Origin of the sequence: Aquiflexum sp. TKW24L (assembly GCF_023502205.1) — a bacterium.
Lineage (GTDB): Bacteria > Bacteroidota > Bacteroidia > Cytophagales > Cyclobacteriaceae > Cognataquiflexum.
On the sequence record NZ_JAMFLG010000005.1, the window covers coordinates 115,344 to 173,014 of the forward strand.

A 57,671-nucleotide genomic window follows, 5' to 3' on the forward strand; every position below is an offset into this window, starting at 1 on the left:
TCATCATTCGAGTATTTTTCATGCAATGCATCTATTGCCTCCAATATATGGTCAACAGGAACCTCAGATTCAAACATCTCCGTAAGGCATTTTTGAATTTCTTCAATACCCAAGGGAGATGGTGAACAGAAAATCAGGGCTTCAATATGCTTTGGTAAAAAGTCCAATTATTTTTTGGCAAGCTTTGCCTCGATGGAATGCATGGTATGGGGAACTGCCCTAAGGCGCTCTTTGGAAATCAATTTTCCAGTATCCACACATACCCCATAGGTACCGTTTTTGATACGTACCAGGGCATTTTCCAAGTTGATGATGAATTTTTGCTGTCTTGCCGCCAATTGACTTAGGCTTTCCCTTTCCAATGTATCTGCGCCATCTTCAAGAAGTTTTGAAGTAGAAGCTGTAAAATCAGTCCCACTGTCATTCTTTTTACTCAGAGTTTCCTTCAAAGACATCAACTCTTCTTTGGCGACCGCCACTTTGCTTCTTAAAATATCCTCAAATTCCTTTAATTCGTCAGGAGAATACGCTGTCTTACCGTCTTGATTCATAGCTTTTTCTTTTGATTGTTTTTTCCAATCAGCTTGGGGTGATTGAAAAGTTCCCTAAAATACACTTACCTATTTAAAATCAAAAATTATAAAAAGTTTATCACCTGTTTTTTATTGAGAGAGAAGATTTTGTAACCGCTTTTCCAACAGCTTTTCATCCAAATATAGTCTGTATTTGATACTAAGATAACGTTGGATTGTCTTCAGGCTTTTACCTTTTTGGATAAAATAAGTTTTCAAGGTTTGGGATACGATATCAGGTTTCATCGGGAGTATTAAGTTGACTTCTTCTAAATTACTGATTTTGTGGAATATTCAATCAGAATTTTTAAAATTTTGTCCCGACAACGACTGTTTTCCTGATTTGATCTACTTTTCCCTGCAAGTCAAAAATCTCAACCCAAATGACATAGTAGCCCGGACGGACTTTGGCACCTCGGCTATTTGTCCCATCCCAAAGGTAAAATCCTTGATTTCCCCAAACAGCATTTTGACATAATTCGCGGATCAAAGTCCCATCAATGCCATAAATTCTGATTGTCGCCAATTTTCCCGGTAGGTCAGATTGGTAACTGATTGTTGTATAAGGTTGTGTTCCTGGTGCATCAGGCACAAAAACTTTTGGGTCTACTTCAATTCCTATTAGACCACTGCCCTCAAAAACATTTGAATTACGGTATCCTGGAGTTGCAAACCCCTCAGAAAAGGATGCCGAATGCCAATTATCCCGGGTATCTATCGGCTGGAAAGGAGAAAGCCTCTCTAGCGAAACTCCCTTGGGTTCTTTCAAAAGCCTGTGGTGCATTTTCTCTGTATAGCTGAAAACTTCCGAAAAGGATTCTTCGGGATTTAGGAAAACCACGTTGCCAGAAGAAATGGGATAGCTTGGAAGAGAGGAGAATTCAATAAACCTTTCTTCCCTGCTTTTAGGATATTCCTGTTTGAGTTTCTCTGAGTCAGTGGTGAAAACCAAAAAAGAACCTGGTGGGAGGATATACTCCTCACTGAATAGGACGCGTCTATTGGCAATACCATTATCACTATTCAAATTGGCTAGTTTCCAATCCTTCAGGTTAATGTACTTTTGAGAAGCATTGTAAATTTCAACAAATTTCGGTGCTCCTGTTCTGGGGTTAAAAAGCACTTCATTTAGCACCAAATCTCCTGGTTGAGCAGATGAAGGAATGACAAAAAATACTTTTTGGTCTGATTCAAAAGGATTTCCTGTACAGTCTCTTAAATTGGAAACTCCGGATTCATAGTAAATTCCTTCCTGTATAGTTTGGTCAAACTCCAGAACCAATTCATTAGGGTTACTTCCGATTTTGATGCTTCGGATGGAAATGGAGGGTCGGAATTCGAAGGATGTCTGACTTGTATTTTGATTCAGAATTTTGGAAAATGTCAATGCAACTGTCTTCTCCCCTATTACTGTTGATTTCAAAAACCGGAGTGGAATCAAATCGGGAATTTGCTCAAACACTGAATTTTGTTTTCCTGGAGTACCCCTTTTAGGATCTGTTGAAGGCTTCAGGTTGGTCGCTATATTGCAATCCAAAAATGGATTAACGATTTCAAGGCTATATCCGCCCTGGGCAAAAGTGCTTCCCCCGAAAGTGGCTGTGGTATAGGAAAGGCTGTCGACGACCTGGTTTTCAGGATCAAGGATTTTCACCTGATCTCCAGAATTGAGCAAAGTCGGCCAATTTGTTAATCCGAGTACCGAACCAAAATTCGCAAACAGAGAAGCCGAGGTCCTCGGAGTCAGGATTACATATTTTCCCGGTTCCAAAAGGAAAGAGGGAAGCGTGGTTTTCCGCTTGGAATTGGCCAACTGGAATCCCCCTAAGAAGATGGCACGGTCACCGGGATTGAAAATCTCGACATATTCCACGTTTGGGAGAGAATTTCCTGAGCGCGGAGCTGGCATGATTTCATTGACCACAAAGTTTTTGAAGTTGAGTTTGGGAGGAGAGACAAAAAGAAAAGGGAATGATTGATTGCTTAAAAAATTACCGTTTAGATCTGCCAAACCATTTACTTCGAATATATATTCTTTGCCAGGTTCAAAATCAAAATTCCATTTCAATAAAGCTTGGGTTCCATTTTGTTGGAGAACGACTGCACTAGGATTTTGATTCAAGAGATAATAATTAGAAAGAATAGAAGCAAAGACCATGTCCAAGGGTTCGGAAAAAATTGCCAAAATCTCATTTGAGGACAGGGGGATGACATTCGCCAAAACGGGCGGCGTGATGTCCCAAACAAAATCCCTTGATGAACCGAAAATGGGATATCCTCTTTCCGTTGTCCTTGGGGGAATTTTCAGAATGTAGGTCAAACTCTCCTCAAAGGGCTGATTGCTTTTCAATTCGATGACCTCTGGTTTGGAAAAATTGAGTTCAAAAGTAAAATCAGACTTTTCTTCAATTTCAAATTTCAAATTTTCATGTTTTAGAGGAATGTGATGTTCTATATGTATGGTTTGGTTGTCGATCAAAACAAGTTCCTTCACAAAATCCATGTAAAGGAGGTTGGTTTGTTCAGGTTCAGGATTGGATTTTCCTGATTGGTTCTGAATATTTGAAACCCGGATTTGAAAACTCTTGTCCAAAGGCAATTCTTCCGCTAGTTTCAGCAGGACTTCAAATTCGCTCGGCAATAACTCCACATTGAGGGGATTTTTTCCATTGATCAGAAAATTGGAAGTTTGGCTGACGGAAGCAGGCAGGTAAAATTGGCTAAAACAGACTTTAACCTGGTCTGAATTTTCTACCTGAATATTTCCGATTTTGATATTGGAATTATCAAATTCAAATTCAATTATCTCGGTAATCCGTCCGCTTTTTTCTTGAAGATTTTCCAAAATGACAGCGATTTTTTCCCTTTCAATCACCTGATTGGAATAAACCACAAAAGAGGAATCAGTATAAAACAAAACTTCCTCGACCGAAAAGGGGTCGATCGAAATCTGTTCCTTGGATATAGATGCAATTTCCCTGTCCAAGACAACCTCCACTGAATAGGGAGTTGACAATTTCGCTCTTTTGATCTGTACGGGACCAATCATATCCTCACCCTCAAAAATCCCAAAGTCATCCATAAAAAATCTGGCCCCAGAACCTGTTCCCAATCCATATTTGACCTCAATCTTGACCACGAGCCCCACTAAATCATGAAAAACATCTGGGATAGGAATTTCAAAAAGTTGATACTCGGTATTCTGATTGGGAAAAGTTTGGGTGTTACCTACAATTATCGTGTTTTTGAATGTTTCTGTAACTGATAGCGCAAATGAAATCTCGACATTTGCAGGCCTTGTTCCTGTTCCGTTTTGTTTTGATTTTGCAAAAAAAGCAATTTTCGGTTCATTCAATCCCTGCGTTTCTGTTTTGAAATAAATCACCCCATTGTAGGTACTGATAGGTTGCACAGCCAAAGCCTTCGAGCCAAGCAAACCTTCGCCTGTTGCCTGAAATACCCTTGCAGCAGTACTTCTCACCTCATTGGCTGACCAATTTTCCAAAAACTCTTCCGGATGGTTGAGGATAGCAAAGCTTTTTTCAAAGTCCTGAATTTGGGAAAATGCTTTTTCACAACCGAACATTCCTTTTAAGAAGAAGGTTATAAATACGAAAGTGACAAAAAATCGGGATCCCATATCTCTAAAAATAAACAGCAGGTTTTAGTCAATCCCGATTTTAAACGTTTAAGTCGGATAAATTTCCAACCTTTCAAAAAATGATTGGGATTATTGAATAGAAAGCAATTATCTATTGACTTGCTATCAATATTGAGAATTCTTGCCTTACATTTGCGGTTCAATTTTAAAAAACAATCCAAAACAAAATGAAACTAGCCGTTGTAGGAGCTACCGGATTGGTAGGCTCAGAAATCCTCGAGGTGCTGGACGAGCACCAATTTCCATTTGATGAATTACTCCTTGTTGCCAGCGAAAGATCTGCAGGTAAAAAGATGACTTTCAAGGGTAAGGAATACACGGTAATTGGATTGAAACAGGCTGTTTCTGAGAAGCCTGACTTTGCAATCTTTTCGGCCGGTGGAAGTACTTCCTTAGAGTGGGCCCCTCAGTTTGCGGAAGTAGGCACGATCGTGATTGATAACTCATCTGCCTGGAGAATGGATCCTAGCAAAAAACTGGTGGTTCCTGAAATCAACGCCAAAGATTTGAGAATTGACGACCGCATCATTGCCAATCCAAATTGTTCTACCATCCAGATGGTTTTGGCTTTGAATCCCTTGAGACTGAAATATGGTATCAAAAGAATTGTAGTGTCAACTTACCAGTCAGTAACCGGAACAGGCAAGGCAGCTGTCGACCAAATGATGGCTGAGCGGGCCGGTGTTCCTGCAGAAATGGTGTATCCACATAAGATTGACCTGAATGTATTGCCACATATCGACGTCTTCCAGCCAAATGGCTATACTAAAGAAGAGATGAAGATGATCAATGAGACCAAGAAAATCTTCAACGACAATAGTATTCAAGTGACTGCCACCACGGTCAGGGTTCCTACCATGGGCGGACATTCCGAAGCTGTGAATGTGGAATTCCATAAGGATTTTGACTTGAATGAGGTTAGAGAAATCCTTTCCAACACTCCGGGAGTCATCGTCCAGGATGATCCTGCCAACAACATTTACCCTATGCCATTGACGGCACACAAGAGAGATGAGGTTTTTGTAGGCAGACTGAGAAGGGACGAATCCCAACCTAATACCCTGAACATGTGGATCGTGGCTGACAACCTGAGAAAAGGTGCCGCTACAAATGCGGTCCAGATTGCTGAATACCTCATGGAACACAGCATGGCGTGATTAGGGAAAATGGGACAGATGATTGATGACGGGTGTGGATTGATCTCAAATCCAACATTCGATCTTAGATCGTGAATTTGTCCGATTTTTCAGTTCAGCAAATAGGTATAATTATCCTCTGCTTTTGAAGCCCCGGTTATATTCCACATTTTTGTCAGGCCATGGCAATTTCAAAATATACACCCTCACTGAAACAATTTGTGCAGGACCACCAATCGGAGGATCCTGCACAATTGCTTTTTGCCTATTCGGGCAAAACTGATTTTGACCTCAAGGCGGCTGTTCAGCAGATTCAGTCCCGCCAAAAAGCCAAACACAAACTGCCATCATGGGCTGCCAATCAAGAGCTCCTCTTCCCCATTAGCCTATCTTTGGAGCAGGCTTCTTCGGAGGAAACCGCTAGATATAAAGCCACACTTGTAAGCGGGAAATTGCTGATTGACCTTACCGGAGGATTTGGCGTAGATACTTTTTTCCTTGCGGAAAATTTCCAAAATGCGGTTTATTGTGAGAGAAACGCAGAATTGGCAGCCATTGTCCATCATAATTTTGATGTGCTCAAACCCGGAAAATTTGAGATCATCGAAGGTGATTCTTTGGAATATTTTTCCAAATCAAATCAAGTTTTTGATCTGATCTATGTCGATCCTGCGAGAAGGGGCGAACACAATCAGAAGCTGTACAAATTGGCAGATTGCGAACCGGATATCGTCAGCAATTGGGGTTTGCTCCAATCGAAGTCCAATGCCAATTTGATCAAAGCATCCCCGATGTTGGATATCAAACAGGCTATTTCAGAAATCTCTGATATCCAGAAAGTTTGGGTCATTTCGGTCAAAAATGAAGTGAAGGAAGTTTTGCTCCTTTGGGAAAAAGGGAGGGAAACTGCCGAAAGAATAATCCAAGCGGTCGATTTGCAGTCCAATGGTCCAAAGGGATTTTCCTTTACTTACGAAGAAGAAGAATCCAGCGAAAGCATATTCGGCGAGGTGGGTAAATACCTGATAGAGCCCTATGCTTCGGTTTTGAAAGCCGGGGCATTCAGGAGCTTTGGAAAAAGGTTTGGACTGAAAAAGCTCCATCCCAATTCCCATCTGTATACCTGTGCGGATTTGAGTCATGGAATCCCCGGAAGGATATTCGAAGTAATCCAAGAAATCAGCAATCCCAAAAAAGAGTTGAAGCAACTGTTCCCTGCGGGAAAAGTCAATGTCATTACCAGAAATTACGCATTATCTGCTGATGAACTCAAGAAGAAATACAAGCTGCAAGACGGCGGAAAGGACTTTCTGATCGGGACAAAAGTGGGGGAGAAGTTTAGCTTGTTTTTTTGTAGGTTGTTATAGTCTTAATACTGCATCAATTTTTCAACTACTCTGACCACTTTAAACTGGAATTTAAATGTTGGTTCCGCAGATCACGCAGACTGACGCAGATGATTCCGATGGACAAATAACCAACTGAACTTTCAAAACCTTCCGCGCAGGTCCGCGAAATCAGCGGGAGAAAAAATTAGACAAAATTATTCCCGCAGATGATTTAGATGAAATGTCCCGTAAATCAAATGATCTATCAATTCCTTCTGCGAAGATCCGCGAAATCAGGGGGAAACATTTATTTGTACCTAAACCGGAATTCTGAAAAGTCTGGTGATCTTTCCTTTTTCCTTTTTAATTCCAATTGGTACAAATATTCCCCAAGCTCCGCAAAGAACGGAAAACCAATGGAATCATATTCATAGATATCGTCATTGAGGGTTTCGTCGGCATTGGTATAAATCACCGCAGATACAAAAAACTCTGTTCCCGTCTCAAAATCCACAAAATAGGATCCGTCCAAAAGATGCCCATAAGCATTTCCGGTTTTGTTGAAAATCCTGAAGCGCTCAGGAATGAGGTTTTTGTCCGTTCCGAATTTGAAAAACTTGGAGTAGCTATCGTAAAATTCAGGCAATTCATATTTCGGATAGCCACTTTCCAAAGGCAACATTGACATGTATTTCAAAATAAATTCCCTGTCAGATTCACTGATCTGAAACCTTTCCTCTGGAGAAAAATTTTCCGGAAAAATGATCCTTTGGACGATGCCGTGGAGGTTTGACAGTGCAAATTTATTCTTGAAAGTAAAATCCATTGGCTCATTTACCAATTCCCCATTACTAAAGTATGCTTTACCGATGGCAGGCTTTTCTGTGTTGGCATAGATTTCTGAGGTTTCCCTTGCCGTGATTTCCATCAAAACATTTCCCACACTATCCACAAACCGAATTGGGTTGAAATGCCTGTTTTCTACCTCTGTCATCGGCATGCTGAGCCGGTGGTTGATGATGGTCTGGTTCAGTCCCTTTTCTTTGAGCTTGGTATTGATATAGTCCTGACCCAAAAGCTCATATAGCCTGTTATAAGCATCATTGTCGCTGGCGAGGAGGATTTTTTTGATGTAATGGGCGATGCTCGGCAGGTTGTTTTGAGCCGAACTGTCCACCAAAGCGGGAATTTGTGAAGGTCTGATCGAATCACTGAGCATGATGCTTTGAGCAGTTAGACTTTCTATATTTTGAGCAGCCAACCACTCCAAAGCCAAAATAGCAACAGGAAGCTTTACAGTGCTGGCCGGATAAAAATAAACCTGGTCATCAAGTCCTATATTGAAATCCTTGAAAACAGGATTACCCATAGAATCCCGGTCGATCTGTGTATACAAAATCTGTGCTTTATACGTCTCAGGATGTTCCAATACCTGCCGAAGCACCGGATAGTTTTCCGGAATATCTTCGAACGGAACTGGGCCTTTTTGGGAACAGGAAAAAAAAATAAATCCCATCAGAAAGAGGCAAATTGGTTTTTGTAACATACATGTCATAGGTATACCATTTAGCACCAAGTAAACCATATTCAGGTTTTTACCCAAATATCTGTTGCAAAAATCTTCGTTATAGTGATGAAATCACTTTATGGAGAAGAAGAATATCTGACTCTTCATGGTATCCCGAAATCACAATCCTATTGGAACAGGGATCTGTGGGCATCGGATAAGGAAAAGAAGAAACGATGATGCCTGCCTTTTCAAGTAGATTCACCCAATTTTGATCAGGAAACGAGAAGACAGGGAAATTCTCTGAGTACTTAAATTTTGGATCTTGCCTTAAGAGGCTTTTAAAGAGGTTTACATTGGATAAGTACTTTTCTCTTTGTGCTTGGAAAAGATGCTGTCCATGTAGAAATGCATATAGAAGTCCAGGAGAAGGAGGAGAGGATGCCCGAAAGATCGGCAATTGGGAGATTCCTGAAATGGTTTTTTCATCACCCAAAATAATTCCGGAAGGAATGGAAAGTCCTTTTCCCAAAGAACCTGAGATGACCAAATTCACCGGAAGGTATTTCCATTGGCTATACGTCCCAAAGATATCCTCACCCAAAATTCCGAAGGCATGGCTGTCGTCAATGAGTAAAGTATAATGGTGTCGCGATGGTAGGTCTTTGATCCAATCAAAATCGTGGACAGCAGGTTTCAGCGGATCAACCGCATTGGCTACAATCAAGATATTGGAGGTATGAAGCTGTGCGCAGGTTTCTTTGCAGTAGCCGATCCAATGGTCGAAGTTTGGGTCAGGATAGCAATGCAGTCCATCTGCCAAGACCGCAGGATGCGTATGAGGTGCGATAAATATTTGATGGGCGCTCTTTTTCAAATAATTGATGGCGGCAGTTCCGGCCAAAAAGCCACTGCTCCATAGCAAGGACTTTTCAGCCTTTGCTTTTTCTGCAAAAAAAACTTCAAACTGCTCATAGACAGACAACCGGACATTATTGACCCTACTGAGGCCGTGGCAGATACCATATTTGGAGATTCCTTCCATGACCTGTTTTTCAAAATCCCCGACACTTCCCATCCCCAAATACGCCGTCCCACTAAAGTACAGGAATTCCCTTCCCTCGTGGAAAACAGTCCTGCCGATTTTGGATTGAAGCTCAAAGGGTTTTCTGTTGTTCATGGGGGTTTGGATATTTTGTTTTGGGTTATGGGGGGAATATGAGGAACGGGACCTTTTGCCTTTTGGCCAAACCCGTTTGATGTAGGTCATTGATTCCTTCCCGCTTGAAAATATTACATTAATTTAGGTAGGAAATTTCGGAAATAGGCATGTTTGTAAGACAATAAGGATGTGGAAAAAAATAAAATGACCAATGATCATACGCAACTCATTATTGAGATGCTGTCTGTTTTTGTAAATCAAATGTTTAACACTAAGACGACAGATTATCTACGGGAAAATAAACCGTAAAAATTGCTCCCTCACCCTTAACTCCCTGTGCTTCAATGTAACCTCCATGAAGTTCAGCTATTTTTTTACAAATGGATAAGCCAATACCGGTACCCATAAATTCTGCTTGACTATGTAAGCGTTGAAATATTTTAAATACCTTTTCTTTATAGACTTCATCAAAGCCTATTCCATTATCTTTTACAATAATTTTATAAAATTTTTGTGATTCAAATTCGATTTTGTTGCTGGTCACAATTTCACCTGAAATACTAATTTCGGGCGTTACTTCAGGCCGAGTAAATTTTATTGAATTGCTGATAAGGTTTAAAAACAGTTGCCTTATTTGAAAATGAATCCCGTACACAATAGGTAAATGATGTAATTGTATGGAAATATTTTTTTCTTCAATATTCTCCTTAAAATCTAACAAAATTTCTTGGAGCATTGTATTTAAATCGACAGGATCAAGTTTTTTTTCGTCATTCACCACTTTGGAGTAAGTGAGCAGGTCATTTATTAACACTTGCATTTTACTTGCCGAATTCTGCATTCGGAAAATATTTTCTTTCACAGAATCAGGTATTATGGCGCCATCTTTTTCGAGAATGATAGAACCATACATCTGAATTTTCCTTAATGGCTCCTTCAAATCGTGGGTACTAATCCAATTCATATTGGCAAGTTCATCATTTGATTTTTGCAATTTCTCATTTAGGGTGGCATACCTTTTTTCTTCTGCCATTAAATCTGCCAAATGCAATTGACGTTGAATAGATACGGAAATTGCAGCGGCCTCCTTAAGCTCCGGGGTTTTCCATTCAGAACTGCTAAGTTTTACGGCCTGTTTCCAAACTTCGAATGATTTACGGGGTGAAAGCAATGAATTTTCATCATTTTTCTCTATTGCCTTGGAGGGGTCTCCTGCCCAATAAATATTTTTCTCCACTTCACGTCTCGTCCATACAATGCAATTTTTATCACTTAAAGGTAAATACACCACGCCTGCAATGGAATTTGCAATTTGTGTTGCTCCTGCATAATGTTGGTGCAATTGATGGGTGGAAAAATTTTGGGAACCCTTTTCTAATTTTAGCCAACCTATTAAGTCATCTATTTCAGGTTCGTCAGGCAACAACCCCTCGATATAATTTGCTTCATTAAAATGAAGTATGACTCCATTAGAATTTATTAAATCCTTTAGTTTTATGAGGGTGTTTTTATCCGTAATATTATTTTGATTTTTGACCAACAGATTTTGTAAATCAACTATTTTCCTTTCCGTTTCTTTTGTAAGCTCAAACTCATCCGCTGTCTGTCTGACATCTATCTGCGATGAAAGAAATATACCCTGTAAATGTGCTGAAAGTCTGATGTAGTAAGGTATCTGCTTGGCGCTGCTATGGTGACAAGAAATTAAACCCCATAATTTGCCGTGATGAATAAGTGAAATTACAAAAGTGGCACCCACTTTCATATTCTTTAAATACTGAAGGTGGATTGGCGAAACACTTCGTAGATTTGACAGGCTCAAATCGAGATTGTTATTTTTTGCACCTTCACCAATGGTAAAAATAGGTACAGGTGTATAGGAAACATCTACCAACATTCTTACCAAATTGCGCAGATAAAGTGCTCTAGCCTGAACAGGAATATCTGTATGAGGATAATGTAAATTTAGAAACGGATCAAGATTTTCGTTTTTACTTTCTGCATATACTTCTCCATTGTACTCTTTGTCAAAGCGGTAAATCATTACCCTATCATAACCGGTAATACTTCGAGTTTCATCAGCAATATCCTGGCAAAGACTTTGAAGATTATCTGCACGCTCGGTATAATATGCAAATCGTTTCATTTGGATAAAAATGTCCGGCAGTTCCATTTTTTCTTCTGAAAACATTTCAAATTCCAATACGATTACTTCATTGGAAGCGTGTGCGGTTACATGAAAACTTTTATCTCCAAAATTCAGCACAAAAGGTCTTGCAAGTTCTTGCGATGCATTGTTAAACTGTTGTTCTATATTGATAACATCTTTTTTGTCAAAAATGTCATCAAGTTTTATCCCCAATAACTCTTCGTGTGTTTTATTTAAAAATTCCAAACAGTTTTCGCTGCAATAAGCAATTGTAAAATCAACAACAGTAACTGCAAGTAAAAAACCGTGAGGCTGAATACTGCCCGGTATATGGATGGGTTCACTTTCGCAGTTTGTAATGGATACGACATCCTCATTTATGATACTTTCTATGTTCATATGTTGTAAAGGTTTGAGGGTTGTCATTAAGTAAACCATCAATTATTCTAAAAGTAATAATGGCACCTGCTATTATTTGTTTTTCCTCAAGCACTGATGGTGGCAGAGTGGTAAGCTGCTGTAAAAATTCTTTCCACATACTGCCGGTTTTTTGTTTATAAGCAGCAAAATAGGCCGAGTTCACAAACCCGGAAGTAAGTTTTTTTTGAAGGTGTTTTACAATTATTTGACCACCAAGCGTTGAGCCTTCCAATACATACAAGGCCCCTGCTGCACCGTAAATATCAGGATATGTTTCTTTAAAAAAGGATTCTGATAGGAAAGTATTTTTATTGTAGGCAGCACCATAATTTTCCAAATCTTCTTCGATAAAATGGGCTTTTTTTCGCTCGCTCACATTTTTAAAATGAGGTGGCAAAATTGGATACATGAATTGTTCAAAACCTTTGACAAAGCCGTATAATCGAATCAAATAATTATGGTAAATACTTTCATTAACGTGATCACTCAATAATGCCAATGACAATTTATTTGTTTCAAGCTGTTTATGACATTCAGCTGTAAGAGCCCTTAAATTTTGTATAAACACCTTCTATATATTTAATTTTGGCTTATTTTAATGTGTCCCACTCCATTTGTAAGCATTTTGATAACGAATCTTTGAATGAGCTGTAGCTGGTTGGTTTTTTCAAATACAGATTTGCCCCCATTTTATACATGTCTTTAATCTGCTCAGGGTGTGATGATGTAGAAAGAATCACGGTTTTAATAAGCTTCCATTTTTCTGAATTTTTAATCTCTTGTAAACATTCTAAACCATTTTTGACCGGCATGTTTAGATCCAAAAAAATGAAGTCAGGCAGTTGGTCTGCATTGTTAAGCAGGCTCATAAACTTGATGCCATCTTTGGCAACAAAAATTTTGTAATCGGCAGAAATTTCAGAAATGATTAGGCTAAAAAGATCCCTATCCTCCTCATCATCCTCGGCTAAAAAGATGTGTTCTGGCATCTTATTTTTTTAAATTATGTAATTAAAATATTATTCAGTAAACATATTGAAAACTTTTTGTTTTTAACACCTTTCTTTCCATCTATGGCTAAAAAAGTCAGATAATATAGGGCTTTCTTTAAAATGTGAAGAATTTCTAACAACCCTTATAATTTCCTGCCTAATTGTTTTAAAACGAATGAGTTAGACTTTCTGACAATTTTAAATTTTTTTACCCTTTTTCAAAAAGAAGAGCTAAACATTGGAAAGGGTTCTGCTAAAAATAATTTTTTAGGTTTTGCTAAAAATCGGATTTAGAATAATAAACGTTAAATTTATTATATCTTTCAATATAATTCAAAGGCCCAATTTTGGTATCAAAGCAGATTTTTTTCAAGCAAATAGCTGCGCCTCAAATGGTGAGTTTAGATGACCTTCAAAGAGGGTTTTCTCCATTTGGATTTTACAATTTCTTATCTATAAAAAAGCAAAGTGGGGCTCTTTGGCTTCCAATTCCATCAAAAATTCATTTATTTGCATACCGAATTTTACCTGCCAAAAAATACCATCAGGTATGCAGCCAATATCTCTCTTGTATGCCAATTAAAAACAAGTTGATTTTACTGATTTTTTTATTCCCCATGGTTATGGGTCTTAGCTCCTGTCAGCAGGATACAGTCTGTGACTGTGAAGGCAATGACTTGGTTTATTCCAATGATTTCACCGATTATGACCTTAACAATATTGATAACGGCAGGTTGTTTATTTTTGAAAACAAACCGCTTCTCGGCAATTATAACAATGAGGAAGTAACCTTGAATCTGTCTGCTCTTCCTACGCACAACATCGTCAAAGTTACCGTTGAGTTATATGTCCATGATTCATGGGATGGCAATCCTGACAATATAGGCGGCCCTGATTATTGGTTCATGAAGGTGGATGGTGCGGAAGTCATGCGGACAACATTCTCCAATACTCCCTGTGTGTTCAATTTCTGTTTGAAGCAATCTTATCCGGCCAATTTTTTCCGTCAAAATTTACCAAAAACAGGAGCAATAAGAACCAATCTCCCCGGTCTTTGCCATTTGGGTGGTCTTCCTGATAATACAACTGTCTACAGCGTTTCTCAATTGGTTTCACACACAGGCCCCATAGTGAAGGTTACCTTTGGAGATGAATTGATGCAGCTCAACGTTCCCGATCCAAAATGTGATGAAAGCTGGTCGGTTGGCAAAATCGAAGTGTCTACCTTATTTGTGATGTGATAGGATGAAAAAAGCTTTACCATCGATCCTAAGATCTGTATTTTTTATCTTATTTATATTGGTCTTCCACAAAATCGGATATTCCCAGTCGGTTCCTGTAGGTACACCTGTGCTGGAGGAATACATGCGTAGGATGCAGCTTCAGGGTAAATTAAGTGGAACAAGCAGTTTCGCTATCCGACCTATCCTTCCTGTCCATGTTTTTGATAGGGAAATCGGCTTTGATTTAGACAGTACTTTCATTGATTTTGAAACATCTCCCAACCATGGTTTTCTAGGAGAAAAAGAAAAGCTGAAGTTTCTTGTCATGCCAGTTACCAATAGGTTTCAATACACTTCCGAATATGCCTTTGGACTCAATGATGGTGCAATGATACCCAATAGGGGTTTTCAAAATGTGTTGAGCGCAGGAGTATTTTTCGAATATGGGAAGTTCAGCCTTCAACTTCAGCCAGAGATCCTTGTCGCCCAAAACAAAGAATATCTAGGGTTTCCGATTGAGGAGCCATCCACGATTTTTTATTATTACGAACACATGAATAGGATCGACATGCCTGAGCGGTTTGGGACCGCCCAGTACAACAGGATCCTCGCCGGTCAATCAAGTTTCAGATTCAATCACAAAGGCATGTCGCTCGGTGTCTCAACTGAAAATCTCTGGTGGGGACCGGGTAAAAGGAGTTCGCTTTTGATGAGTAATAACGCGCCCGGATTTCTTCATTTTACCTTAAACACCCAAAAACCGATCGAAACCAAAATCGGACATTTTGAAGGTCAGCTTATTTCGGGCTTCCTAAAAGGCAGTGGATATCTTCCGCCACATCCTGAATATGCATTTATGCTTAACCCTTTCTTAGTTCCAAAAAGGGAAAATGGAAACAGAAATTTGAGCGGCTTGGTATTGACCTACCAGCCAAAGTGGGTGAAGGGATTTTCTATCGGCTATGGTTCTGTCAATAATATTTACATAGAAGACATGGAGACTTTTGGGGATTACATTCCCATTTTCAATGGACAAAAAGGGCTTTATGAAGTCCACAATCCAACCCGGGACCGTAGGCAGCAATTCAGTACAGGATTTTTCAGGTGGCTGAGTCAGAAGGGACATTTTGAGTTTTATGGGGAATATGGTACCAATGGCAACAGCATTAGGACGGCTGACTTTATCATCACACCGGAAAGAAACAGAGCTTTTACCTTGGGATTTTCAACCTTGATTCCATTGAAGAAGGAGAACCAGTTTATCCAGATAAGTTCAGAAATGACCCAATCCGGTCAGACTATCAGGGAGAGCATCTTTGACCTTGACACTTGGTATATCCATGACCATGTGAGGCATGGATACACCCATCAGGGGCAGGTGTTGGGGATCGGTTATGGTCCTGCGGCCAATGTCAACTGGGTGGAAGTGGGTTGGGTCAAGGATTTCAGTAGGATTGCCTTCCATATAGAAAGGATCGTGTATAACAATGATTTCTATAATTTCAGGTTTGAAGATATCAAAGATTGGCGGACTAAATATGTGGACATTGTCCCTTCACTCGTGACAGAATGGAGATTTGGCAATCTTTTGGCACATGGTAATTTTCAATATGTTAATACCATGAACTACAAATGGTTTCTGACAAATGATCCTGATTTCTATTTTGTCCCCGGATGGGATAGGAAAAATGTCGTGATTAACCTCGGACTTACCTATATCATAAAATGAAAAAAGGCTTTAACAAAAGCCTCCTTTCAAATCGTTAACCATTATTCATTCTATTTTTCATTTTTTGCTAAGGACAAAATTGCCACCTCCCTGCTTGAGGGTCATTTCATTGGATTGGGGATTAAATTCCAAAGTGAGTCCTGCAGGTGCAAATTTAAAAATGTGTTCACTTTCATATACCAACGCAAACTGTGGTTGACCCGTGGCTTGGCCTAAAAGTGTGTTGTTATTTTTCGAAATGGTTACCTCAAGCGGAAATGTTGGGCTTCCATACACGCCAAGATATTTATCGAGGTCTTCTGTGGTAAGCGTATTTGCTACAAAAGTGGGGATTTGATATTCTCTTCCGAAATACCCACTTAATGTCGCTATCGCAGCTTGGTTTGGATCAAAGCTTGATCCGTTTACAGCCATGGCAAAAGCAAGTTTCTCTTCAGGAAAATAACTCAACATTGATTTGAACTCGTCTATTCCACCGGTATGTCCAAAAGAAGCTTTGTCATAAAAAGGAATGATAAACATCCCTCTGCCAAAATTATCCTTCATTTCTTTCATCAATTCTAAACTGGAAAGAGAAATGATTTTGCCTGCAAATAAGCCCTCAATAAATCTTGTCAGGTCTCCTGTGGTAGATACGATCGCTCCTGCGCCCAAGGGAATGGACATGTCTGTTTCTGTTTCTTTTTGCCATTCGCCAGCATACTTGTAGGAGTAAGATTCATTAGAGGAAATAACCGTCTTTTGCCCGACGTAGGTATCCTTCAATCCAAGTGGTTCTGTGATATATTTTTTGAGTAAACTTGGAAAGGGTTGCATGTAGATGTCTTCCAATACCCAAGTCAGCAGGACATAATTGGAATTGCTGTAGTCGGCTTTGGAATCAGGTTCAAAATCGCTTCCCCCTTCTTTGATGATATCATACAGACCCTTGCGGGATTTGTTTTGGGTATTCCAAGTCAGGTAATCCGGATTGGAGGTGAAGCTGTGGATACCACTTCGGTGGTTCATCAATTGGCTGATACTGATGTCGGAGGCATTTTCTATTTCAGGAAAAAATTTATCGATTTTTTGGTCTAGGCTGATCTTGCCTTCTTCCACAGCTTTCAAAATCAAGGCCGAGGTAAACATCTTTGAAATGGATCCTACCCGATATTTGGTTGAGGAAGTTGCAGCAACATTTCCTTCTACATCCGCAAATCCAAAAGCTTTTTGATACATGATCTTGCCTTCATAGCTGAGCGTAACACTTCCCATCATTTTGTCATTCTTAGCCAAAGTTTCAAAATATTGGTCAAGTTTGGCTTTGTCAAGATTTTGAGCGGCCAATGTATGAAAAAGGAAGACTGCGAAGAGGGTTGAAAATAATCTGGTCATAACGAAATTACGATTTGATAGAAATGGATTTTTGAAAAACACTAATTTATAGCAAGAACTTCAATATTACCGGAAAACCCTATGCTAAATCAGCATAGGGTCCCGGTGTATTAATTGTCCAACCTGTTTCTTTCTTCAGTACTTCCGCTTCTGTTAGAGATTTTGAAATTCTCCCCTCTTGCAAACTTATACCTCACAGTGAATCTGACGCCTTGATTGCTTCTGTATTGCTGGAATCTCGTATCTATGTTGTCAAACTGCACAGCGGCATTGATGACCTGTGTGCGGAAAAGATCCGTTCCGTTTACAGTGATACTCAGCTTTTCTTTCAAAAGGTTTTTTGAAATCCCTGCATCTACCCATCCAAAGCCTTGGATGGCAGCCTGTCCGTATTGGGAGGGACCGATGTACATTGCCATCAATTCAGCTTTGAATCCTTTGGGAAGTGTGATGGTATGCTGAGATCTTAATGTGAGCGAAGTCTGAGAAACATCTAGTAAAGCATCTCCGATCATGGATTTCCATCGGGCATTGTTGACTTGGACCATGTTGCTGGTGTTCCACCATTTACGGATTTCGATCGGAATCATCGCCCTGAAATTCCAGTTTTGTGATTTGTCAAGGTTCGCAGTATAGGTGGTAGTGGTTCTGGTTTCTTCGTCTTGAGTGAATATCTGTTGGAATACATCTGTCGTCAGAGAATATCCTAAAGTAAACTGGTATTGACCTTTGACAACGTGGTTCATTTCCAGGTTATTGGAATACTGCGGTCTCAAATATGGATTACCTTGCTCGGTGGTCAATGGATCTATGTAAAAGATAAATGGATTCAGCAAGCGGTAGTTGGGTCTGTTGATCCTTCTATTTGCATTGTATATGATTTGATAGTCTTTGCTGACTTGGTGCTGCACAAAGAAACTTGGAAATAAGTCAATGTAATTTTGCTTATTCACCCTTTCCAAGGTTATTGAATTACCTGTGATATCTGAATATTCAGTTCTTAAACCTGCCTGATAGCTTACTTTGTCAGAAAATTTGCTTTTGTAAGTCGCATAGGCAGCTAGGACATTTTCTTCATAGATGAAGTTATTTGAATTTGGATCTTGCTCAAACGGCTCTTCTTCCACCGCCTTGCTTAAATCCAGGTTGTTGTCCGATTTTACCCAGCTTCCCTTCAGACCAGTTTCTAATACCCTTCCTTTGCCGAGTGGTTTGGTAAAATCAACCTTCGCTGTAAAGATGTTATAATCCATTTCATTGAGCGTTAGGATATAATCCCGTGCAGCCCCGGATTCATTCTGATTGATCCATCTATTGTTGGATAGGAAGGAACTGCCATTTGATTTCATTTTCGTGTAATCCACGTCTGTGGTAAATTTTGTTCCAAGTGTATCCAAAAGGCCGACATAGTGAAAATTTCCGAAAAGCCTTCTGTTTTGGCTTTCCCCTGCATTGTATGATCTCAAAAAGAAAAGGTCTTCTGTTCCCGGGTTGTTGATTTCGGTAAATGACTTGCCATTATTTTCTCCATTATAATCCGAAGCCTGAATATTGATGCCGATGCTGTGTCTGTCGTTGATTTCATAGTCGGAGCCTCCATTAAAAAAGATGCTCTTATTGATCGTGGTGATCTTACTGTTTTGGTCAAAGTTGGAAATGCCTTCTTCTAATTGAAAATTTCTATTGATGCTGATGTCATTCAGGTAGTTGTATTCATTGTAATTCAAATTGACATTATTGGTCCATTTGCCTTTTTTGACATTCAGTGCGATCCCGGCATTTGGCCCATAGATGCCATTGTACATTCCTCCGGTTTGGATATTGCCAAACATGCCGTCCATGTTATTTTTCTTCAACTTGATGTTGATGACTCCGGCGGTGCCTTCAGCGTCAAATTTGGAAGTCGGGTTGTTGATGATCTCTATGCTTTTGATATTGTCAGCAGGCATTGAGCGGAGAAAGTTTGCAAGGTCATTGGCAGACATATAGGTCTGACGGTCATTGATCATTACCGTCACGCCTGGACGACCGTTGAGGTTGATGTTGTCATTTTCATCCACATATATACCCGGAGCTCTTCCGATTACGTCCAAAGCTGTATTGCCATCAGCCATGACGGTCCCTTCTACGTTGATCGTGGTCTTGTCAGCCTCGACGATGATATCCGGTCTGGTGGATCTGACGGTTACTTCTTCAAGGTTTCCGGCATCTTCCTCAATTAAAATGGTTCCAAATTCTTTGTTTGATCCCACTTTGATATCAAATTCTTCGGATTTGAATGTTTCGTAGCCAATGGAAGAAATCACTAGCTGTACCTTTCCTGTTCTGGCTGTCTCTATCAAAAAATCTCCCGTTTCACCCGTGACCGCGCCGGTAATCAAAGTGCCGGAAACTGCTTCCACCAGCGAAACATTGACATAGGGAAGGGGTTCTCCTTTTTGGTCTTTGACTTGTCCGGTTATCAGGGCGACATCTTTTGCAGCAAGATTGCTCAATCCTAAAAAGAAGAAGAAAAGGACTGTAAAAATCTGGGTTGACATTTTCATGGTAATAGGTTGGTTTAGTTTTCAAGTACTGTACCCACCTTATTGAAAAATAGATGCCAACAAATAAAAAATTTTTTAAACCATTGAAAACCAATATAATACCATAAAAATGAAATTAGAGACCTGTACATTACCGTACATATAGAACGTTCGATAGGAGTACAAAAAAAGCCTTGGAAAGAAATTTCCAAGGCTTTATCTAAATTGTATTTTTGATTATTTCTTTGCAGCGGCAAATCTTTTCGATACCTCTTCCCAGTTGATTACATTCCAAAAAGCGGATACATAATCAGGCCTTCTGTTTTGGTAATTCAAGTAATAAGCATGTTCCCATACATCAAGTCCTAGAATCGGCGTGCCTTTTACTTCAGCTACATCCATGATAGGATTGTCTTGGTTTGGAGTAGAACTGACTACAAGTTCACCGTTGGCTACTGAAAGCCAAGCCCAACCTGATCCAAATCGTGTTGCAGCAGCTTTGGCAAATTCTTCTTTGAATTTGTCAAAAGATCCGAATTTTGCATCGATTGCCGCACCGATTTCACCTGTTGGATTTCCTCCGCCGTTAGGCTTCATGATAGTCCAGAACAAACTGTGGTTGTAATGACCTCCGCCATTGTTTCTTACTGCTGCATTGCTGCCGGCCACTTTCATCAATTCTTCAATGCTTTTGTTTTCCAGGTCTGAACCCGCAATCGCAGTGTTTAAATTTGTGACATAAGCATTGTGGTGCTTACCATGGTGGATTTCCATGGTTTTGGTGTCGATATGCGGCTCTAGCGCATTGAAATCATAAGGAAGTTTTGGAAGTTCAAAAGCCATTTTTATAAAGTTTTATGGTTAAAATAAATAAAGAATTCTAATGTCTCGTACTGTAATCCAACCAATTTGAATTTAAAAAGGTTCTAGAATGCCTCAAAATGAATCAATTTCTTAGCTTTTTAAAGAATTTATCCAAAAGATCTTTTGATTCAATAGACATCAAACCTGCAGTCACCTTTGTTTTTGGATGGAGCAGGTTTTCGGATAATCTGGAAAACCCTCTTTTAGGATCGGGTGCGCCAAAGTGTAATTCTCCCAACTGTGCCCAAAAACAGGCTCCCGCACACATGGCACATGGCTCTAAGGTTACATACATCTTACATTCGGTCAAGTATTTTGCACCAAGCGCATTGGATGCGGAAGTGATGGCGAGGATCTCTGCATGGGCAGTTACATCTGTAAGTAGCTCTGTCTGATTGTACGCTTTGGCGATGATTTTATTTCTACAGACAATTATTGCCCCGACAGGAATTTCGTCCTCTTCATAAGCTTGCTGCGCAAGCTTCATGGCTTCATTCATAAAATAATGATCGGTATACAACTCCATTTTGGAAGGATTTAGCAAAATTAAAAATGGCGTAGATTCTTTTGCAAACCTACGCCATTCCAAAAGAAAAAATATTTTTACTTATTTGAAGTAATCAAACACCTCGTTTCTGACACCCTCATTGATGATCAATGCCATGATCAGGGAAACAATCAATCCAATGGAGGCCTTGACAAGGTCTTTTCTGGTGAGGTATAGCGCATGCATGATGTTCAGCCTTCTTTTTTCCAGTTTTTTAGATTTAGCAAGCGCAATGGCGATTTCCCTACCTCCCAATAATCCGATGAAAACCCAAGTAGTACTCATTGGGATATTGCTGGCCATTTTGAAATAAAACAAGATAATCGCATACACGAAGTCTACCAAAGTGGCTGCCCTTACATCAGTTACCCTTGTTTTTTCATTGACAACAGATTGAATTCTGTCCCCTTTCATATAAAACAGGAATCCTAAGCCAATGAAGATAAAGCCTGCAAAAGCAATGAATTCCCAAATATTTAGACTTCTAGGAAGGAATACGGCGATGTTTGCTGCATCCTGCATGATCCATACTCCCCAAAGGATCCCTGAGGTAATCCATTGTAATATGAGCCAATAAGGCTTTGGCTTTCCTTTGAGGTAAGTTTCTACGAATTTTTCAAGAATGAACCAAACTGCAATAGCCAAAGTAAACGCAAGAATATATCCGATAAAGGATTTTTGCATAACATCAACTATTGTACCCGCCTTGTAAGTAAATACATTTAGCAGAAGAAACGTAGTCGATACCGGCATCCTCAATCTGGTCATGACCAATAAGACAATCGGTGCAGCGAGTTGTAAAAAAACAAAACTCTCAGGAGCTTTTTCCAATCCAGGCACCATCAATCTCTGATGGCTGACATCACCATTGTAAGTAATCCAGCTATATGTTACAACACCCAAAAAAATCAATCCCATAAATAACCAAAGGTAATACCATTTTTGGTTATGGTTTGAGGCTATGAAAGTTCCTATGGTCTGAATACTGTCATTTGCAATGGCGGAATAGGCGGCTAATATAAAACCAAACCACATTGCCCAATAAGTGTAGGGAGAAATTATACCGGCAATTGATACCAAGATGCATATGACGACTAAAAATGTTTTTTCTTTCTTTGTAAAATCAAAAAGTGAATAGGCTGCTTTAGAAAGGGCGTCCTGATTTATATTTTGGTCTTTAGGCTTAGCCATGTTGGAGATGGGTGAAAGATTTTTGCCGGTGCAAATTTAAAGAAGTTTACTTGGTGTCAATATTAAGAAATTGTTAAGCATGGTTATGTGATTAAATCAAACTTTCACCACAAAATTTAAGTTACCGAAATATTTGGAAGGAAATATAGTGTCAATAGCCTTTAAGACCAAAATGGCCTGTATTTTTTTGGTTTTGAAGAAAGTGACTCCAAGATTTTAATATTAACAAAATATTCACAACAAATCCCGTTTTATTAATTTGCTTTACTTTTATTTTGCACCTAAATTAAAGGGAATTAACCCCTTAATGAGGGGTTTTATATAAATGATCGAAATCAAAGAAGCAAATCTGAAGTCCAATAAAGCATGGATTATTTTTCAAATGCTGTTGGCATTCGTTCTTTTCATGTTTTCCATTGATTTGCTAACGATGTCCATGGTCAAGTTGAACAACAACCTGGCGGAGGAACTTTTTCAGGCTACCAACAATCCATTTGTAGGGCTGTTTGTAGGGTTGTTGATAACCGCATTGCTCCAAAGTAGTTCGATGGTGACTTCCATGGTCGTAGCTATAGTGGCATCAGGAAACCTGACATTGATGCAGGCAGTACCATTGGTGATGGGAGCCAATATTGGGACAACCTTAACAAGTACGCTTGTCGCTTTTTCTTACATCATGAAGAAAGGTGAATTCAAAAGAGCGCTTACCGCAGGAGTGGTCCACGACATATTTAATATCCTGACAGTGTTGATCCTGTTTCCGTTGGAGTTTTACCTAGGGTTTTTGAGCAGATCAGCTTCTTTTTTGACCAATACATTTTTTGATTCGAATTCCGGATTTTCGGGAGATTATTCGTACAATGTTCTGTTTACCAGACCATTGACCTCGTGGTTGGTTGATTTTCTAAATAGTCCTATATTGGGCTTGATCCTTTCCTTAATTTTGGTTTTTTTATCGATTAAGTTTCTCTCTGATACCGTTTTTAGGACGTTTATTTCTACCAATTTTGAAAAAATAAGTAGACAGATGTTTAGGTTACCTTATGTTTCTTTTTTGTATGGGATGTTTTTTACAGCTGCTGTCCAATCGAGTACAGTAACGACCTCCTTGATAGTACCTGCTGTGGCCAATAGAAAAGTATCCTTATCCAAGGTTTTTCCATTTATCATTGGAGCAAATCTTGGAACGACGATCACGGCTGTCATAGCCTCAATCTATAAAACTGAAGCTGCCATCAGCATTGCCATAGTCCATATTTTGTTTAATCTTTTTGGTGCTTTGGTGTTTTTACCTTTTCCCGGATTGAGGAATATTCCGGTAAAACTGGCCACATTCCTAGGAGACCAATCTGTCAAAAGAAAGTTTGTGGGTTTTGCGTACATCCTACTCACCTTTTTTATCATCCCTTTTATCCTGATATATTTCAATAAGAATGACAATCGCTCAAATGATCAGAATCAAAACGAACCTCCCAAAACAGAGATTTCTGTAGAATCCCCAAATCAGTAAAAGTTTATTCCCTAGCGGACCTGACGATCTGCACTCCTGAGCTTGTTCCAATCCTGTCTGCCCCTGCACTGATTAGCCCGAGGGCTTGTTCCAGAGTTTTGATCCCTCCGCTGGCTTTGATGCCTACATTGCTTGGTAGATGTTCCCGCATTAGTTTAATGTGGTGATCTTTTGCTCCTTCAGGGGCAAATCCCGTAGAGGTTTTTACATAATCCACCCCTGCATCAGCACAGATTTCACAGGCTTTGATGATCTCATTATCACTCAGATAAGCAGTCTCCAAGATGACTTTCAGGATTCTTTCATGCTCATGGCATACCTGCGAAAGCTTAGCCAACTCGATCTTGGGCCAGTTCATTCCGGCTTTGAAGGAAGTTAGAGACCAGACTACATCGATTTCATCAGCACCCATCTTGATCAATTGCTCGGTTTCAAAGACTTTGGTTTCGGTGAGGTTGTAACCCAAGGGAAAACCAACCACAGATACCAATTGGATGTCGGCATCACCGATTTCCCTTTTTGCTTTTTTAACCCAAAAAGGAGGCACACATACACCTACAAATCCATATTCCTTGGCTTCTTTTACAAGAGTTTCAATGTCAGCATCTACAGTTTGTGCCTTCAAAACAGTCTGTTCTATGTATTTTTCAACCTTTATCATGTCCTTCAATTTTATCTTCTGATTCATTTACATAATCCCGTAGAAAGATAAACTCGATGGTTAAGTCTCCTTCTTTCGCAATAGTGGCTTTGTCCAAAACTTTGGATTCCTCCTCTATCAATTCGGGAATAAAATGTTGCATCAGCTGCACGCCAAAATCTTCTGAGGCATCTCTTGGAAGCTCCGTCGGAAGGTTGTCTATGGCCATCACAGAGATGCTAGTTTGCTTGCCAAATGCCGGCAGCACCTGAAATGATTCTCTGTCAATATCGAAAATCGGGTTCAATGTCGAACAGTTTTTTACCGTAGTCGGTATCGAACCATTGATATCACAGGTGATGTCTGCGATAACTGAGATACTGAATTCATCCGAACTGATGTCTTCCATTTTAAACAATTTTGGAGCTTTTGGATCCCAATACGAAGCTGCCATCAGGATGTCACTCACCTCAGCAAACTTCAAAAAGTGACTTTCATATTTGTCAGGGAAGGCATAGAATTCTTCCTTATCGTAGCCCCCATCTGTTTTTCTCCTGTAATATTCCTCAGTGGAAAGAATGGTATAGACTGCTTCGTCAAAATATTGTAATAAGAGTTCCTTTGGTCCCACCTGTCTGATTCCAACTTGGTTTAAAACTTCCACGACACCTTTGCCAACTCTTCCTCTTCCGGTGACCACAATCTTGATTGGAGGCAATTGAACCTTGAGCAGTTCTTGGTCAAGTTCTCTTTTATCGAAGCATTCAAAAGCCCTTTTCAAATCATACAGACCGGATTTTTTACCATATGCCCATAGTCCATTATATGCTCCTACTATTCCTGCCCAATGACCAAAAGCCACAGTGCGGTTACCATGTTCATCCTTTAGAACTTCATAGTCCATGAGGGTGATGTTTTTTTCCAATACAGACTGAAGCAACTTCCTGTTTTGAGCTTGGCCTTTGATGGTATGGGAAAAGAAAACGTAGGATTTGTTTGGTATCAATTGGGAAACAGGTACTTCTTTGACACCCATCAGCAGGTCACAAAATGAATTATCTCCCACTACCTCTATTCCTTCCTGTATATATTCCTCATCCGAAAAACACCTGAAAGGACTAGATTCTACATAAAATGAAAGTGTATCTTTATATAACTCCGATAAAAACGACAACTGTTGTGGGGTAAAAGGAACCCTTCTGTCAGGTGGATTTTTGCCTTCTTTGATTAAGCCTATCTTCATGTGTTCGATTTTAACATGCCTCTAAAATTTATGGTATTGACTTACTGGTTATTGCTGAAATTGGTTGTTTAAACCTTTGCTTTACCAATGAACTTTCTTTTTGTCAATAGTAAATGGGATATTCGTAAAAAAAGTCGATGCCATGCCTTATTTGATTTTGGTTATACTCTGGGTTCTGTTTTATGCTACACACACTTGGCTTGCAAGCCTGAATATAAAAAGAAAAATCAAAGGATGGATGGGAAGTCGGTACATATGGTACCGATTGTTGTATACGGTTTTCTCAACCGTTTTTATTTTTGGCATATTACTATTTAGCTCCTCCTATTCCCAAATACACATACTTACAACAACCTCGTTCACAACCTATCTGGGTTATGTGTTGGCGAGTTTTGGAACGATCATCATTGTCCGTTCATTCAAGTCTTTCAGCAAAAGAAAGTTTGTAGGCTTGGAGCCACATGATGATTTGGAGAAATCTGAAGATTTTATCACCACAGGACTCCATGCTTATGTGAGACATCCGATTTATTCTGGGACCGTATTGATATTTCTAGGCTTCTTTTTTTATGACCCTACGCTCAGTTCCGCTGTTCATGTAGGCATGTTGTTTTTATACCTGCCCATTGGAATTCATTATGAGGAAAAAAAGCTAATTGAAATCTACGGAGAGAAATACATCCAATACAAAAAGAAGGTTGCTTCATTAATTCCCACAAAGAGGAAGTAAGAACAATAAAAAAGCCACCCGATGAGGTGGCTTTAAAAGGGTATTATTGTTAGCTATCTTAACTTCCTTCAAGGGCATTTGCACCTGCTACGATTTCCAAAATCTCATTGGTGATGGCTGCCTGACGGTTTCTATTGTACATTAATTTTAATTCCTTCAATAACTCGTTTGCGTTTTCAGTCGCTTTGTCCATGGAGGTCATTCTAGCTCCATGTTCTGAGGCATTGCTATCCAAGACCGCTTTGTAAAATTGTGTTTTCAAAGCTGTCGGTACCAAATCTTGGATTACATACTCTTTAGAAGGTTCCAAAATGTAATCGGTGTTGGTAGTTACCTTTTTTGAGGTCAAATCTTCCACACCACCCATAGGAAGAAATTGTTCTATTGTAATATCTTGAGTTGCTACGTTTCTGAAATGATTGTAGACCAAAACAACCCGATCGAATTGCTTGGAAAGGAAACCGTTCATTGCAAATTCAGCGATTTCTCTTACCTCATCGTATTTGACGTCAGAAAACACCCCGTAATAATCAGTTTTTGTGCTATAATTTCTTCTAGTAAAAAATTCATACGATTTTTTTCCTAGAGTAAGAATGGTCACATTTTTTCCTTTAAACTCGTTGTTTATCAGGCTCACAGTTGCCTTCATGATATTCGAGTTAAATGCTCCGCACAGTCCTTTGTCAGAAGTCATCGAAACGACCAATATATTCTGAACAGGTCTTTGCTCGGCATAGGCAATTTCCAATTCTCCACCCATCGCAGATACCACTTCATCCAAAATGGAGGTTAGTTTTTGGGAGTAGGGACGCATTTTGATGATCCTGTCCTGTGCCTTTCTTAGCTTTGCCGCAGCCACTAATTTCATGGCTTTGGTGATTTGCTGCGTGGAGCTAACCGAAGTGATCCTTTGCTTTACTTCCTTAAGATTGGCCATATTATTCTTCTGTGAGAAAAGAAACTTAAAAGCAGTAAGAAAGACTCAACCTTTCTTACTGCTCAATTTTATTCAATTATAGTTTTGCGAATTTCACGGACAAATCCTTTGCAGCAACTTCAAGGATTTTTCCGGCAGCATCGATATCATTTTTAAGTATCAATTCCAATGCTTCAGGATGGCTGCTCTTCAACAAGTTGTAGAATTCTCTCTCAAATTGTCTCGCATTTTCAGGGGCAATAGAATCCATGAATCCTTTGGTGGAGACATAGATAATGGCCACCTGAAGTTCCACAGGAACTGGTGCGTATTGCGGTTGCTTCAAGATTTCCTGGTTTCTTCTACCTCTTTCGATGGTTCTCTTGGTACTGGCATCAAGGTCAGATCCAAATTTGGAGAAAGCTTCCAATTCACGGAATTGAGCTTGGTCAAGCTTCAAAGTACCCGCTACTTTTTTCATGGATTTGATCTGAGCATTACCACCCACCCTTGACACCGAGATACCTACGTTGATCGCAGGACGAATCCCGGAGTTGAAAAGGTTGGATTCCAAGAAAATCTGACCATCTGTAATAGAGATCACGTTGGTAGGGATATAGGCAGATACGTCACCCGCTTGGGTTTCAATGATCGGAAGTGCTGTCAATGATCCTCCTCCTTTTACCAAATGCTTGATAGATTCGGGAAGGTCATTCATCTGACTTGCAATCTTGTCAGAGTTGTTGATTTTGGCAGCTCTCTCGAGAAGTCTGGAGTGAAGGTAGAAAACGTCACCCGGATATGCTTCACGTCCCGGAGGTCTTCTTAGAAGCAAAGAAACTTCTCTGTAAGCAACTGCCTGCTTAGAAAGATCATCATAAATAATCAATGCAGGACGACCGGTATCACGGATAAATTCACCGATACAGGCTCCAGTAAATGGTGCAAAAAACTGCATGGGAGCGGGGTCTGAAGCTGCAGCAGATACGATAACTGAGTATGGAAGCGCACCGCCTTTTTCTAAAGCAGAAACAATACCTGCTACAGTAGAGGCTTTCTGTCCGATCGCCACATATATACAATATACAGGCTCACCCTTTTCGTAGTATTCCTTTTGGTTAAGAATCGTATCAATGGCTACAGCAGTCTTACCCGTTTGACGGTCACCGATGATTAGCTCACGCTGACCTCTTCCGATCGGAATCATGGAGTCAATAGCTTTGATACCTGTCTGAAGCGGCTCATTTACCGGCTGACGATAGATTACCCCTGGTGCTTTACGCTCCAAAGGCATTTCATAAAGTTCTCCTGTCAATGGACCTTTGCCATCAATAGGATTCCCCAAAGTATCTACCACACGACCTAACATGCCATCACCCACTTTGACAGAGGCGATTTTTTTGGTTCTTTTTACATTGTCGCCTTCTTTGACAAGTTTGGAATCACCGAAAAGTACAGCACCGACATTGTCTTCCTCGAGGTTGAGGACCATTGCCTTAAGACCGTTGTCAAATTCCAATAATTCACCGGCCTGAGCTTTGGTTAGTCCATAGATCCGGGCTACCCCATCACCTACTTGGAGGACGGTTCCCACTTCTTCAAGTTCAGTAGCAGTTTTGACATTTGAGAGTTGTTCTCTCAAAATGGCCGAAACTTCATCAGGTCTTATTTGTGCCATTATATTTTAGATTATATGATTTTCTGTAATTTAATATAGTTTGACGAAATACCTTTGATTGAATTTCATCCTCATGTTTCTCAATTTTCCGCTGATAGAATCATCAAGTTGCTTGTCATTGACCTTTAGGATAAAGCCCCCGATTAAGTTTTTGTCGATTTTTTCAACCAATTCTACTTTTTGAAGCCCTGAAATTTCTTTCACAATTTCCTCAAATTGTTTTCTGAGTATTGCTGTCAAAGGTATAGTTGTGGTAACTTCCGCTACTTGAATGCCTTTGTGTTCGTTATATTGTCTTAAAAACTCCTGTGCAGTTGAAATCAGGGCACTTGATCTGTTTTTTCTGGTAACGAGATCAAAAAATGTCATACTGATTTCATTTGCCGATTTCCCAAGCAATGCTTTAAGGATATTGAATTTTTTGTCAAAGGTGATTATAGGGTTAGCCAATGCAAGACCAAATCCCCTGTTTTGTGCTGCTATAGACAGCAATCCCTTCATATCTCCTACCACTGCATCAAGGACATTTCTCTCGATGGCAAGATCTAGAATAGCTTTAGCGTATCTGGTGGCTACTTTAATTTGGGACATATTAGTTTAACTTAATGTCTTTAAGCAAATCATCCATCAATTTTTGCTGGGCTGCGTCTGTGGACAAATTCGCTCTTAATATTTTTTCAGCGACTTCCATAGACAGAATCCCAACCTGTACCTTCACTTCTTCAAGCGCGGCTAGTTTTTCAGTATTGATCGCAGCCTTGGCACTCTCGATCATTTTTGCACCTTCAAGTTGTGCTTTTTCCTTAGCCTCATCTATCATTTGCTTGGCTGCTTCTGATGCTTTGTGAAGCATATTGTCTCTCTCGATTTTGGCTTCTTGGATGATTTTCTCATTTTCAGCCTTGAGGTTAGACATTTCATTTCTTGCTATTTCCGCAGATTTTAGCGCATGGTCAATGCTCTTTTCTCTTTCATCCAATGCAGCAAGTATGGGCTTCCATGCATATTTTGTGAGAAGGAATAAAACAATCAAAAATCCAAGTGCGGACCAGAATATCAATCCCAATCCAGGTGTTATAAGTCCCATTTTGATCTAATTTAGATAAATAACTTGCTTGTTCAATAAATCAAAAGAAAGGGATTGGCCTAGCGCCAATCCCTATACTATTTTTGTTAGAAAGTGTAATCACCCAAAGCAATAAGTAGACAAACTACCACCGCAAACAGGGAAACCACCTCAATAAGAGCAGCGATGATCAACATGGCAGTCTGGATTTTTCCAGCTGCTTCAGGCTGACGGGCAATGCCCTCCATAGCTTGGCCACCGATTCTACCGATACCTAGACCTGCGCCAATCGCAACAATTCCAGCACCGATACCAGCACCCATCAGTGCAAATCCGGCAGTTAATAAGATTGAAGTTAACATACGTGTTTGATTTATAAATTGAACAAAATAATTACTGATTAATGATGATCATGCTCTGCCACTGCCAAGCCAATGTACATGGCTGAAAACAGGGTGAAGACATAAGCTTGAATGGTGGCAACCAAGATTTCAATAAAGTTGATAAAAACCACCATGATGGTACTAGCCACACCGACTGCCATTGACTCAAATACAAATATCAAAGCAATGAAACTCAGGATCACGATGTGACCTGCGGTAATCGCCACAAACAATCGGACCATCAAGGCAAATGGCTTGGTAAACAATCCGATGATTTCGACCGGCACAATGATCAATAACAAAGGAACAGGTACTCCCGGAGTTGCAAATACGTGTTTCCAGTAGTCTTTATTTCCATTGACATTGGTAATGATAAAGGTGAAAATGGCAAGGGTAAATGTCAAAGCAATGTTTCCTGTAAAATTGGCTGCTTCAGGAAAGAGGCCAAGGATGTTACCTACCCAAATAAAGAAAAACAGGGTCAACAGGTAAGGAGTAAATTTCCGGTATTTTTTGTGACCAATATTCGGAAGGGCGATTTCGTCCCTAACAAAAATCACAATAGGTTCGATGAATGAAGCAATTCCTTTTGGCGCAGCTCCAGGATTTCTTTTATAAAAATTTGCTGATTTGAGCATGAGAAAAAGCAAAACAGCAATAACAATAAACATCATCGCTACATTCTTGGTGATCGAAAAATCATAGAATGTCCTTGAAGGATCAGCTGCCGATAGTTTGTAATTCTCATCAATATAATAGCCGCCAACACCATAATCTTTTCCGAATTTATGGGTTTCGTGGTTCTGAAAATTTGATGATAAGAAAAATTCCAAACCCTGATCTGGAGAATAAATGATGACCGGTAAAGGGAGGGTAACATGTGTATGACCGATGGTAGCAAAATGCCACTCATAATTGTCCATAACGTGTGGAAGGATAAACCCCGTCTTGCTTTCACCGTCTCCGGCTGCGTGGACTGGATTTGAAAAACCTAGCCAAAATATTGACAATAAAATACTTAGGCAAAGAAATTTACGGGCCATCAAATGATTTTTTAGTACCTAATTCGGATTTGGGCGCAATTTAGCTAGAAGCGTGTAGATATCAAACAATAAGTAAAAGAAATAAATGATAAAGAAATTGACCACAAACAGAATTTTATTTTCAACTCCTAGGATCAGCATGATGGCTATAAAGCCTATACTTGCCAGCAACCTAATACCAATAGAGCCCAATAGGATATTGACAGAATTATCTTTGCTTAACTGCAACAAGTAATGTGTAAACATTCCGGTAAGCCAAGTTAATAATATGAAAAACGAAAGAATTGTCCAGAGGCTTTCATGGACCCATTCTGGTTTTATGTATTCCTGAAGAAGATAAAATATTCCTCCAATCAGGAGGGAAAAAAGCAACAGTTTGATGGTAAGAATCTTAATGGCCTTCATTGGAACCGATTTGAGCCCGCAAAGCTAATTGTTTTTGCGATTTCTCTCGGATTTATCATCGTTTTTGAGATTAACATACAGGTTGTAAAAAGAAATCAAAACCGATAGCAGGCAAAAAAGCAAAATCCAGACAGGGAATTTCATCTCGCTTTTTTGTTGCAGGTACCAACCAAACCACGTCCCGGCCCCGATGATGACAAAGAGCTGGAATGAAAGGCCTATATATTTTAGATACGTGGGCGGATCAGACGGATTGTAATTGTTTTTGGGGTTTTTCTTCAGCATCAGTGTTTTTGGAAACTACCATCCCTTTGGATACCATCTGACATTTGCCATTGAATACCGCACCGTTTTCCACAATCAGCTTCTGGGTGGTGATGTTTCCATTGATGATGGCGGTTTTGGTTAAATACAAAGTGCCTGAGCAAAAAACTTCACCATCAATTTTCCCGGAGATTTCTGCTTCAGGAGCAGTGATGTTACCTTTGATCAAAGCAGAGTCACCTACAACGATTTTGGTCTTGGACTCAACCAAACCCTCTAGTTGACCTTCAATCCTGATATTTCCAGCCGCTGAGATGTCCCCGGTGATTTTGGTTTCTCTGGAAATGACATTGGTAGAACTGACCATGTCTGCTACCGATTTTTTTTCTTCTGTCTTGTTATTGAACATAGCTAATCAAAAGTGATGAATTCCTGAGGATTAAGAGGTGTACCTTTGTACCACAATTCGAAATGAAGATGCTGACCGGTGGTGAGTTCTCCGGTATTTCCAATAATGGAGATGATCTCTCCTGCACGGACGAGGTCTCCTACTTTTTTCAATATTACCGAATTATGTTTATAAATTGAAATCAATTCATTGGAATGTTGGACACTGAGAATGTATCCCGTATCCAGTGTCCAAGAGGCCAATATAACTGTCCCATCGGCTATCGCCATGACCGGCTCATTTTCTTTTGCCACGATATCCACTCCAAAGTGATCTTCCTGTGGCGCAAAGACGGCTGTTAAGACCCCCTTTACAGGAGTGAAGAAAAATGTTTCGGCAAAGGAAGTGCTGGAAATTCCGATAGGATTTGAATTTTCAATAGTCGCACTTTTGAATTCATCCAAGATACTTAGGGTAGCTTCGCTAGGTGAGAAATTAGCAGAACCGGGAGATGCAGATTGAGCAGCATTAGGAACCGATTCTTCCAATCCAATAGAATCAAGCGCTTCGTTTCCGCTGATGATGCCTTGGATATTTGCCAGATAAGCATCTTTCTGACTGACGGCTATCGACAGGGAATCCACAATATCTGAGAGCATCAGGATATTGGCCGTATTTTCTGTTTCCATATATACAGGATCAAACCACTGTCTTAAGATGGTCCTTGTCAATACAAGAGAGATAAAAAATATCACAGAAAGAGACAATACGCCTAAGATTATCGCCCTCGAAAAAGAGACATTGAATGATCCTACGACAGAAAAATCCTGTTTTTTTCGGATGACAATGAGGTATTTCTCAGTCAGCCAGTTCCTAATTTTTATCCTGATACTCAAACTTGCGCGATTTGGGTTGATGTCGTAAAAATATAATATTATTCGTAAGCGTTTATTAATTTACATCATTTCAAGTAATTTGGGCGTTCAAAGCCTTTGGCTCCACATGAATAAAATCAATTACCTTCTTCTGTTTCTTTTTGCGCTAGCAGTGATGGCCTGCTCCTCGGAGAAGAATACCTTTACCAATAGGCTGTTCCACAATACAACTGCAAAATACAACGCATATTATTATGCCGATGAAAAAATCCGGGAATTGGAGACAGGCATTGCCAACAACCACCGGGAGGATTTCAGTCAGGTCCTTCCGGTTTTTTATACAATCGACAGCGCATTTATAGAAACCAATGAGGAGCTGTTGGAGGAAGTAAGGTCTTTTGCCTCCAAAGCGGTGGATTGGCATAGGATCTCCAAATGGGTCGGTCCAAGTTATTTCCTTATCGGGATGGCGGATTATTACGAAGCCAATTTTGACGATGCCTCCAATACTTTCAAATACCTCAATGTAAATGGGAAGAAAAAAGACATCCGTCACCGGAGTCTGATCCAACTGATGCGTCTTTTTACAGACTTGGATAATTTTGATGATGCAACTTATGTGATCGATTTCCTTTCAAAGGAATCAGGGATCAGTTCTGAAAACAAATTCCTTCTCTACAAAACGCTCGCCTACTATTACCATAAAAGGGGAGAGCTGAATGGCAAAATCGGAGCTTTGGACAAATCCCTAAGCCATACCAAAGACAAAAAAGAAAAATCCAGAATCAATTTCATCCTTGGCCAGCTTTACCAAAAAGAAGGCATCGACGCCTTGGCCTATGATTACTATAACAAAGCCCTAAGGGGGAATCCTCCCTATGAGCGGAGTTTCTTTGCGCAGCTGTATGCACAGCAGGTAGCGGAACTCAATAAGACCAAAGACATCGAAAAAGTCAGAAGTTACTTTGACGGCTTGTATAAAGACAGCAAAAACAAAGACCTGAAAGATGTCATTCTCTTCGAAAAGGCAAAATTTGAATTGAAGCAAGACGAAATTGAAGCTGCCGAGCAGCTTTTGATCCGGGCAGCAAAAGAAGAAAGCCAAAATCCTATCCAAAAAGGCTATATCTACGAAAAACTCGCCATGATCAATTTTGACAAAAAAAATGATTTCAGGGCAGCCAAGTTTTACCTAGACAGTGCTTTGGTGAGCTTCAGACCGACGGATCCACTCTTTCAAGATATTACTGATAGAAAAGAAATTCTGGACAATTATGTATTCCACTATGATATTGTCACCAAAAATGACAGCCTTCTTCTTCTCACCGAACTGAGTATCGAGGCCCAAACTTTGATTGCTGAAAATTTCATCAAACAGGAGGAAGAGCGCCTTCTGAGTGAAGCTGCTGCAAAAGACAATAAAAAACCTTCCGGAATATTTGACAACCTTCTGGCTTTTGGAGGTAGGGGCGGTAGCGGAGAATCATTTTATTTCGACAATTCACTCGCGGTCCAGCAGGGTTCCATTGATTTCAACAGGAATTGGGGCAACAGACCCCTTCAGGATAATTGGAGGAGAACAAGCCAAAATTTCCAAACTTCCTCCACCCGAACCAATACTAACTTGCCGGCTGCTACTGAAACCGACTCGACATCAATGGAAGAGAATTCCATATTATCCCAAATCCCAACTGCCGAGGAGCTTTTGTCCAAAATCCCAAGCAATCCCGATCAGATCAAGGAAATGAAGTTGGAATTGGAACGATCTTATTTTGAGTTAGGAAAAATTTTGTTTTTTGACCTGAAAAATCCTCCGATCAGCATCGACAACCTCGAAAGCCTGATTACCAAATATCCGAATACCATCAAAAAACCGGAGGCGTATTATATCCTTTACCTTGCAAATAAAGAAACAGGAGGAAATACGGATATTTTTGCACAGCGGCTCAACAGGGAATTTCCGGATTCACCCTTTACCATGTCAGTCAATAATCCGGACCAAGCTTCAGGAAATGTGGCTTTTCTGGAATCCTCCAGAAATTACAAAAAGGCGTATGAGTTGTACTACAATGGTCAATATGCAGAAGCCAAATCAATGATCAGATCAACTTTGGAGGCCCATCCGCTGACAGCCAATACCGACAGGTTACTGCTCTTGGACATCATGGTCACCGGAAAGACAGAAGATATATCGAGGTTTCAGGAAAGGCTTGAAAACTACATTCAGACGACAGAAGATGCAGGTCTCGTAGAAATGGCAAGAAAAATGCTTGGTGCATTTAAGGTGGATGAGGAACAGACAAAATCAGAAATCTCTGAAGATACTGAAGACGAAGTGCAGGAAGAATCCGTTACAATAGAAGGTGAAGACGAAGAAATGAAATCTGAAACAGAATCACCCTATAAAAATAATCCTAACCAAACACATATATTTGTCATCGTTCTCGGAGCAGATAAATCAAGCGAATCCAAAAACCTTCTCGCAAACTTGGAAGGATTCCACAATGAGAATTTCAAAGGATCAAGACTCCGAACCGGAAACATGAACTTAAGTAGGGAAAATACGATTTTCATTGTCAGTCCATTTATCTCTGCACAAAAGGGTATCGAGTACCGGGAAATATTCAAAGAAAATTTCAAAAACGAATCATTGACTGACGAAGACAAAGCAAACTGCTTTCTGATTTCGATCGAAAATTTCCAAGAGCTCAACAAAAGGAAAAATCTGGACGAATACCGGGATTTCTACACCAAGACCTATTATTGATTATGTATATCCACAATGATTCCGGTAATTTAATTACCAAATATAGAGTATGGCTGGAAACCAGTATGTCCGGTTCATCCGTCTTCGGTCTTCCCTGCCTACCGCAGGCAGGCGTCCCGTATAAAGAATAACAAAGGATTACCGACAAAGAAGCATATATCCACAATAAACAATCACAGTTTCAAATACCTGAACATAGATGACCCAAAAAATAATTAAATATATCTGGATGGTTTTTGCAGCGGGACTCTTGGGTTTCGTTTTGTTTGTCTGGGCTGTAAGCGGAAATTTCCTTGGACTTTTCGGCGAATTGCCTGATTTCAAAGAACTGGAAAACCCCCAAAGTGAATTGGCTTCGGAATTGTATTCTGCAGATGGTGTTTTGCTAGGTAATTATTTCAGAGAAAACAGAAGCCCTGTCACCTACAAGGACCTATCTGCCAACCTTGTCAATGCGCTCATTGCCACGGAAGATGTGAGGTTTGAAGACCATTCTGGAATCGATTTCCAAAGTATGGCAAGGGTACTTTTCAAGTCTATTATCCTGCAACAGGGAACAGGCGGAGGAAGTACACTCAGTCAGCAGACTGCCAAAAATCTATTTAAAACCCGTAATCTTGAATCCCAGGGAATATTGAGCAGCATCCCCGGACTGAGGATGCTCATCATCAAAACCAAAGAATGGATCGTCGCCGCCAAGTTGGAGAAATCCTACACCAAAGAAGAAATCCTGACTTTGTACCTCAATACCTCGGAGTTTGGGAGCAATGCCTATGGCATAAAAACCGCCGCGAAGACATTTTTCAACAAAGAACCTATAGACCTTGATATCCAGGAATCGGCCACTTTGGTGGGCCTGTTCAAAGCACCTTCTTACTACAGTCCGGTCTTTAATCCGGACAATTCTTTGAGAAGAAGGAATACAGTGTTGGGACAGATGGAAAAATATGATTTCCTCACTGAGGCCGAATTTGATTCCATCTCCCAAATCCCGATCGAGCTTGATTATAGAGTCGGTAATCAAAATCAAGGATTGGCGACATATTTCAGGGAAGTGATCAAGGCCGACCTGATCAAATGGTCCAAAGAAAATCTCAAATCAGACGGTACACCTTATGATTTATTTGGTGATGGATTGAGGATCTATACCACCCTTGATAGCCGTATGCAAAGGTATGCCGAAGAGTCTGTCGATGAACACATGCGTGAGCTTCAGAAGAAATTTGAAAAAGAAATAGGTACCCGTGCCCCATGGATCGATAGCAATGGACAGGTCATTCCTGATTTCCTAGAGACTGCTGTCAAGCGTACCGATGCGTACAGGAATCTGGTCAAGCGATATGGAAACGGCGCTGATTCGGTGGTGATCAAATTGAATGAGAAGAAAAGAATGAGGGTTTTCTCGTGGGATATGGGGGAATTGGATACCCTAATGAGTACGATGGACTCCTTGAGGCACTACAAAAAGCACCTGCAGACAGGTTTTGTATCCATGGATCCGCACACAGGCCATATCAAGGCATGGGTAGGCGGCATCAACCACAAGCACTTCAAATTTGACCACGTGAAGCAGAGCAAAAGACAGCCCGGATCTACTTTCAAGGCCTTTGTCTATGCCGCTGCCATTGAAAACGGATATAGCCCTTGTTATTCAGTCATTGACCAACCTGTCGAAATAAATACCCCCGGCCAACCCGCCTGGAGTCCTAAAAATGCAGACGGGAAATTCACCTATGACAAAATGACGATACGTCTTGCCATGGCACAGTCTATCAACTCCATCACGGCGTTTATGATGAAGAAGCTGGGACCAAAAGTGGTCGTTGAAACTGCCCACCGACTGGGTATCACTTCTGATTTGGAAGAAGTCCCCGCACTTTCCTTGGGTACTTCCGATGTGTCGGTCTATGAAATGGTAGGTGCCATGGGCACTTTTGTCAACAAAGGGGAGCATATCGTTCCTTTCTACATCGACAGAATCGAAGATAAAAATGGTAACCTGTTGCAGCAATTTACCCCGAAGAAAAAACCTGCCATGAGCGAAGAGCACGCTTACCTGATGGTGTACATGCTTCGTGGCGGTTTTGAAGAATCAAGAGGAACCTCTCAGGGTGTATCTTGGACACTGAGGGATGAGGGCAATCAGTTGGCAGGAAAAACCGGTACAACCCAAAATGCCTCTGACGGTTGGTACATCGGGATGAGCAAAGACCTCGTGTCCGGTTCATGGGTAGGAGGAGATGACAGGGCAATCCACTTCAGAAGTTGGATCAGCGGTCAGGGTGCTCAGACAGCAAGGCCAATTTGGGTCAAGTACATGGCCAAAGTATACGCCGACCAATCATTGGGCTATACCAAAGGACCATTCCCAAGACCTGACAGACCTCTTAGCATAGAGATCGATTGTGACAAATACGAATTGGAAAATAGCCGATTTACAGACTTCGATTACGATCAAAAGAAGAATGATTTTTAGTCCATAGTCCACGGTCGACAGTCCACAGTGGGCAGTTTTCAGTGATCAGTATTCAGTGGTCAGATATCAGTTGGCAGTTTTCAGTGATCAGTTTTCAGTAATCTGAACTTCAAGCCAGATATTCATTGGTGATGTGGTTGTGCATGTTGATTTAAATTGGTTGGTTTAAAAATGTCCGACTCCAAAGGAGTCGCATATTTATAGACAAACGGATGATTTATAAACAAACAACCCAGTAGGGGTTGAATCATTAAACCAAATTTAATGGCATAGTCCTTTGTAAATTGAAAACAAAGATTATTCAGTAGGCATGTACTCTTTCTTGCCTCGAACAACATATAACTCGGATTGAAGTTCAATTGCAGTGGCTGTGGACTATGGACTGTGGTCTATCGACTTTAATCCTTAAAGAAAAACCCCCAAGAAATTGAAAACAGCCTGTAACGGGGCTGTTTTTTTTATATTTGCACCCATGCAGGCATCCTCCTACCTCGTTGAAGACCACCATTCCCTTCCGGATCTGCCGGGAGTGTACAAGTATTTCAATGCCGAAAATGAACTCATCTATGTAGGCAAGGCAAAGAGCCTGAAGAAAAGAGTGGCTAGCTATTTTGTCAAAACCCTCGGCATCAATTACAAAACCAAAAGGATGGTGAAGGAAATCCGCAAGATCGAAATCACCATCGTAGACACCGAGTTTGATGCTTTGCTGCTGGAAAATAACCTGATCAAAAAGATCCAGCCCAAGTACAACATCATGCTCAAGGATGACAAGACGTATCCTTACCTCCTGCTGACCAATGAACCTTTTCCCCGCTTATTTCCCACACGTAGGATGATCACCGGAAGGGGAACGTACTTCGGACCTTTTGCCAGTGTCAAGGGGATGAACAATGTCCTCGAACTGATCCGCAGCATCTTTACCATCCGTACCTGCCGCCTCGACCTGAGTCCGCCCAAGATCAAAGAGAAGAAGTACAAAGTCTGCCTTGAATACCATATTGGCAATTGCCTTGGTCCCTGCGAAGGCTTGCAGAACGAGCAGGATTATTACAAAGAGATCGAACAGGCCAAGCATATCCTCAAAGGAAATCTGGGTGTGCCCAAGATCCACTTCAAAAAGAAAATGCAGGAAGCTGCCGAAAGCCTGGCTTTTGAGCGGGCGCACTATTTTAAAAACAAACTCGAACTTCTCGAAAAATACCAAGCCAAATCCATGGTCGCCAATCCGGCCATCCATGACCTCGATGTCTTTGGGATAGAGTCGGATGAGAAATCTGCCTATGTCAACTTCCTCAAAATCAAAAACGGCGCTGTCATCCTCACCAAAACCGTCGAACTCAAAAAGAAACTTGATGAAACGGAGGGGGAACTTCTTCTGACGGCCATCATCCGCCTACGGGATCAATTCAACTCCGAGTCACTGGAAATCATCGCCAATATTCCCCTCGAAGAGGAGTTTGAAGGACTGAACTTTGCCGTCCCAAAAATCGGGGACAAAAAGAAACTCGTCGAACTCTCCCTCAAAAACGCCAAGTACTACAAAAAGGAAAAGCTGCTTGCCTCGGGTGAAGTGCAGGACAAGAAAAACCGCGTACTCCGGCAGCTGCAATCGGACCTTTCTCTCAAGGAACTGCCCATCCACATCGAGTGCTTTGACAACTCCAATATCCAAGGCACCAATCCCGTGGCAAGCATGGTCTGCTTTATCAACGGTAAGCCGGCGAACAAAGAATACAGGCACTTCCATATCAAGACCGTCACCGGTGCAAACGACTTTGCGAGTATGAAAGAAATCGTGGGCAGACGGTATGAGCGCATCCTCGAAGAGGCAAAGCCCCTTCCCAACCTGATCGTCGTCGATGGCGGCAAGGGACAGCTGTCTTCCGCTGTGGAAGCCCTCAAGGAAATCGGCATCTATGGTCAGGTACCGATCATCGGCATCGCCAAAAGGCTTGAAGAAATCTACTTTCCGGATGACAACTACCCGCTGCATATCGACAAAAAATCCGAATCCCTGCGTCTGATCCAAAAGATCCGGGACGAGGCACACCGCTTTGCGATCACCTTCCACCGTCAGGTCCGCAGCAAAAACGCCTTCAACACCAAGCTGACCGACATCGAAGGCATCGGCGAGAACACCGCCAACAAACTATTGAAGCACTTCCGTTCCTTCAAAAAAATCCAGGAAGCCAATATCGACGCCCTTGCCGAAGTGGTAGGCAAAGACAAAGCCGAGAAGGTTTATTTGGCGGTGAGGCCGGAGGGGGATCAAATTGATGAGAGGGAGTCAAGCTCCACAGGTGACCAGTAGTTATTTAGTTTTCTTCGATTAACGCATCAACTTCGACTTTTAATTAAGGAAGATGATTTGTTAGAATTGACCAAATATTCTCATCGGAAACATTGTCATAAGCATGAATAACCTGATTTCTTAATCCAATAATTGCTTTTGCATTACTGATTTTCTCAGTAAAAGAATTGTTTCGAGTAATTATTCTGTTAACAGCTTCGCCAATAATCTCAAGATTTCTTTCGACAGCTCTTTTGAGCATTACATTATCCCTGTACTTGAAAAAATCTTTTTCTTCTTCTGGAAAAAAGCTATCAATTTCGTCGATACAGAGTTTAATATCATAAAGCCATTTAAGAATTCTCTCATCCATAAATAAGGGCTTTAGATTTATTAATGGAGTTGATTAAGATTGGGTTTTTTAGAGTTTGCTCTTCTACTAAGTCAACTTCACGTCCAAATAATTTCTCCAATCTTTCCTTGAAATCCATATAGTTGTCAAAATACTTTGATAATTCAATGGGTTTAAATTTTACAAGAAAATCAATATCACTTTCTTTATTGAAGCTAGAATTTAGTGCTGAACCAAATAAGTACATCTTTTCCACATTGTACATGGAACAAAGTTTTTTTAAGTCTTCTATATTTCGGTCAACAATTCCCATGAGGCAAATTTAGGCATAAAATGTACAATTTTTTGTGATGACAAAATAAACACCGGCGACCTAAGACTTCTTTTCAAACACCTCCCGCCGTCAGGTCCCCAGGTATCGTGGAAACTCAATAATCCAAACGCAATTCAACCACTACCGGCAAATGATCTGATAAGATTTGGGTAGTGTCAGTGCTAATGACATTTGCTTTAGTTACTTTATCAACCAAATTTTTTGATGCAAAAATATAATCCAGTCGTCTTTGATCCCCATGTTCGCCTTCTTTTTCAATCAATGTTGGAAAGCTTCCTGTAAAAGCATAGGAAGAGCCACGCATCTTGGCATCAAGATCAGTGAATCCAAAATCCATAACTTCCTGGATCACTGAATAATCCAGATTACCCTGATTTAGGTTTACATCTTTGTTCTTTTTGTCCATTTCATCGAAAAAAGGTTCCAGCCTTCCATGTGCATAAAATTCCGAATCAAGTGGAGAGAGGTTATTGAAATCGCCGGCAAGGATTACTCCGGCATTTGAAGGAAGTCCTTCAACATCCTTAAGGATTTGATCTATTTCGTTTTTTCTGATTTCCCAGTTGCTGGGGTGCAAATGAATAACATAATAATATATGTCCTGTATCTTCACCCGCAGTAAGCCATGATGGAAGGCTTCCTTGATTCTGTATATATCTTCTATGGGATATCGGGAAGTAATACCGGTTGGAAATCCATCCTCTTTCAACAAGACCGAGTAGGCATGCCCATAACTTTTGGCATCTTCAGCTAACTTTTGATGGGTATATTCATTAAGTTCCTGAAGTGATACAATATCAGGTTGTTGCCCTTTCATCCATGCAGTCCATGCCTTTTTTCTTTCCGGTACTTCAGTAAATCCATACCAGACATTGTAGCTGATAATTTTCAAATTATCGGATTTTTGATTTTCGTTTTTCCTCTCTGAATTACACGAATAGATAAAAAAAGTACATAGTACGATAATGGCTGCTGTGCTAATCTTTATAGATTGATTCATGATTGAAGTAATTTTTTTGACTTGTTTTTTTAGGAATGTCAGCAATGCTTCCTGTTGCTCCATTTATTAGAATTGGTTTCATTTTCTATAAATGCTCCCCAAGGATTGTAGACCAACAATACTTGTTTTCTTTTTTCAAATACCTAAAAATACCCAATTATGTCAAAATATTCCATCCACTGATCATACAAAAAACATCGAAGACCTTGCCGATTCGTCGGCAAAGACAAAGCCGAGAAGGTGTTTTTGGCGGTGAGGTCGGAGGGGGGTCAGGATGAGGAGAGTGGAGAAAGCTTTCTATAGGAGAAAAACTGTTATGCTCAGGGCTTTATTGTTGTTTGTTTTTTGCGTTTCTTGAGGTGAGGCAATGTCTTTTACGTGAGGTTTTGAGTCTATGAATTGCTAACAATTGTACTTTTTTTAATCACTTTTTCAATAAAATTGACCTTTAAATCATTTTCTTTTTTGTAATCAGGAAAACAGCTTTTACAATTTCTGAAATTGAGAATCTCGAGGAAACTCATATCAAAATCTTTTTTATCTAAAAATTCTTTAATGCAGATTTGAATAATTACTTCATTAATTGGCTTTATATACTTCTCGTCAATTTCCCTTAATATTTTTTTTACTTCATAATCATCAACATTAGTAGGATTATATTGTATTGGATCTTTTGTATGAATTAAAAAAAATTTATTCTTGAAATATTTAATTACCCTATTCTTTTTTTCATCTTCAAAGTAATCTTTTGCGTCCTTTAATATTGTTTCTATATTTTCTTTTAGTTCATTTAGTGTAGAATTTTCAAATTCTTCAATCCCAGAGTTGCTTAAACTTATTTGCTCAAAATCAGAAAGGTCTAGATTCAAAAATTTATATTTTGCGTTAAAATTTTTGATGCATTCTTCAATAAAGATATTTCTGTCATTGTGGAATAAATTTTTATTATCAAATGCCCAACTTCTTAAAGCCTCTGTGAGTTTATTTTCTTTTATTTTCCATGGAATATAAATGTTATCAAATTTTGATAATAGGTGTTTACAATCAGGTGTTTTATGAAAAGCTGGATTAGACTCGTATATATAAGACTTTGAGTCTTTCCAAACAACATAGTTATTCGCAATAAACTTTTGTGGATCCTTAGAGAAGAGAAAGAAAGCTGTTATATTTTCAATGTTTCTTTCACTCATAAAAAAATACTTCTGTCTAAAATGTTTTTTAACTGGATCACCAATAACTTTCCCATCAATATTTCTTAAAACAGAAAAAATTTTTTTCTTTGATATATATATCATAAGAAAATTTAAGTTTAGGGGATAATTTAAAGCTAAGAGCAATATCTTAATTACATTTGATTTAATCTACTCAAATCTCGCTTGTCTCAATTAAATTCCCTCGATTTCCCGAACACTTAGACTTACTTCTATTAGTTCTAAATCCAATATAGACGTCACCCTGATTTTATATGAAGGTAATTTTCAATTCATTCTGTGCCGGAGTAGTCCTCAAAGACAAAGGCAAGAAGGTTTATTTTGCCTTAAGGACGGATGAAGATCAGAGTAAGTAGGGAGAGTGAAAATCGCTGTCAGGAGAATATCTTTTGATCTATATTGAAATTGTAAGGGTTTGGAGTGTAATTGAGTACCGTCATCCATTGCCATTTTCAAAGTTGGCCACCTACACCTTTAAACTTCTCGACAAAAGCGGCAATCTTTTGAAAAACACTTTGTTTTTTTGTCAAATACTGAGGATTTAAAGGGCTCATTTTGGGTAAAATTGTATTGAGCTCTGTTCCGTTTTCACTTGCAAATTCACGCTTTAAAGAAGCCGCAATATATCGCTTTGCTTCTGCCTCATTTAAATTCTCATTGGATATTAATTCTGAAGCTTCAGCTTTCTGTTTGCCTTGGGCATATCCGAAAAATGAATCTATAATAGTCGCTTTATCTTGAATGTTATCAAGGTCTGTTTCATTAATAAAGTCAACTATCAAACTTTCTTTTGCTCTATTGCCAATACTGGCCTTAATAATTCGACGAACTTCGTCTACTAATGAAACTTTATCCTTTGTCTTTTTATTTTGCTCAAATATCAGTTCAAGAATATAATCAAGGTTTATTTCTTGTGATTTAAGTAGGTCTATTTCAAATACTACATCATCCCAATCAACTTTTGATTCTTCTGATTCTTTACCAATTTTCTCACGTCTAAACCAATCACGAATATCATTATAAGTTGATCTATAATCCTGAATGATCCGTTCTGGTAGCAACTCTATCTTTTGCATTGCTTTTATATCTTCATCTGTCACAAAATGATCCTCTTTAAATGCTTCTACAGCTTCAGGGTCATTTAAGTCGATTGCTTCAAGTGCTTTGAGATGGGTAAATTCATCGTAATTCTGAAGTATATTTTCAACACGCAGGTATTCCCCAAACAGCTTTGTGAACTCTTTTTTATCTTTTTCCTTTACGATTTCATCTGGATTTGGGAATTTTTGATTCAACTCTTTTACAACTTCAATATAACCTCTGCGGGCTTCTCCTGTGGCAATGTCCGTAAACCCTTCTAAATATTCTTTGTAACTCTTTTCTAATACCACATTTTTAGTGTTACTATCTCCAAATATAGTAATGGCATCAATAGTAGCTTTTTCTAAATCCCTAAAAGTAATGATGTTACCAAAGGTTTTTGTGGCATCATAAATTCTATTGGTACGTGAAAAAGCTTGAATTAAACCGTGATAACGTAGATTCTTATCAACAAACAGCGTGTTAAGAGTGGGTGCATCAAAACCTGTTAAGAACATACCAACAACGATAATTAGGTCAATTTCTTTATTCTTTACTCGTTTGGCAAGGTCACGATAGTAATTCTGAAACTCTTTACTTTCAACACCATAACTTGTTTTGAACATGGTGTTATAGTCATTGATTGCTTTGGTTAAAAACTCTTTTGAACTGCTGTCCATAGCAGAGAGTTCAAAGGTTTCATCAATTATTTCCCCTATGGCATTTTGTTCTTCGTTGGCTGCAAAGGAGAAGATTGTTGCAATTTTTAGAGGCTTATCGCTCTCACTTTGTAAACGGTTTAATTCCTCATAATAACATTTGGCAGCATCGACACTACTTACTGCAAACATGGCGTTAAAGCCTTTGGTACTCCCTTGATTTCTATGGGTTTTTACTCTGAAATTCTGTAAGATGTATTGAGAAATTTCTTTTATACGGGCAGGATGAAGTAAAGCTGTTTTGTTTTCTGCTCCACTTAACTTTTTCACATCTTGTTCTGTTTCAATTCCCTTAAACTTAGGGCGAACATTATTATAGTCTACTTTGAACTTCAGGACTTTTTCATCCCTAATAGCATCAGTTATTACATAGGAGTGCAATTCCCTACCAAATACGCTTGCAGTGGTTTCGGAACCTAAAGCGTTTTGGGGAAAGATAGGAGTACCGGTAAACCCAAATTGATAGTATTTTTTAAATTTTTTCCTGAGGCTTTTTTGAGCTTCACCAAATTGGGAGCGATGCGCTTCATCAAAAATGAATATTACTTGTTTTTGATAGATTGCTAGGTCATTCTCACTTTTCATGAGGTTATTCAGTTTCTGAATAGTCGTGACAATAATCTTATTATCGTCTTTTTCTATGTTTCTTTTTAAGCCTGCTGTATTATCTGAACCATTAACACTATCCGGAGAGAACCGTTGATATTCTTTCATAGTTTGAAAATCAAGGTCTTTGCGATCTACTACAAAGAGTACTTTATCTATGAAATCAAGTTGTGTAGCCAATCTCGCAGCTTTAAAACTGGTAAGGGTCTTACCTGAACCTGTGGTGTGCCAAATATAACCTCCTCCCTCTGTGCAAGACCATTTTTTTGATTGATACGAGCTTTCAATTTTCCATAAGATCCTTTCAGTAGCAGCAATTTGATAAGGTCTCATGATAAGCAGCGTGTCACTTGTATCAAAAACAGAATATGTGAGTAATACTTTTAAAAGTGTTTGCTTCTGAAAAAATGTGGCAGTAAAATCCTTCAGGTCTTTAATTATAGTATTGTCAGCCTTAGCCCAATTCATGGTAAAATCAAAGCTGTTTTTATTTCGCTCAACTGTGTTGGCAAAGTAACGGCTGTCAGTGCCATTTGATATGACAAAAATCTGTACGTATTTAAAGAGTGAATTACCGGTATTTAAACTCTCTTTGGTGTAGCGATGTATTTGATTAAACGCTTCCCGAATAGCAACTCCACGTTTTTTCAGCTCTACTTGTACCAAAGGTAAGCCATTGACCAAGATGGTTACGTCATAACGATTTCCATGCGTTCCTCTTTGTTCAAATTGAGAAATTACTTGCACTTTATTACGTGCAATATTCTTCTTATCTACTAAGTAGATGTTTTGGATATGCCCATCGTCAAAAACGAAATCGTAGATATAATTGTCATGTATTTTCCTTGTTTTCTCAACAAGATTGTCACTTGGTTTATCTAAATACTCCTCCACATAACGAGCCCATTCACTATCAGAAAACTCCATTTGATTAAGTGCTTGAAGCTGTATTCTTGCGTTTACAAGCATTTCTCGGACAGAAATAAGGTTAGATGGATTTTCATAACCTTGATTTATTAAGTCTTGGATAAATTCGCGCTCTAAGGCAAACTCCGTCTGATAAACAGCAGAAGGTTCATTCACCATTGAGTACTTGGTGAATTTATCCAGTACAATGAAGCTATTTGATTCTGCTATGGTTTTATATTGCGACATTTCCTTCAGGTGTGCTTGTGTTTATAGTTGGTTTGAAACCGTACATTCTTTTGATTTCATTTACTAGAAAGCCCAATACTCTCTTGTCATTTTCTTCTACAATTGAAATCTCTTCACCATTGTGTCTTGAATGACTTGAAAGGTTTATTATTCTTCTGTAGTATGCTTCACGTGATTCTTGGGGCAAAAGGTCTTCCCATTTATTATATCCCAAAAAAGTGGAAGTCTTTTCTAATAGGTTCCGAAGAAAATTGAAATGAAACTTCTTTATCTCACCTGTAGGCTGTATTGCTTTTTCCAATTCCGACAATAGAAACAGGTGATATGAGAATGGTGAATCACTTTCTAATTCTTTCATTGAAAAAGTGCCGTCATTAAGCTTTTCTAAAAGCCATTTCTTATTCCTCCTAACCCTATTAAATTCATTGAAAAGTACATTGTAGAATAATGGATTATGTGTAGTGATTATGAATTTCAAATCAGAAGTGCTTGACTTTATTAATTCTGAGATATTCACAGCCAATTCAATTAGATGTGTATCATCTAAAGAGCTAACTGGGTCATCAATAAAAATATATTTAAGATTGTTGTATTGGGGGGTTTCCCGGCTTTCTTGGTCAACAATGTTTAAAACACTTACAACTTGCTCCATTAAACTGAAAAAAACACTCCAAATAAAACAGCTTTCTTCTCCTTTAGAGATTTTTACATATTCAGTATCACCTTCATTACCTCTCTCAAATGAAAACCTTACCTCAGTAAAATCCTCATTGAATTGCGGAGTTAATCTGTCATTTGTTAATTGCTGGAAATTCTCAATAATATTTCTGTCTTGACCTTGTTCTCTAAGTACCCAATCAGTAAAACTGTTCGGCTGTATCTTCAACTTTCTATCAGAGTCAGACTCCAAATCATTATCCCAATAAAACAAATCTTCTGTAAAGGCATTATAGTAAAGAATTTTAATCCCTGATTCTTCTTGCTGGTCTACGTCAAGTTCTTTTGGGGCTATTAACTCTTTAAATTGACGTGATAACCGAGTTTTTCCTGAGCCGTTAAATGCATAAATTAGCTGTAATTTTTTATCAGCATCTTTTAGTATATGAGCTATTTCAATTAAGGATTGTCCCATATTATGATTCATTATTATTCTTAGGAAATGCTATTAACATATCACGGTAGTATTCGTATTGCTTTTGTCTTAGTTTAATTTCTTTGGGAAGTCCTTCACTTAGTGAAGAAGTTAGTGCATCAAATTTATCTAAGAATGAAACAATTCGTTCCTGTTCCTCTCTTGGCAGAACTGGAATTATTGCCTTGCCCACTCCCCTCGCGTTAATTGCGGAAATTTTTCCCGAAGATATATGACTCCGTATTTGGTCATGGAATTGTTTAGTACGAGTAAAGTAAGCTACATATTTAGGATTTAAATGACTTCTGAAAGAAAAACAAGCATCATGTATAACGACACCTTCATCTCCTAACCAAGCAGTACCCATTCCAATATCCTCAATTGTCTCCCCGGCAGCCACAATAATAACATCACCCTTTTCTGCAACTCTTAAGTTCCTCTTTTCAACAAGTTCTTGACTTAAAAAAGATTTGGATTTATTTGCCCAAATACCATAATGAGTGTACATCTCACCATAATGAATGCATGGGATACCTTCTGAAATCATATCTGTTTTAACAAATCGTTTCCCTCTTTGGAATTCTCCAATTTCACTTAATGATTTCCACTCAACTGCATTTCTCTTAATATTCAAGAACTGATTGTGATAGCGACTAAACTGTTCCTTACTTAACTCAAGCTCATTTATAACTGTATCAATACCTGCACGAAGAGATTCTACCCTCTGCACAGTCTTTAAAATCTCTTCATTTAATTTATCTATATCAACCTTTTCAATTTGATTTTTAGGTGCGACATATGAGCTAACGGATAAATTGTAATCGTTTTCGGCAATGATAGAATTGTCGATAGTCTTAGCCACGAACTCAACATTTTTTTTACTGTCGAAAATTCCCATAATCTTCTCAATGTGTTTGTCTTCCAACACATTGTTATTAGTTACTTTTTTAAAGAAATCTTCGCCATTAGCATCTATAAACTGCGTTTTATTTTCTGTTTTATGCTTTGAAAGAACAAGAATTGTTACTGCAATGGGAGTTCCATAGAATAAGTTTGGTGCGAGGGAGATAATGGTCTCAACAAAATTATTTTCAACTAAATATTTTCTGATTTTCTGTTCTGCACCACCTCGGTAAAAGATACCTGGGAAACAAACAATAGCTGCTCTTCCTTTACTGGATAGATAACTTAGAGCATGTAAAACAAAGGCAAAATCTGCTTTAGATTTCGGAGCCAATACTCCGGCAGGTGCAAAACGGTCATCATTAATCAGCGTTGGGTCATCGTCACCTTTCCATTTTATGGAGTAAGGCGGATTAGAAACAATTGCATCAAATGGTTTTTCATCACCATAACGTGGGTCGGTTAGTGTATTGCCAAGGGCAATATTAAACTTATCGTAGTTGATGTTGTGCAAAAACATGTTCATACGAGCAAGGTTGTAAGTTGTGTGGTTTACTTCCTGCCCATAGAAGCCTTCTTCAATAATATGCTTCTCGAAATGGTCTTTAGCTTGTAAAAGGAGTGATCCTGAACCAACTGCTGGGTCATATATTTTATTAACGGTTGTTTGCCCATGCATTGCCAATTGAGCAATGAGTTTCGATACATGCGTTGGTGTAAAAAATTCACCCCCTGATTTACCTGCGTTTTGGGCATAATTAGAAATTAAAAATTCATAGGCATCGCCAAAGAGGTCAATTTTCTTATCTTCAAATTTTCCAAAATTCAGTTCTTCAACACCTTTCAAAACTTTAGCCAATCTGTCATTTTTGCTTTCAACAGTATTACCTAATCGTGTACTTGTTGTGTCAAAGTCGGCAAACAATCCTTTTATATCAGGTTCAGATGGATAACCATTTGCAGAACTTTCAATAGCGTCAAAAATGGCTTTTAAGTCTGTGTTAAGATTTGGATTAGTATTGGCTGTTTTGGCAACATTTACAAAAAGTTGACTTGGATAGATAAAATACCCTTTTGTTTTAATTGCATCATCTTTTATTTCGGGAGTTATTACATCATCTAATAATAATGTATAGTCAACGCTTTCATCACCACCTTCGATATAATTGGTAAAGTTTTCACTAATGAAGCGATAGAAAAGTGCACCTAAAACAAACTGCTTGAAATCCCAACCATCTACAGAGCCACGCACTTCGTTGGCTATTTTCCATATTTTATTACGCAATTCTATTTTTTGTTCGATGCTTGTCATTTTTTATCTTTTAATAAGTCTTTTGTTTTTACTCTTAGTATCAAATACCCTTGTTTACATCCCATAATTCGGTCAATTATCAAAAATATTGCTTTTAATTTTCATTCCTACCATAAGACCAATTATTGATTTTAGGGGTTTAGGATCAAATTCATAAAGGATAGAGGGTTCTTCATTACATACCGCAGTATAAAAAAAACCTACTTCAGTACCCTCGGAAGGTACTCGTCATACTTCCGAGAGTACTCATGTATTTCCAAAGAATACACAGGTAACAAATAAGAATACCTGCCTAATGATTTAGAATACTCAGGTATTCCCAAAGAATACCCATTGAATCAAAAAGACTTTCTGTGTATTAAAATTCAATACCTGTGTAGTAAAAAAGAATTCACGTGTATTAAAATAGTATTCACCTGTATTAAAAAAGACTCGAGGTGTATTCAAAATCAATAGACGGATAATGAAAATGACTTCACGTGTATTAATATAGAATACCTGTGAAGTAAAAAAGATTCAAAATGTAGTAAATGAGAATCCCCGACTAGCATCGGAGTGTACCTGAGTACCTTCCGAAGGTCTGCGTCAAACTTCGGAAAGTAGCCATCATACTTCCCTGAGTATTCGGGGATATAAAAAATAGCCTTTGAATCAAAAAGGGGGAAAAAGCTATTAATTTCTACTGAACATTGATACCGCCATCAATTACCTGTGTCGTTCCAGCTTTTTTATATTTCCACAATCATTTTCCCTTTGTTTTTTCCATCAAACAAATCAATAAATGCCTGAGGAATATTATCGAAGCCTTTCACAAGGGTCTCGCTGAAGGTGATTTTGTCGTCTTTTAGCCATGCTGATAATTGTTTGATGGCAGCCGGAAATTTTTCCTTTAAATCACCAATAATAAATCCCCTCATGGTAGCACTTTTGGTGAGGATGATGGGTTGCAATCGCGGGCCCAGCTGAATCTCAGTTTCATTGTAGAGCGATATAGCACCACAAACAGGCAATCGGGCGTACTTATTTATGTTTGCTAAAACAGCGTCGGAAATCTCTCCACCGACATTATCAAAGTAGATATCTACCCCATTCGGGCAGGCAGTTTTGATAGCATCTTTTAAATTTTTTGCTGTTTTATAATTGATGGCATGATCGAAATTAAACTTTGATGTAAGTAGAGATACTTTTTCATCTGAACCGGTAAGGCCAACTACCCGGCAACCGTGCAATTTGCCAATTTGACCCACTACTGTCCCGACAGCCCCTCCTGCTCCGGAAACCACAAGGGTTTCGCCATTCTTAGGTAACCCTATTTCCATTAAGCCTAAATAAGCCGTAAGCCCTGTCATTCCTAATATTCCCAAATAGCTTGATAATTTAGCGTCAGCTTTATTCACCTTAATTAAGTTTTTACCATCAGAAATTTGATATTCCTTCCAAGCCAAGTTATTCGAAACAAAATCACCCTTTTTGAAATCGGCATGTTTACTTTCTATTACCTCGGCGATAATTCCCGATTGAATGGGTTTATTTAATTCAAATGCAGGGATATATGATTTAACAGCGTTCATTCTGCCTCGCAAATATGGATCGACCGAGACATAAACTGTTTTTAATAAGACCTCATTGTCTTTTGGTGCTGGCATTTCCTCGGTAATGATTTTAAAATCATCAAGCGTTGGTTTTCCATGCGGACGATTTTTCAAAAGGATAATTTTGTTCATAATTTTTAATTTTGTTGGACGGCTTTCTCTATTGGAACTTCTCCACTTAGAATTTCGAAAACTTGGTTCTGTTTAACGCCATCTTCCAAGGCTTCCACTAATGTTTTAGCCACATCCGCTCTTGAAATACTCCCCTGAATTTTCAGTTTCTCATTGAGTTGAATTTTGCCTGTACCTTCCTCGTCTGTCAAATGACCGGGTCTTACAATACTATAATTCATACCACTCGAACGCAGATGATCATCTGCATTTTGCTTTGCTCTCAAATAATCTTCAAGTTCGTCACTCACAGATGGATTATCTGCTCCCATGGAGCTCAACATGACAAACTTCTCAAGTCCTGCCTCCTTAGCAGCATCTATTAGTCTTTTTGCGCCCTCCTGATCCACACCTATTATATTTTTACCTTTTGATCCAGCCGCAAAAATTACTTTATCCGCATTTTTCATTAGGTGGTTTACATCTTCCTCCAAATCGGCAAGTACTGTAGATACACCTTGCTTTTCAAAATAATCTTTTTGATCCTGTTTTCTGACCATCGCTATAGGTTGATAGACTTCTGATCTTTTTAATAAATCGATGATGATTCTGCCTGTGGTTCCGTTGGCACCTGCCACTAATACATTTTTTCTTACTATTTGTAAGGCTTTCATATTTTTTAGTTTTAATATATTTTTAGATTATACATGCTGTTTATTTCTTAGAAATTCAATGAGATTATGTTTTGATGCAACTGCATGTTAAAATGGATCATTGAGCTCACTTACCCGAATGAGTTTTTTATTCACAAACTCCTGGATTCCCAATTCTGAAAGTTCACGGCCAAATCCCGAACGCTTGGTTCCGCCAAAAGGAAGGTCAGCCTGCGTCCAGGTAGGATGGTTGATAAATACCATTCCGACATCAATCTGATCGGCAATCCTTTTACCTCGCTCGATGTCTTGGGTAAAAACAGATGCCGCCAAACCAAAATCAGAGTCATTGGCCAGGTCGATGGCCGCCTGTTCGTCTTTCACCACATAGAAGGAGGCCACCGGACCAAATATTTCTTCTTGATAAGCAGCGATACCGGGTTTCAGGTCGGTGAGTATCGTCGGTTCCATAAAAGCACCATCGCGGTCTGGACGTTTTCCTCCCAATAAGATTGTAGCGCCTTGGTCAACGGAGCGTTTTACCTGATCAGCTACTTGAACCGCTCCTTCTTCACTGCTCAAAGGGCCCAATTCTGTATCGGGATCCATCGGGTCACCTACCTTCATTTTTGAGAGCGCGTCTTTAAATTTTTGGATAAATGTGTCTGCAATTGCTTCCACGGCGATAAACCGCTTGGAGGCGACACAGCATTGACCGTTGTTATTCATCCGGCCGACAACTGCCCATTCTACGGTTTTAGCCATATCGGCGTCTTCCAGGATAATAAAGACATCGTTTCCGCCAAGCTCCAAGACCACCTTTTTCAGATATTTCCCGGCTTCCATGGCAATGCTTGCTCCGGCTTCTTCACTTCCCGTCAAGGAAACTCCCTTGATTCTTTTGTCGGAAACAAGTGCAGATGCGCGTTTACCTGAGATAAAGAGATTGGTGTATAAGCCTTCGGGCGCTTCTGCTTCTGCAAAAAGTTCTTCAAGAGCGGCGGCACATTGTGGCACGATGGAGGCGTGCTTGAGCAGAATGGTATTGCCCACCATAATATTGGGAGCGACAAAGCGCGCTACCTGATAGAAGGGGAAATTCCAGGGCATCACGCCTAACAATACACCAATGGGACTGCTGCGTACGATGGCCGATCCAAATTCAGGATCGAGAACTTTATCTTCCAAAAAAGCTTCTCCATGATCAGCATAATAATCAAAAATATCTGCACTCAGGTCGATTTCACCTTCGGCCTGCGCCAGGAGTTTGCCCATTTCTAAGGTGATGGTTTTGGCAAGCTCAGATTTTTGGACCCGCATCAGTGTTGCGACTTTATGCAGCAAATCCGCGCGGTGCTGGTAATCGGTTTCTTTCCAGTTGGTAAAAGCTTCTTGGGCCTTGGCAACTTTACCTTCCACTGCCGTTTCTGTCATTTCTTCGAATGACTTTACTGTCTTGTTTGTATAAGGATTGGTTGTTTGAATGGACATGTTTAATTTTTTTTTTATTGAATAGAAAATATTCTTTCCTGTTTTGAAAGATTTTTAAAAGCGAACTTCCATTTCATGACTTGAAATAGAGGAACCATAATCGTCGAATAACTAAAAGCAAACGGTTTTAAACCTGTGTTTCATCCTAGCATGTTGTGAAATCCGATGATAGGAAATCGTAGCTTGTTTTGATCAAAAAATGTCATGTGAGAAATGGATAGTACCCAAATTAAAAAATAGCCAAGGCAAAAAAGGAAGAATAAATTAGCTCCCTTTTCCGGCTTGATTGAATTTATGCTTTCAATTAAGCAAGTTGTCCGCAGATCTCTGCGCATTTCTTACATGCTGCTGCACACTCTTTACAGCTGGCGTGGTGAGCTGCATGCTTGGCACATTCTACAGCGCAGGCATTACAAATCTCTGCACACAAAGCGTGAAGTCCACTTCCGTATGTAGAGCCTCTTGAATCAAACCTTGCACACAATGTGCAGATGTCTGCACAGTCACGGCAAATTGAAATACATTCCCAATTACCTTCTTTGATACAATCAGTGACACAGATTTCGCATGTCACCATACAGGCCAAACAAGCGTCAATACAACTTCTTAAGTTTTCCATTTTGTTGTGGTTTACATGATGAAAGTATTTTTACAACTTTAAAGGTGGCCATCATTGAAGCAGTAAGCATTGCGGATATTAAACAACATGTTATGTATATCACACATTTTTGTTATCGGGGCATTGTTGTTTGAAAACTTAATCAGGTCTCTAGAGCCACTTATTATCTGCCGTGCTATTATTTTCCTGCCGTTGGATCACTAGTTGAATAGAAGACTTTTCTCCGATATTCAAATAGAATTCATGTCCATCAAAATTGAAAACCCAAGAAGTAAAAAAGACTTCCTGTGAAGAAATGGGAAGAGTTAGGGTTGCTTCGGAAAGTACCTTACTCGTGCAGGTTTTCCTTGGGCCTAATTCCTCCTTCTGAAGCGCTACCAAACGCTAAAAACCCATTGAAATTAAGCCAGTTATCGTCTAAAAGCATCCATTTTTAAAAAAATAGGATCAATCCAACCTTCTCATTTGCAGGACTGGAAAAAAATTTTGAAATTCCTGATACAACCATAATAAGCGCTCTATGAAAAAATCATTTTTAATCCCATCCTTGACCATTCTTGGCCTCCTCTTTATTCAGGGTACCACCAAAAATGTATCCGTGACTGAGACCGAACTCCATGCTTTGGCACCTGACATGCCTGCCAATGTAAAGGCTGTCGTGGAACAAAAGTGCTACGGCTGCCACAATGCCGAATCCAAAAACGAAAAGGGAAAAGCCAAGCTTGACTGGGATGCTTTTGAGGCGACCAAGAAGTCAAAGCAGATGGCTACCATGGCCAAGATCAACGAGACATTGGGAAAAGGAGACATGCCTCCTGCCAAATTCCTCGAAAATAAACCTGAGGGTAAACTCTCTGAGTCTGACCTTGCGACTTTGATGGAATGGAGTGCCGGCAAAAAGAAAGATAAGTAATGAAGTTGTGGCAATACATTTTGCTCGGTTTGGCTGTGGTATTTATTGGAATCCAGTTTGTCCCCAATGAACTGCCGGCCGTCAACACCAACAATCCCGGAGATCTTGTCCTGAATGGTTTGGTGAGTGAGGAGATTTCCACCATGTTGAAAACTTCCTGCTACAGTTGCCACAGCAATGAGACGGTGTATCCATGGTATTCGTATGTGGCGCCCTCCTCTTGGCTGGTCGACAAAGATGTGCGGGAAGCCCGGGAGGAAGTCAACTTCTCTGATTGGATGGATTACGACATGATGGACAAGCTCAAAATTTTGGATGACATTGCGATTGAGGTCAAAGAAGGCCGGATGCCAATGGAAATCTATACGTTGATGCATTCTTCCGCCAAGCTAGACGATGCGCAGCGTGCCAAGATCGTCGCTTGGGCAGAAGAGACGATGGATATTGTAGCCGAAGAAGAGGATGAAGAAGATTGAATCCATTCATTAATTATTATTATTATCCGCTTCTTTGTCAGTAACCCTATGTTATTATTCAAACGGGACGCCTGCCTGTAGGCAGGGAAGTCGGAAGTAGGAAGATCGCTGCCTGTCGGAGGGCAGGGGAGTTCCAGGTATTTCAGTCCGCAGACAAGAATTAATGTTGAAAACCATTCTACTGGAATGATTACATGAATACATAGCAGAAGATGAAACCACCGAGATGGGTGGTTTTTTTATGGATAACTGCAATAAAAATAAAATCAGATGAGGCAGATCTTGCGCTTTAAATTTTTGGTATTGTTGCTGTTCTCAGGCTTCGACCTTACTGCACAGCAAGACAGCATCATGCATGAAAAACCCATGATTTCCCTTTCCGGATTTTTGGATGTGTTCTATGTGTATGACTTCAACCGACCTGAAGGCACCTATCGGCAGCCCTTTCTCTTCAACCATAACCGACACAACGAATTCAACATCAATTTGGGATTTGTAAAAGTCGGCCTGGATCATACCAAATACCGGGCAAATTTGGCTTTACAGACCGGCACCTACGCCACGGATAACTATGCGGCAGAACCGGATTTGCTGAAAACCATATTTGAGGCGAACATCGGGATTTCATTGAATAAGGAAAACAACCTGTGGCTCGATGCCGGAGTTATGCCTTCCCATATCGGATTTGAAAGTGCTGTTTCTATCGACAACTGGACTTTGACAAGGTCGCTGTTGGCGGAGAATTCGCCCTATTTTCTTACCGGAGCCAAATTGACCTTTAATCCCAACGACGAATGGGAGATTGCCGGATTGATGGTGAATGGTTGGCAAAGAATCCAAAGGTTGGAAGGAAATTCATTGCCTTCATTTGGAACACAGTTGAAATTCAGCCCAAATGAAAGGACAACTTTCAACTGGAGTACATTTCTAGGGACTGACGACCCTGACAGCACAC

48 protein-coding genes (2 of these 48 cut by a window edge) are annotated in these 57,671 nt (G+C 39.6%); 12 read left to right on the forward strand and 36 right to left on the reverse strand.

What is annotated here, in order from left to right:
• The 3 genes from scpB to M3O96_RS05130 all read right to left on the reverse strand — a co-directional run.
• A protein-coding gene (gene scpB / locus M3O96_RS05120; RefSeq protein WP_249719225.1) for an SMC-Scp complex subunit ScpB crosses the window boundary here: on the reverse strand, positions 1-167 show its beginning. Its footprint begins 394 nt before the window's first position; the window shows 167 of its 561 coding nt (coding positions 1-167); its start codon is at positions 165-167; its stop codon lies beyond the left edge, outside the window.
• The gene (locus M3O96_RS05125) at positions 168-551 is read right to left on the reverse strand and encodes a TraR/DksA family transcriptional regulator (RefSeq protein ID WP_249719226.1); all 384 of its coding nucleotides are present in this window, start codon (positions 549-551) and stop codon (positions 168-170) included. It abuts the gene before it with no gap.
• Positions 552-879: 328 nt separating this feature from the next.
• Complete coding sequence (locus tag M3O96_RS05130) at positions 880-4,212, reverse strand: lamin tail domain-containing protein (protein ID WP_249719227.1); 3,333 nt, start codon at positions 4,210-4,212, stop codon at positions 880-882.
• 188 nt (positions 4,213-4,400) lie between these two features.
• Between M3O96_RS05130 and M3O96_RS05135 the strand changes: the two genes are divergently transcribed.
• On the forward strand, positions 4,401-5,390 hold the full coding sequence (locus M3O96_RS05135) for an aspartate-semialdehyde dehydrogenase (protein ID WP_249719228.1): 990 nt from the start codon (positions 4,401-4,403) through the stop codon (positions 5,388-5,390).
• A 161-nt stretch (positions 5,391-5,551) separates the two neighbouring features.
• Positions 5,552-6,736 (forward strand): THUMP-like domain-containing protein, encoded by a 1,185-nt coding sequence (locus M3O96_RS05140; protein ID WP_249719229.1) that lies wholly within the window; start codon positions 5,552-5,554, stop codon positions 6,734-6,736.
• Between the two features lie 268 nt (positions 6,737-7,004).
• On the opposite strand, the gene M3O96_RS05145 is transcribed toward M3O96_RS05140, so the two are convergent.
• The 5 genes from M3O96_RS05145 to M3O96_RS05165 form a co-directional block, all read right to left on the reverse strand.
• Positions 7,005-8,213, reverse strand: a complete 1,209-nt coding sequence (locus M3O96_RS05145) for a serine hydrolase (RefSeq protein WP_249719230.1) — start codon at positions 8,211-8,213, stop codon at positions 7,005-7,007.
• 109 nt (positions 8,214-8,322) lie between these two features.
• A complete protein-coding gene (locus M3O96_RS05150) occupies positions 8,323-9,384 on the reverse strand; it encodes an aminotransferase class I/II-fold pyridoxal phosphate-dependent enzyme (protein ID WP_249719231.1) in 1,062 nt (353 codons plus the stop codon).
• A 253-nt stretch (positions 9,385-9,637) separates the two neighbouring features.
• Positions 9,638-11,914: an ATP-binding protein gene (locus M3O96_RS05155; RefSeq protein ID WP_249719232.1), complete on the reverse strand. Its 2,277-nt coding sequence runs from the start codon at positions 11,912-11,914 to the stop codon at positions 9,638-9,640.
• Positions 11,889-12,503, reverse strand: a complete 615-nt coding sequence (locus M3O96_RS05160; protein WP_249719233.1) for a biliverdin-producing heme oxygenase — start codon at positions 12,501-12,503, stop codon at positions 11,889-11,891. Before M3O96_RS05160 ends, M3O96_RS05155 begins: the two co-directional genes overlap by 26 nt.
• A gap of 22 nt (positions 12,504-12,525) precedes the next feature.
• On the reverse strand, positions 12,526-12,924 hold the full coding sequence (locus tag M3O96_RS05165; RefSeq protein WP_249719234.1) for a response regulator: 399 nt from the start codon (positions 12,922-12,924) through the stop codon (positions 12,526-12,528).
• Between the two features lie 575 nt (positions 12,925-13,499).
• On the opposite strand from M3O96_RS05165, the gene M3O96_RS05170 reads away from it, so the two are divergent.
• Positions 13,500-14,168 (forward strand): hypothetical protein, encoded by a 669-nt coding sequence (locus tag M3O96_RS05170; RefSeq protein ID WP_249719235.1) that lies wholly within the window; start codon positions 13,500-13,502, stop codon positions 14,166-14,168.
• A gap of 4 nt (positions 14,169-14,172) precedes the next feature.
• Entirely contained in the window at positions 14,173-15,879 is a 1,707-nt protein-coding gene (locus tag M3O96_RS05175) for a capsule assembly Wzi family protein (RefSeq protein ID WP_249719236.1), read from the forward strand.
• A gap of 57 nt (positions 15,880-15,936) precedes the next feature.
• Here M3O96_RS05175 and M3O96_RS05180 read toward each other — a convergent pair whose 3' ends face one another.
• The 5 genes from M3O96_RS05180 to M3O96_RS05200 form a co-directional block, all read right to left on the reverse strand.
• Positions 15,937-17,253, reverse strand: coding sequence for a serine hydrolase domain-containing protein (locus tag M3O96_RS05180; protein WP_249719237.1), 1,317 nt, complete (start codon positions 17,251-17,253; stop codon positions 15,937-15,939).
• Between the two features lie 110 nt (positions 17,254-17,363).
• Positions 17,364-19,799, reverse strand: coding sequence for a TonB-dependent receptor (locus M3O96_RS05185; RefSeq protein WP_249719238.1), 2,436 nt, complete (start codon positions 19,797-19,799; stop codon positions 17,364-17,366).
• Positions 19,800-20,015: 216 nt separating this feature from the next.
• Positions 20,016-20,621 (reverse strand): superoxide dismutase, encoded by a 606-nt coding sequence (locus tag M3O96_RS05190; RefSeq protein ID WP_249719239.1) that lies wholly within the window; start codon positions 20,619-20,621, stop codon positions 20,016-20,018.
• A gap of 103 nt (positions 20,622-20,724) precedes the next feature.
• Positions 20,725-21,168 (reverse strand): nucleoside deaminase, encoded by a 444-nt coding sequence (locus M3O96_RS05195; protein ID WP_249719240.1) that lies wholly within the window; start codon positions 21,166-21,168, stop codon positions 20,725-20,727.
• Between the two features lie 81 nt (positions 21,169-21,249).
• Positions 21,250-22,380, reverse strand: coding sequence for a hypothetical protein (locus M3O96_RS05200; protein ID WP_249719241.1), 1,131 nt, complete (start codon positions 22,378-22,380; stop codon positions 21,250-21,252).
• A 325-nt stretch (positions 22,381-22,705) separates the two neighbouring features.
• Here M3O96_RS05200 and M3O96_RS05205 point away from each other — a divergent pair, with 325 nt between their 5' ends.
• On the forward strand, positions 22,706-23,890 hold the full coding sequence (locus M3O96_RS05205) for a Na/Pi symporter (RefSeq protein ID WP_249719242.1): 1,185 nt from the start codon (positions 22,706-22,708) through the stop codon (positions 23,888-23,890).
• Positions 23,891-23,894: 4 nt separating this feature from the next.
• Here M3O96_RS05205 and deoC read toward each other — a convergent pair whose 3' ends face one another.
• The gene (gene deoC, locus M3O96_RS05210; protein WP_249719243.1) at positions 23,895-24,551 is read right to left on the reverse strand and encodes a deoxyribose-phosphate aldolase; all 657 of its coding nucleotides are present in this window, start codon (positions 24,549-24,551) and stop codon (positions 23,895-23,897) included.
• Positions 24,538-25,773 (reverse strand): NAD(P)-dependent oxidoreductase, encoded by a 1,236-nt coding sequence (locus tag M3O96_RS05215; protein ID WP_249719244.1) that lies wholly within the window; start codon positions 25,771-25,773, stop codon positions 24,538-24,540. Before M3O96_RS05215 ends, deoC begins: the two co-directional genes overlap by 14 nt.
• A 100-nt stretch (positions 25,774-25,873) precedes the next feature.
• Here M3O96_RS05215 and M3O96_RS05220 point away from each other — a divergent pair, with 100 nt between their 5' ends.
• Positions 25,874-26,503: a methyltransferase family protein gene (locus M3O96_RS05220; RefSeq protein ID WP_249719245.1), complete on the forward strand. Its 630-nt coding sequence runs from the start codon at positions 25,874-25,876 to the stop codon at positions 26,501-26,503.
• 58 nt (positions 26,504-26,561) lie between these two features.
• On the opposite strand, the gene atpG is transcribed toward M3O96_RS05220, so the two are convergent.
• The 10 genes from atpG to M3O96_RS05270 all read right to left on the reverse strand — a co-directional run bounded on the left by atpG (position 26,562) and on the right by M3O96_RS05270 (position 33,542).
• Positions 26,562-27,440 (reverse strand): ATP synthase F1 subunit gamma, encoded by an 879-nt coding sequence (gene atpG / locus M3O96_RS05225; RefSeq protein WP_249719246.1) that lies wholly within the window; start codon positions 27,438-27,440, stop codon positions 26,562-26,564.
• Positions 27,441-27,516: 76 nt separating this feature from the next.
• The gene (gene atpA, locus M3O96_RS05230) at positions 27,517-29,097 is read right to left on the reverse strand and encodes a F0F1 ATP synthase subunit alpha (RefSeq protein ID WP_249719247.1); all 1,581 of its coding nucleotides are present in this window, start codon (positions 29,095-29,097) and stop codon (positions 27,517-27,519) included.
• A gap of 30 nt (positions 29,098-29,127) precedes the next feature.
• Complete coding sequence (gene atpH, locus M3O96_RS05235) at positions 29,128-29,688, reverse strand: ATP synthase F1 subunit delta (protein WP_249719248.1); 561 nt, start codon at positions 29,686-29,688, stop codon at positions 29,128-29,130.
• A 1-nt stretch (position 29,689) separates the two neighbouring features.
• Positions 29,690-30,184 (reverse strand): F0F1 ATP synthase subunit B, encoded by a 495-nt coding sequence (locus tag M3O96_RS05240; RefSeq protein WP_249719249.1) that lies wholly within the window; start codon positions 30,182-30,184, stop codon positions 29,690-29,692.
• An 86-nt stretch (positions 30,185-30,270) separates the two neighbouring features.
• Complete coding sequence (gene atpE / locus M3O96_RS05245; RefSeq protein ID WP_009032918.1) at positions 30,271-30,525, reverse strand: ATP synthase F0 subunit C; 255 nt, start codon at positions 30,523-30,525, stop codon at positions 30,271-30,273.
• Between the two features lie 38 nt (positions 30,526-30,563).
• On the reverse strand, positions 30,564-31,589 hold the full coding sequence (gene atpB, locus M3O96_RS05250) for a F0F1 ATP synthase subunit A (protein WP_249719250.1): 1,026 nt from the start codon (positions 31,587-31,589) through the stop codon (positions 30,564-30,566).
• A gap of 18 nt (positions 31,590-31,607) precedes the next feature.
• Positions 31,608-31,994, reverse strand: coding sequence for a hypothetical protein (locus M3O96_RS05255; protein WP_249719251.1), 387 nt, complete (start codon positions 31,992-31,994; stop codon positions 31,608-31,610).
• 24 nt (positions 31,995-32,018) lie between these two features.
• Positions 32,019-32,279 carry an AtpZ/AtpI family protein gene (locus tag M3O96_RS05260; RefSeq protein WP_249719252.1) on the reverse strand — a complete coding sequence of 87 codons (261 nt, stop codon included), beginning with the start codon at positions 32,277-32,279 and terminating at the stop codon, positions 32,019-32,021.
• Complete coding sequence (locus M3O96_RS05265) at positions 32,239-32,667, reverse strand: bactofilin family protein (RefSeq protein WP_249719253.1); 429 nt, start codon at positions 32,665-32,667, stop codon at positions 32,239-32,241. Before M3O96_RS05265 ends, M3O96_RS05260 begins: the two co-directional genes overlap by 41 nt.
• A gap of 2 nt (positions 32,668-32,669) precedes the next feature.
• Complete coding sequence (locus M3O96_RS05270) at positions 32,670-33,542, reverse strand: M23 family metallopeptidase (protein ID WP_249719254.1); 873 nt, start codon at positions 33,540-33,542, stop codon at positions 32,670-32,672.
• 106 nt (positions 33,543-33,648) lie between these two features.
• Here M3O96_RS05270 and porW point away from each other — a divergent pair, with 106 nt between their 5' ends.
• From porW to uvrC, 3 genes are all read left to right on the forward strand, one after another.
• The gene (gene porW / locus M3O96_RS05275) at positions 33,649-36,288 is read left to right on the forward strand and encodes a type IX secretion system periplasmic lipoprotein PorW/SprE (protein ID WP_249719255.1); all 2,640 of its coding nucleotides are present in this window, start codon (positions 33,649-33,651) and stop codon (positions 36,286-36,288) included.
• A 199-nt stretch (positions 36,289-36,487) separates the two neighbouring features.
• Positions 36,488-38,764: a penicillin-binding protein 1A gene (locus M3O96_RS05280; RefSeq protein ID WP_249719256.1), complete on the forward strand. Its 2,277-nt coding sequence runs from the start codon at positions 36,488-36,490 to the stop codon at positions 38,762-38,764.
• A 472-nt stretch (positions 38,765-39,236) separates the two neighbouring features.
• Positions 39,237-41,078: an excinuclease ABC subunit UvrC gene (gene uvrC, locus M3O96_RS05285; protein ID WP_249719299.1), complete on the forward strand. Its 1,842-nt coding sequence runs from the start codon at positions 39,237-39,239 to the stop codon at positions 41,076-41,078.
• 43 nt (positions 41,079-41,121) lie between these two features.
• Here uvrC and M3O96_RS05290 read toward each other — a convergent pair whose 3' ends face one another.
• The 11 genes from M3O96_RS05290 to M3O96_RS05340 all read right to left on the reverse strand — a co-directional run bounded on the left by M3O96_RS05290 (position 41,122) and on the right by M3O96_RS05340 (position 55,327).
• Positions 41,122-41,430 (reverse strand): HepT-like ribonuclease domain-containing protein, encoded by a 309-nt coding sequence (locus M3O96_RS05290; protein WP_249719257.1) that lies wholly within the window; start codon positions 41,428-41,430, stop codon positions 41,122-41,124.
• Positions 41,423-41,722, reverse strand: coding sequence for a nucleotidyltransferase family protein (locus M3O96_RS05295; protein WP_249719258.1), 300 nt, complete (start codon positions 41,720-41,722; stop codon positions 41,423-41,425). Before M3O96_RS05295 ends, M3O96_RS05290 begins: the two co-directional genes overlap by 8 nt.
• A gap of 115 nt (positions 41,723-41,837) precedes the next feature.
• Positions 41,838-42,743, reverse strand: a complete 906-nt coding sequence (locus M3O96_RS05300) for an endonuclease/exonuclease/phosphatase family protein (RefSeq protein ID WP_249719259.1) — start codon at positions 42,741-42,743, stop codon at positions 41,838-41,840.
• Between the two features lie 392 nt (positions 42,744-43,135).
• Positions 43,136-44,038, reverse strand: a complete 903-nt coding sequence (locus M3O96_RS05305; RefSeq protein WP_249719260.1) for a hypothetical protein — start codon at positions 44,036-44,038, stop codon at positions 43,136-43,138.
• 368 nt (positions 44,039-44,406) lie between these two features.
• Positions 44,407-47,514 carry a type I restriction endonuclease subunit R gene (locus tag M3O96_RS05310; protein ID WP_249719261.1) on the reverse strand — a complete coding sequence of 1,036 codons (3,108 nt, stop codon included), beginning with the start codon at positions 47,512-47,514 and terminating at the stop codon, positions 44,407-44,409.
• A complete protein-coding gene (locus tag M3O96_RS05315) occupies positions 47,501-48,646 on the reverse strand; it encodes an AAA family ATPase (RefSeq protein ID WP_249719262.1) in 1,146 nt (381 codons plus the stop codon). Before M3O96_RS05315 ends, M3O96_RS05310 begins: the two co-directional genes overlap by 14 nt.
• Before the next feature lies 1 nt (position 48,647).
• Positions 48,648-50,861 carry a type I restriction-modification system subunit M gene (locus tag M3O96_RS05320; protein WP_249719263.1) on the reverse strand — a complete coding sequence of 738 codons (2,214 nt, stop codon included), beginning with the start codon at positions 50,859-50,861 and terminating at the stop codon, positions 48,648-48,650.
• Between the two features lie 728 nt (positions 50,862-51,589).
• Entirely contained in the window at positions 51,590-52,585 is a 996-nt protein-coding gene (locus M3O96_RS05325; RefSeq protein ID WP_249719264.1) for an NADP-dependent oxidoreductase, read from the reverse strand.
• A gap of 5 nt (positions 52,586-52,590) precedes the next feature.
• Positions 52,591-53,238, reverse strand: a complete 648-nt coding sequence (locus M3O96_RS05330) for an SDR family oxidoreductase (RefSeq protein WP_249719265.1) — start codon at positions 53,236-53,238, stop codon at positions 52,591-52,593.
• Between the two features lie 87 nt (positions 53,239-53,325).
• Positions 53,326-54,708 carry an NAD-dependent succinate-semialdehyde dehydrogenase gene (locus tag M3O96_RS05335; protein WP_249719266.1) on the reverse strand — a complete coding sequence of 461 codons (1,383 nt, stop codon included), beginning with the start codon at positions 54,706-54,708 and terminating at the stop codon, positions 53,326-53,328.
• A 304-nt stretch (positions 54,709-55,012) separates the two neighbouring features.
• Positions 55,013-55,327, reverse strand: coding sequence for a four-helix bundle copper-binding protein (locus tag M3O96_RS05340; protein WP_502798899.1), 315 nt, complete (start codon positions 55,325-55,327; stop codon positions 55,013-55,015).
• 520 nt (positions 55,328-55,847) lie between these two features.
• Here M3O96_RS05340 and M3O96_RS05345 point away from each other — a divergent pair.
• The 3 genes from M3O96_RS05345 to M3O96_RS05355 all read left to right on the forward strand — a co-directional run.
• Positions 55,848-56,240: a heme-binding domain-containing protein gene (locus tag M3O96_RS05345; protein ID WP_249719268.1), complete on the forward strand. Its 393-nt coding sequence runs from the start codon at positions 55,848-55,850 to the stop codon at positions 56,238-56,240.
• Complete coding sequence (locus M3O96_RS05350; RefSeq protein WP_249719269.1) at positions 56,240-56,716, forward strand: heme-binding domain-containing protein; 477 nt, start codon at positions 56,240-56,242, stop codon at positions 56,714-56,716. Before M3O96_RS05345 ends, M3O96_RS05350 begins: the two co-directional genes overlap by 1 nt.
• 270 nt (positions 56,717-56,986) lie before the next feature.
• A protein-coding gene (locus tag M3O96_RS05355) for a porin (RefSeq protein ID WP_249719270.1) crosses the window boundary here: on the forward strand, positions 56,987-57,671 show its 5' portion. 416 nt of this gene lie beyond the right edge of the window; 685 of the gene's 1,101 nt are visible here — the first part of the coding sequence; its start codon is at positions 56,987-56,989; its stop codon lies beyond the right edge, outside the window.

Excerpts from the sequence above, each read along its gene's own strand:
- M3O96_RS05125 (WP_249719226.1), bottom strand. The coding sequence starts at position 551 with ATGAATCAAGACGGTAAGACAGCGTATTCTCCTGACGAATTAAAGGAA.
- M3O96_RS05130 (WP_249719227.1), bottom strand. The coding sequence starts at position 4,212 with ATGGGATCCCGATTTTTTGTCACTTTCGTATTTATAACCTTCTTCTTA.
- M3O96_RS05135 (WP_249719228.1), top strand. The coding sequence starts at position 4,401 with ATGAAACTAGCCGTTGTAGGAGCTACCGGATTGGTAGGCTCAGAAATC.
- M3O96_RS05140 (WP_249719229.1), top strand. The coding sequence starts at position 5,552 with ATGGCAATTTCAAAATATACACCCTCACTGAAACAATTTGTGCAGGAC.
- M3O96_RS05145 (WP_249719230.1), bottom strand. The coding sequence starts at position 8,213 with ATGGGATTTATTTTTTTTTCCTGTTCCCAAAAAGGCCCAGTTCCGTTC.
- M3O96_RS05150 (WP_249719231.1), bottom strand. The coding sequence starts at position 9,384 with ATGAACAACAGAAAACCCTTTGAGCTTCAATCCAAAATCGGCAGGACT.
- M3O96_RS05155 (WP_249719232.1), bottom strand. The coding sequence starts at position 11,914 with ATGAACATAGAAAGTATCATAAATGAGGATGTCGTATCCATTACAAAC.
- M3O96_RS05165 (WP_249719234.1), bottom strand. The coding sequence starts at position 12,924 with ATGCCAGAACACATCTTTTTAGCCGAGGATGATGAGGAGGATAGGGAT.
- M3O96_RS05170 (WP_249719235.1), top strand. The coding sequence starts at position 13,500 with ATGCCAATTAAAAACAAGTTGATTTTACTGATTTTTTTATTCCCCATG.
- M3O96_RS05175 (WP_249719236.1), top strand. The coding sequence starts at position 14,173 with ATGAAAAAAGCTTTACCATCGATCCTAAGATCTGTATTTTTTATCTTA.
- M3O96_RS05180 (WP_249719237.1), bottom strand. The coding sequence starts at position 17,253 with ATGACCAGATTATTTTCAACCCTCTTCGCAGTCTTCCTTTTTCATACA.
- M3O96_RS05185 (WP_249719238.1), bottom strand. The coding sequence starts at position 19,799 with ATGAAAATGTCAACCCAGATTTTTACAGTCCTTTTCTTCTTCTTTTTA.
- M3O96_RS05190 (WP_249719239.1), bottom strand. The coding sequence starts at position 20,621 with ATGGCTTTTGAACTTCCAAAACTTCCTTATGATTTCAATGCGCTAGAG.
- M3O96_RS05195 (WP_249719240.1), bottom strand. The coding sequence starts at position 21,168 with ATGGAGTTGTATACCGATCATTATTTTATGAATGAAGCCATGAAGCTT.
- M3O96_RS05200 (WP_249719241.1), bottom strand. The coding sequence starts at position 22,380 with ATGGCTAAGCCTAAAGACCAAAATATAAATCAGGACGCCCTTTCTAAA.
- M3O96_RS05205 (WP_249719242.1), top strand. The coding sequence starts at position 22,706 with ATGATCGAAATCAAAGAAGCAAATCTGAAGTCCAATAAAGCATGGATT.
- deoC (WP_249719243.1), bottom strand. The coding sequence starts at position 24,551 with ATGATAAAGGTTGAAAAATACATAGAACAGACTGTTTTGAAGGCACAA.
- M3O96_RS05215 (WP_249719244.1), bottom strand. The coding sequence starts at position 25,773 with ATGAAGATAGGCTTAATCAAAGAAGGCAAAAATCCACCTGACAGAAGG.
- atpG (WP_249719246.1), bottom strand. The coding sequence starts at position 27,440 with ATGGCCAATCTTAAGGAAGTAAAGCAAAGGATCACTTCGGTTAGCTCC.
- atpA (WP_249719247.1), bottom strand. The coding sequence starts at position 29,097 with ATGGCACAAATAAGACCTGATGAAGTTTCGGCCATTTTGAGAGAACAA.
- atpH (WP_249719248.1), bottom strand. The coding sequence starts at position 29,688 with ATGTCCCAAATTAAAGTAGCCACCAGATACGCTAAAGCTATTCTAGAT.
- M3O96_RS05240 (WP_249719249.1), bottom strand. The coding sequence starts at position 30,184 with ATGGGACTTATAACACCTGGATTGGGATTGATATTCTGGTCCGCACTT.
- atpE (WP_009032918.1), bottom strand. The coding sequence starts at position 30,525 with ATGTTAACTTCAATCTTATTAACTGCCGGATTTGCACTGATGGGTGCT.
- atpB (WP_249719250.1), bottom strand. The coding sequence starts at position 31,589 with ATGGCCCGTAAATTTCTTTGCCTAAGTATTTTATTGTCAATATTTTGG.
- M3O96_RS05255 (WP_249719251.1), bottom strand. The coding sequence starts at position 31,994 with ATGAAGGCCATTAAGATTCTTACCATCAAACTGTTGCTTTTTTCCCTC.
- M3O96_RS05260 (WP_249719252.1), bottom strand. The coding sequence starts at position 32,279 with ATGCTGAAGAAAAACCCCAAAAACAATTACAATCCGTCTGATCCGCCC.
- M3O96_RS05265 (WP_249719253.1), bottom strand. The coding sequence starts at position 32,667 with ATGTTCAATAACAAGACAGAAGAAAAAAAATCGGTAGCAGACATGGTC.
- porW (WP_249719255.1), top strand. The coding sequence starts at position 33,649 with ATGAATAAAATCAATTACCTTCTTCTGTTTCTTTTTGCGCTAGCAGTG.
- M3O96_RS05280 (WP_249719256.1), top strand. The coding sequence starts at position 36,488 with ATGACCCAAAAAATAATTAAATATATCTGGATGGTTTTTGCAGCGGGA.
- uvrC (WP_249719299.1), top strand. The coding sequence starts at position 39,237 with ATGCAGGCATCCTCCTACCTCGTTGAAGACCACCATTCCCTTCCGGAT.
- M3O96_RS05290 (WP_249719257.1), bottom strand. The coding sequence starts at position 41,430 with ATGGATGAGAGAATTCTTAAATGGCTTTATGATATTAAACTCTGTATC.
- M3O96_RS05295 (WP_249719258.1), bottom strand. The coding sequence starts at position 41,722 with ATGGGAATTGTTGACCGAAATATAGAAGACTTAAAAAAACTTTGTTCC.
- M3O96_RS05300 (WP_249719259.1), bottom strand. The coding sequence starts at position 42,743 with ATGAATCAATCTATAAAGATTAGCACAGCAGCCATTATCGTACTATGT.
- M3O96_RS05305 (WP_249719260.1), bottom strand. The coding sequence starts at position 44,038 with ATGATATATATATCAAAGAAAAAAATTTTTTCTGTTTTAAGAAATATT.
- M3O96_RS05310 (WP_249719261.1), bottom strand. The coding sequence starts at position 47,514 with ATGTCGCAATATAAAACCATAGCAGAATCAAATAGCTTCATTGTACTG.
- M3O96_RS05315 (WP_249719262.1), bottom strand. The coding sequence starts at position 48,646 with ATGGGACAATCCTTAATTGAAATAGCTCATATACTAAAAGATGCTGAT.
- M3O96_RS05320 (WP_249719263.1), bottom strand. The coding sequence starts at position 50,861 with ATGACAAGCATCGAACAAAAAATAGAATTGCGTAATAAAATATGGAAA.
- M3O96_RS05325 (WP_249719264.1), bottom strand. The coding sequence starts at position 52,585 with ATGAACAAAATTATCCTTTTGAAAAATCGTCCGCATGGAAAACCAACG.
- M3O96_RS05330 (WP_249719265.1), bottom strand. The coding sequence starts at position 53,238 with ATGAAAGCCTTACAAATAGTAAGAAAAAATGTATTAGTGGCAGGTGCC.
- M3O96_RS05335 (WP_249719266.1), bottom strand. The coding sequence starts at position 54,708 with ATGTCCATTCAAACAACCAATCCTTATACAAACAAGACAGTAAAGTCA.
- M3O96_RS05340 (WP_502798899.1), bottom strand. The coding sequence starts at position 55,327 with ATGGAAAACTTAAGAAGTTGTATTGACGCTTGTTTGGCCTGTATGGTG.
- M3O96_RS05345 (WP_249719268.1), top strand. The coding sequence starts at position 55,848 with ATGAAAAAATCATTTTTAATCCCATCCTTGACCATTCTTGGCCTCCTC.
- M3O96_RS05350 (WP_249719269.1), top strand. The coding sequence starts at position 56,240 with ATGAAGTTGTGGCAATACATTTTGCTCGGTTTGGCTGTGGTATTTATT.